The organism is Paenibacillus alba (assembly GCF_013204855.1).
GTDB classification, from domain to species: Bacteria; Bacillota; Bacilli; order Paenibacillales; family NBRC-103111; genus Paenibacillus_E; species Paenibacillus_E alba.
In genome coordinates, this window is the sequence record NZ_JABMKZ010000034.1 from 1 (window position 1) to 57671 (window position 57671).

A 57671-nucleotide genomic window follows, 5' to 3' on the forward strand; every position below is an offset into this window, starting at 1 on the left:
TCCAAGTCAGTACCATGAGGCTTGGAAAGCTAAAAAATTAGAAGCCATAGAAATTTCGGTTTAGTGTGTTTAGAGAAATGAGAAAAATGAAAAACTGCGAGAGCGAGAGCATTTAGCAGATAGACTCCATAATTAAGGGGCCGAACCGTGTGGGCGTCACTAATTTGAAAAAAGATCTTGATGTTGTAAATATCGATTTGGATGAATGGGATCGCCTCATGAATGTGAACACGAAGAGTGTTCTACTTGGCTGCCGATTTGCTATTCCGCATATGGTGGAATCTGGCGGTGGTTCAATAATTAATACAGCATCAATGGCCGCGTTCGCCGGAGACTCCGTTCGTTCCGCCTACGGTGCATCCAAAGCAGCCGTTGTGAACCTTACGCGCTATATCGCTGCGCAATACGGCAAAGATAAAATTCGTTGCAATGGCGTGGCCCCAGGGCTAATTTTAACTCCAGCCGCGAAGAATAGTATGCCGCCAGCCGTTTTGGATATTTTCGCGAAATATAATGCGCTCCCGTATCATGGCGAAGCCGATGACATCGGAAACACGGTTCTATTTCTAGCCTCAGATGAATCCAAATTCATTACAGGACAGACCATTCAAGTTGAAGGCGGCCACTATATGGCGAACCCGAGCATCGCAGATTTTAATCAATTTTTGGCACAGGCCTAATAGAAACATTGTTCAAGCTTAGAGTTGATGACTCTAGGCTTTTTTGTTTTCTTTAATGAAGCAATGACGATATAATAAATATTGGAAATGGGATTTTGGGTTAAGGTTGGGTTCAACTGACTGTTAAACCTGCAAATGTGCAGGAATTCTCGGGCGAATTCGGTAAAAAAGTGGAAATGCCTGCAATTGTGCAGGTATTTTCATCTATTCTAGCCTTTCATCCAGAAAAAGCCTCAAAAGCCTGCATAAACGCAGGAATTTCATGATTGAGGTCATTGCAGGAGTAAAAAAGATGCATTATCGCAGGTTTATACAAACTAACTGGTGCTAGAGCAGGACCAATAAGGGCACTGAGGAACGTGTCAGCAAAAACGAGGGCTGTCTTCAAGTAGTATTAATAATACAAGCAAATCCGCAATAGGAGAGTTCCTACATTATGAAAGCTGATGCTAATATCCGTTTATTTTCATTATTCTTGATATTATTTTTTTCAATATCCCCATTAGTCATAAACTCCCTAACTCTTTTCGTGACAGGTAATTCAGCCGAATATAGTGCGGACTCACACTTTATTTTCAGCATTATATGGGAAGTGCTATCGTTAGGAATCCTTTACTTTGTCTTAAAAAAGCAAGGTCGAAATTTGCAAGAAATTGGTTTTGAGTTTCGGAAAACGGATATATGGCATGCGATCGTGCTATATATTGCCATTTATTTTGTTTACATAATTGCGATAGCTATCTCACCGAATTTTTCACAGGCACCTCGGAACGTTGATTTTTTAAAAACTAATATTTCAATTTTCTATGTCGTGTTTATCTTAATAAATCCTTTCTTCGAAGAATTAATTGTTCGGGCATATACCATAACTGAACTGAAGTTTTTTATTAAAAAAGAAGAGTTCTCAGTTATTGCAAGTACTCTAATTCAAACTTCCTATCATTTATATCAGGGACTAATACCTGCCCTCTATGTAGGAATCATGTTTTTTATCTTTTCCATTTATTTTGTTAAAAGTAAAAGAATCTTACCTGTTATCATCATACACTTATTCTTTGACCTCTTAGCAATGTTTAATTTGGGTAAGAAATAATAGCAATCGAGAAGAAACCATAATCCAGAAAAAATGATCCAGTTTTGAAAGAAAGAGGACTTAGGAACAAGACAGCGGTAATTTACGGTGGAGGTGGGACGATTGGCAGTGCAGCTGCACGAGCTTTCGCCTGAGAAGGTATGCTGCTTAACGACTCCCAACGCTTGCTGAGGTTGCGAATACAGCTGCCTTCATGGCCTCTAATCACGCAGGTGCAGTGACAGGTACAGTTGCTAACTTAACATCTGGGTTTATTTTGAATTAAACCATTGCCTTCGCCCCCCTAAAGAAGAGCCACGCATTTTGCGGGCTCTTTTTCATTGCCTGAAACGGAGCCAGTAAGGAAGCATTATCATAAATTACCCCAATAAGGCAACAAGATTTGACATGTTCGGACTCGGACCATCGTAGTAAAATCAACAGTAAGATCAGGATGGGAGAGAATGTCTCCTTATACTCGGGTCATTGACGACCTCGCCATTAACAAGGGGGAAGTTGCTTTCTGGCCAGTTGGCTTTACAAGAGGCAACTATCGTGTTATTTTATCCGATGCGACGATATGGAGATCGTTCCTCAATCTGCCGAATGAATGGATGGCTGCAGCGAGTTCCGCCTCGGTTGAGACATTATTTTACCGCTATTCAAGCCTGTTCTGGCGACCATGGGACTCATTTATGCAGTTGTCGCCGACTCGGTTAAGTCATAGGTTCACGAAATAAAGGGAGGGCTTTATATGAAAAAGAAGTTTGTCATATTGACTTTGGCTGCTGTTCTAACAACGACTGCCGCTGCCGGCTGCTCCAATGGAAATCAGGCTGCAGTTTCACCTTCCGCAAGCGGTAAGGCAGCTGAAGCGCCTAAAAGCCCAACGAAATTCTCGATTTCCTTCCCAACGACAATCAGCACCGGCTATCACACTCGAGTTGATGTTAATAAAGATAAATGGACGCTGAAGCTGGAGCAATTGACAAATACGGATCTTGATGTCAAAGTTTTAGAAGATTCAAAAATGAGCGTCATGTTCGCCGGCGGCGACATTCCAGATGTTGTAGGCAGCGTGGGCACGCCAACGAGCAAATCCATGTCTGGTTCCGTGGAAGCAGGTGTGTTCATGCCTCTGGACGATTTATTGAAGACATATGCGCCAAATATGATGAAAGCGATACCCAAATCTGCCTGGGCTGCCGTATCGTACAAAGGCAAAATCTATGGCTTGCCTGAATTTCTCACCAATCCATCCAGACGCGGTACGTTCATCCGGATGGACTTGCTGGAGAAGTCTGGGCTGCCCGCTCCGCAAACCGTAGAAGATTTCTTAAACGTGCTGCGGGCATTCAAAAAGCTGGGTGTTGAAAACCCCTATCAAATGAGGGACAGCTTTAAATATTCGGATATTCTTTTCGGTGCGTATGACGTACTTCCTTACAAGGATCAGTTCGAGGTCGTAAACGGGCAAGTCGTTCCGAAATTTTTCGATTCAGAGAATATGCAGAAAGCGCTTCAAGGTTATAAAACTATGCTCGATGAAGGTTTAATTCCCAAAGATTTCGCCTCCGTTTCCTCGACGGATTATACCAAAAATATTAACGGGGCCCGAGCAGGCAGCTGGTCAGGGAATGTGAGCGGACTGCCAGGCTATCGAACGAATGTGAAGCAAATCGTACCTGATGGCAAGGTCGAAGTCATCACTTCTCCCAAAGGGCCGGAAGGCAAAGGCGGATATTTATTCTATGCACCGATCGTCCGTGCCTTTTATGTGAATAGTAAAGTGAAGCCGGACACGGCTATTAGCATTATTAAGTTTTTTGATTGGATGCTTACACCAGAAGCTGCGGAGTTCTTCACCTTCGGAACGGAAGGAGAAACGTATACGGTGGATGGCAGCGGGAAAGTTACGTACAAGTTCCCAACGACCAAGGAAGGAAACGACGAGGAAGGCTGGCGCAGCGGTACATTATGGGCTATTCACGACTCGACGATTAACAAAATGAAAATGGAGCTGGACCCCTCTGGCCAAGATACGGTGGCAGCGCTAGAGAACGTAGTGTCGAAGGAAGGACTTTCAGGAATCGGATTTTATCCGGACTTGGCTGCATTCACGAAATTCCCTGATCTTGTGGCGCAAGGGGACACCGGACCTAAGTTGATCATCGATCATATGATCAAAATGATTTACGGCAAAGAGCCCATTACGGATTGGCCAAAGGTCATTGAAGAATATAAGCAAAAAGGCGGCAGCGAAGTCATCAAGGAAGCCACGGAGCGTTACAACACAAAAGACGGCGTCATTGTGATGACGAAATAGCACGAACGATGCAGCCGCATCGCTCACCATCGGGTTGCTTCTATTAGGAGCAGCCCCTTTGCAATAAGTGCAAGTTATTACGCAAAGGAGAGGTTCACCATGCATTTGCTTATTGTAGACGACGAACGTATGATCCGTCTCGGGCTGCAAAAGATGGCTGAAGCGTATTCCCCAACTTTTACAGATATTCGAACTGCCGAAAACGGTATGGATGCATTGGACAAAATAGCTGATTTGGAACCGAATATTGTCATTTCAGATATCCGCATGCCCAAAATGGACGGCTTGGCCCTGTGCCAAACGATTCATAACCAGTATGCCCACATCAACATGCTCGTTGTTTCCGGATATAACGATTTTGAATATGCTCAGAAATGTATGTCTTACGGAGTTAAGCATTATTTGCTTAAGCCGGTGACAGAAGCGAGTTTGTATGAGGTTTTCGATACGATCATCAAGAGGGAAACGCCAGGTTATATTCCTGTCACTCGTTATGTGCAGTGGATTGATCGGATGGAACAGTGCATCTGGTCATTGCAGATCGATGAATTGAATGGGTTGATGGAGCAATGGCAAGCCTATTGCCTCAAAGCAAGTCTCTCTTTCTATCAGCTCCAAGAATTGCTGAACGAGTGCATGGATATGCTGCTGCAAAGATTTCAGGAGCGGCATTTTATGCCAACGATTACAAGGCTTGAGGTTCCAGAGGGTAACGTCAAAGCTGCCTTAGATGCGTTTGATGATCATTTGCGGCAAATCGTGAGCGCCTTGCTGTTATCTCGTAAAGGGAATTATAAAGATCCCATGCAGGAAGCGAAAAGCTATATTGATTGTCGGTTGTCTCAAGAATTGTCTCTCGATGAAGTGGCGAATATGGCAGGGCTTACCCCGACTTATTTCAGCCTCCTTTTCAAGAAGATGACGAATGAAACGTTTGTCCAGTACCGCATTAACAAAAGAATGGCGAAGGCCAAAGAGCTGCTTGGCGTACCGCATCTGAAAATTGTCGATATTGCGGATGAAGTCGGCTATCTCGATTATTCTCATTTTACAAAAACGTTCAAAAAAATAGTCGGCATTTCTCCGTCAGAATACCGCACTTCCTTGGGGATCAAGTGATGGCCGGAACCTTATATCGCAAGCTGTTTATTTATTTTCTGGTTGTTATCGTTTTGTCGCTCGTCAGCGTCAGCTTGTTCTCTTATCGCAAATCATCGGCTGAGCTGGATGCCATGGTGCAGCACCAAATGTCTCAAATGATTAATAATGCGGCCTATCAAACGGATCTATATTTAAAAATATATGAACGCGCGTTTGTTGCTCTATTGCAAGGCGACGACATCCGACATCTGCTTGAATTGCCGTTTGACGGGGATGCCTACGAATTTCATCAGTATCGCAAAAAAATTAAGGAAGAGAGCATAAATCCAATTTTCATTCGCAATCCAGAAATTGCTGCCGTTTATGCTATCAGTCAGAACAGCCATGCCACGTACTACTACAACGAGGTAGAAGGGAAGCAGTTCAAAACGGCCGATATTCAGAATCAAGTGGCTTTTTTTCTGAAACATACGACTCCCGATGGGAAAGTAAGCATCTTAAACAGCAGTATTTTGGATAATAAAAACGATCAGTCATTCACTTTAGTCCGGCAAGTTCGCGGATATACGCATCCAGAGACGATGGGCATTCTTGCACTCGAAATTCGTGCTGCCGAGCTGTCAGCTTTGTGGAAAGGGATGGAACTCGGCGACAATGGCTATTTTTTTATCGTTGATGCGCAAGGCCGTTTCATCTATCATCCGGATAAGCAAAAGCTTGGAACATTGGTGCAAGAAGATTTGGCGCAAAAAGTGTACGACTCGAACCTGTCCTCTTTCGAAAAAATGGATGGCAATGTGCTGCGCATGTATACGGTCAAGAAGTCCGCTTATTCCGGTTGGAGCCTTGTTGTTTCGATGCCGGTCCAAGATTTGCGAAAGCCCATATCGAGTATCAGAACGTCTACGCTTTTTGTAGGGCTGTTTACGTTCATCGTCGCTCTATTCTTGGCCTATCGCTTCGGTAAATCGATCACGGACCCGATCAAGGTATTGAAGAATGGTATGCAGGAAACAGGGAAAGGGCAGTGGGCGATCATCCCGATCCCCGAGCGCAAAGATGAAATCGTCGAACTTATGGTTCGTTATAACGTGATGGTTAACCGACTCTCGGAATTGGTCAATAAAGTATACCAGGTTGAGCTTAACAATCAGGAAATTGAACTCGAAAGACATAAAGCAGTCATTCAATCCTTGAAGCTGCAAATCAATCCGCATTTTCTATACAACACGCTGGAGACGATCGTATGTTACGCTTTTATTCAAAATTCTAAGGAAATTTCGGAGATTGTGGACGCTCTAGCGCACATGCTGCGATATTCGGTCGGAACCAATCTAGAGGAAACGAAAGTAGCGAACGAGCTCAAGCATTTGCTGCACTATCTCGTTATCCTTCGCCACCGGGTTAATCCTGAGTTCGAAATTGATGTTGCCATCAAACCGGAATATTTGTTGCGCGACGTCGTTTGTCTCACCTTGCAGCCATTGGTGGAAAATATTTTCCAGCATGCTTTTGCCGATGGGGTGGAGGATTACCATTTCATCCGGATAGACGCAGGCGAAGGCGATGGGTTCTTCTGGATGAGCGTAGAAGACAATGGGGCAGGAATAACAGCTGACAAGCTGGCAGAGCTTAACGAGAAGCTGAGCGCCAACCGACTGGGAGACGAGAACGACGGCAAGAAAGACGGGATTGGCCTTCTTAACGTACATCGCAGAATTCAAATGGTATTCGGGGAAACGTACGGCCTGCGAATAGAAAGTGAAGTGGAAAGAGGGACGAAGATTATGCTGATTTTCCCGCTCTCCATCCCATCTCTTAAGGAAGATGTCAAGACCTTGAAATGACAGGGATTTTAATCAAGTTTTACTTCCTGCTTGTTCTTTTGATAACGTGTGGCAGCTTGCTCTAAATATTTATGTATCCCAGCATCGACGGATTCGGTGTTGAGCCCTTTTTTGCGGAAGGAGCTTGGCGTGGTGCCCATTTCTTTGGTAAAGACTTGTGTAAAGTAGTGGATGCTTTCAAATCCGGTATCTTCAGCAATCTGTTTGAGCGGAATGTCCGTATAACCGAGCAAATAGGCGGCTCGCTTGACCCTTTCCGTCTTCACGACAGAAGGAAAAGATTGTCCTAGCTCTTCGGAAATGAGGCGAGAGAGCTGTCGTTCAGACAAGTGCAAGCTTTGAGCTACCTCAGAAAGCGCTATTTTACTCGTCAGATGTGTTTGGATATATTCTTTGGCTTGTTTGAGTGTTCCTTGCAAAGTAGAAATCGTAGTGGGAGAAGCCGTATCACCAGAGAGGCAATAATGTTGAAATAAGCTGAAACAACTCATGATAAGCGTGTAGGCCAGGTGTTCAATCGATTCTGGATAGCGGACTTCTGATTCAGCAGCCTGCATAAGCAGAGCTTGCCAAATCAGCGCGGGCGCCGTCTGCTCGGCATTCGGGATGAACAGGTGCGGATAAGCACATAATTGATGAAAATCTTGCATAAAGGCTTCGCTGGATTGGGAAGCGATGGGTTCAATTGCAAAAAATAGAAGCAGCATGCCTTGATCGCTTTGAATATAGTGCCGGCTCTCCGGCTTGGAACAATACAGTGTTCCTGCGCGCAGCGGATAGGTGATTCCATTTGCCGAATATATGCCTTCGCCTTCGACGACATAGCATATTTCAAAAAAAGAATGTGCATGAGGGCTATTTCCCATATGCTGCGGTTTCGCTCCCCAGTAGTGAACAAAGATGGAGGCGGATGCCCCTTGCAGCTGAACTAGATGTTGGTTGAGGTATAGATTGCTTCGAGAATAAATGGCATGACTCAGCACGAAAGTGATCTCCCCTCTAGTTGGCTGTCCTTTATTATATCACGGAATTTTTTAAAGAAGCGGCGTGTTTTTATAAAGACCAGATCTGCGTTCATTTTCTATAATGAGGTGGAAGATAACGTAAAGGAGCTGTTAGATATGGGGAGCGATCAGCATGTGTCGCTAGCAGGCATTATGGGATTTCCGGTAACGCCATTTGATCATAACGAAATTGTAGATGAGAAAGCGTTTGAGGCCAATCTCCAATTTCTATTGACTAGCGGATTAGATTCCGTGTTCGTCTGTGCGGGATCAGGAGAATTTCAATCTTTGGATATCATCGAATATGAGAGACTTGTGACTGTCGGGGTCTCCGTTGTCGCAGGGAAAGTACCGGTGTTCGCAGGTACCGGAGGCAACCTGAAGGAATCGTTAGATCGTGCCCAATTGGCAGAAAGGCTTGGGGCGGATGGTCTGCTGCTGCTGCCGCCATATCTCATTATTCCGGAGCAGGAAGGGCTTTACCACTATTATCGGACGATCGCGCAGAGCACGAAACTGCCCGTTATTATTTATCAGCGGGATAATGCCATATTTACGTTAAGCACGCTGGTTAAATTGGCTGCACTTCCCAATGTCATCGGGTTCAAAGACGGATTAGGAAATTTCGAGCTTAATATCGAATTCGTGCAGTCCATTGGCACTAGACTGCAATGGATGAACGGTATGCCGTTAGCTGAACTGACGATGCCGGCCTATAAAGCTCTTGGATTTCATTCTTACTCATCTGCAATTTCCAACTACATTCCACAAGTTTCGAGAGCTTATTACGAGAGTCTGCTGGCTGGCGATGAGCAATGGATGCAAGCCATTTATCGCGAAGTGATATTACCGATTCACCGCATCCGGCAGCTTCGCAAAGGATATGCGGTTTCCTTAATTAAAGCAGGTATGGATATCGTCGGATTGCCGGTCGGTTTGCAGGTGCGGTCACCGCTGGTGCAAGTGGAGAAAGAGCATTATAAGCAGTTGGAATTAATTATTAAGAAGAGCATAGACCTTCTCGCTGCTACCAATAACGTTTAGGGGGGAAATAAACAATGATGAAGGTATCCATTCAAGTTCCTACATGTGATCTGTCAGATAGCGATTTAAAGCAAATGTGTCAGCTTGGCGTTGACTGTCTTGATCTTACTCGAGGCTCATCGTTTCCAGGGGTACTAGAGCAAGGATATCCGGATCTGGACCAGCTTCTCAAGCTAAAACGCAGAATTCGCTCGCACGGTATGGACATCAATCGCGTTACGCTGCCCGACATATCAAGAAGCTTTATGCTGGATGAGCCAGGTTCTGAGATTCAATTGGACAACGTCAGCAACGCGATCAAAGTTTTTGGCGAGGCTGGTATTACGCTTGTCCGCCAGCGGTTCGCAGACGATGTGTTTCCGTATATGTCAGAGGAATACACAGCCGTACATCGGGGAGGGGCGCTGGTACGCGGAGAATCTCTAAGACATAACCCGGAGCAGCAGCCTCCTACCGTGGAACAATTGAACGCATGGTGGAAGCGATTCGATCTTGTTTTCGGGAAGCTAGTTCCGCTGGCGGAAGCCTATAATGTCAATTTGGCTGTTCATCCATCGGATACCCCGCATCATAATACGCCATTCGGCGGTCTTGGTATCCATCGGGTTATCGATGCATTTCCGAGCAGGAACGTAGGGTTGGTGTACTGCGTAGGTACACGCGGCGAAGCAGGGGGCACACCGTTAGTTCTCGATGAAATTTATCAATATGGGCGCAAGGACCGGATTTTCCTGGTTCATTTCCGCAACATCAGAGGCAGTCTGGCAACAGCAGGAGCATTCGAAGAAGCTTTGCTCGACGAAGGTCACATGAATATGCCCAAAATCTTATTAGCTCTGCATAAAGTCGGCTATAACGGGTGCATCAACCCTGATCATATCACTTCGCTTGAAATGGACCGAGCTCCCCATAATCCCTCGCAATCGGGTATGGGCTGGGTAGGCTGGGCTTATTCGATTGGTTATGTGAAAGCGCTTTTGGCGGCATTAACCGAATTTCGCGGCGGGAGGGATTAAAGTGGCTGCAGCTAAAACGTATCTGAACTATGTGAGCGGCGAGTGGAAAGCGACTTCCAATGAGTCGGTTGAAGCGAGTATCAATCCTGCTAACCGTCATGAAACCGTGGGTTATCTTCAACTATCATCGGTTGATGACCTGAATGAAGCCATTGCGGCGGCCAAAGAAGCGAAGCTGGCGTGGCGCCGATTATCGGGTCCGGCACGCGGTGAGTTCCTGTTCAAAGTCGCCAATCATATCGAGCGGCGGTTGGATGAAATTGCCGCGATGATGACCCGTGAAATGGGGAAAACACTGCTGGAAGCGAAGGGTGAAACGGCGCGCGGCGTTGCGATTCTGCGATATTATGCAGGTGAAGGCATGCGCAAGACCGGCGATGTGATCCCGTCTACGGACAGCGCTGCCTTAATGTTTACGACAAGGGTGCCGCTTGGTGTCGTTGGCGTCATCACGCCATGGAATTTCCCGGTGGCCATTCCGATATGGAAAATGGCTCCTGCCTTAATTTACGGTAACACGGTGGTGTTTAAGCCTGCACAAGAGACGGGGATTACCGCTGCTTTGATTATCGAGTGTTTCCATGAAGCTGGCCTCCCTGCCGGTGTTGTCAATATGATAACGGGCGATGGCGGAGTGATCGGGCAAGCCATGGCCGACCATCCCGACATTCATGGCATTACTTTTACGGGTTCCAACACGGTGGGCAAAAGAGTCGGACAAAGCGCTCTGGCAAGAGGAGCCAAGTATCAGCTCGAAATGGGAGGGAAGAATCCCGTCATCGTAGCGCAGGATGCGGATCTTGATCTAGCGGTGGAAGCGACAATTAGCGGCGGGCTCAGGTCTACAGGGCAGAAGTGCACGGCTACAAGCCGGGTCATCGTGCATAGCGAAGTCTATGAAGCTTTCAAGATGAAGCTGTTGCAGAAGATTCAAGTGATTCGCGTAGGCTCTGGCTTGGAGACGGGTACTTGGATGGGGCCTTGTGCAAGCGAAAAGCAGTTCCGTACTGTGCTGTCCTACATTGCCAAAGGCGTTGAAGAAGGCGGAACTTTGCTGTGCGGAGGAGGCGAGGGCAGGGAGCTAGGATTGGAAAATGGCTTCTTTGTTGAGCCTACCGTCTTCGAAAACATTTCTAGTTCCATGACCATTGCGCAGGAAGAAATTTTCGGACCTGTGCTTGCGCTGATCAAGGTGGATTCCCTGGAGGAAGCGCTGCAAATCGCTAATGATGTCAAATTCGGACTAAGTGCATCCATTTTCACACGTGATATTTCCACAATGCTGACATTTATGAATGAGATCGATGCCGGTATGGTTCGGGTCAATGCGGAAAGTGCGGGAGTGGAGCTGCATGCTCCGTTTGGAGGGGTTAAGCAGTCAAGCTCCGGTTCACGGGAACAGGGACAGGCAGCGATTGAATTTTATACGGATATTAAAACTGTATTTATAAAATCGTAATAGGCGTTTAAGGCACATTGGATGATAGAAAATGGAGCTCCTGCATATAAGTTTGCATATGTTTTCTTATCTTTTCATAGTGCGCGGCAGCATGTGGCAGCTGTTCATTCGTTATTCTATCCATTGAAATAATTCGAAATTGATGCCCATTGTGACTGTGTGTATAAGTAGGGAGAAAGCTGGGGTTTTGTAACGCAATTGAAGATTGGTTTTTGCCTGAGGTTTTCGTAACCTCAATCGTGGCCATTCCGCCAATTTGTTTATATAAGTCTTTTTGAGCGGAAATGAAATTTCCAAGCGAGTATAGAACGAAAGTTCGATGTCCATTTTTACCGTATACCCAGGCTGGGGGCTGTAAGACATGCGGGTGGTTTCCTATGACGATATGAACGCCCATATCCGCAAGCTTTTGCGCAAGATTGACTTGATCGTGGTCTGGAAACCGTTGATATTCCTTACCCCAATGAAGAGCAACCACAACAACATCAGACATCTGTTTGGCCTGTATCACATCCTGACGGATTTGATTTTCATCGATCCTGTTGACTAAAAAAGGTTTTCCATTTGGCGTAGTGATGCCATTGGTCCCATAGGTATAGCTCAAAAACGAAAAAGTAATCTCGTTCTTCGTCATCGTCCTTATTCGGTCTCTATCATTTTGCGATTTGAACGTGCCTGTATAAGGCATACCAAGGGTATCCCAGTAGGTAAGGGCGCTCTGAATGACCTTCTCGCCTCTATCCAGGGAATGGTTGTTTGCAATAGTGACCATGTCCACCCCTGCATCTTTCAGCGCATCGCCTACTTCATGCGGGCTGTTGAACGCGGGATAATTGGAGAGCCTCAGTGCCTTGCCTCCGATCATGGTTTCTTGATTGGCTATCAGAATGTCAGGACTTTCTAGAAAGCGTTTCACTTCTCCAAACATAGGCTTAAATTGATAAGTTCCGTCTTTCTGCTCGGCGTCCTTGTAAATTTGATCATGAATGAGTACATCCCCGATGGCTGCCAGCGTAACTTTCGTTAATCGAGGCTTGAGAGGCTCCTCTTCAATAGAAGCAATGACGAGAGGCTTTGGTGCTGGCGGTGCCGTTGATTGGACATTAGGTATAGGACGTTTGGGTTCAATGGGGATCTCATTAGGCGTTGCGGATTTGTGGAAGCATCCAGCAGCTAGAAGCAATGTAGAAACAATCGCAACTGTTCGTTTCACGATGAGATATCAACTCCCATTTAAACATTTAATTTACCCCAATAGTATCCCCACAAAAAAATCTCTCATCAATGAGAGATTTTTCTAATTTCCTATTCATTTGTTAGCAACAATGATCCTAAATTAGGCTGACCGTGAAGGGAGCTTGTTTATTCACTTTGATAAAATGTATCTGTAAGGAGCCGAAAAACACTTTTCCTTGGTTGTATTGTAGTTCGCATTTGTACCCATATGAACAGGATATGGATTGCAGAGCTTTAAAACCTGGCAGTGCTTTGACTAAAGAGGTAATTTGTTGGATGACGTAGTTTGGCAATTCAGAATACCTCGTTGCATTAATCCCATCGACAACCGATATAAAACTAGGAAACGCGGCCTTGTTGAAATAGGAAAGATTGACACTTTCTTGAGCAATTTCTAATATCTCTTTATTTAATCGGTTTAGGTTAATCGTAATATTTTTGTAAAAGTAGATGCCAAACCCGATTTTATTCGTTAAGGGATTTAAACGTTTTTTCCATTTCAAGATCGTCGCTTCCAAATAAGTTTCCAACTGATCTTTGGATTTGTTCCTTTGAAATAGGAATGTAAACAATTTCTTCATGATAGTACTCCTTCGTTTAATTCTTTTAAAATGTACCTATTTGAGACGTTGGAACTATGAATTTTGTTCATTAATATTACCTCCAAATCAGATAAATACAATTCTTGTGAGAATTTTGTGAGAGAGCTTTGCTAGGATGATAGGTAATGCTCACTAAGGAGGAAATCAAAGGAATGAATCGGAGACGTAGAAATCAGATTGCAGGAAAAATGTTCGCATGGTGCATGGTCATTTTCATGATCTCAACCACCCTATTTGCAAATTCTGTACATGCAGCTAACGGGTGGAGCCAATACGGTAAGATCGGATCAGAACAAGGCAGTGGGTTGGGGGAGTTTGGGTACCCGCTCGGCGTGGCAACAGATAGCCAAGGCAATGTCTATGTCGCGGATTACGATAACAATCGCATCCAGAAGCTCGATGTATCTACTGGCGTTTGGAGTGCATGGGGCAAAAGCGGCAGAGCAGCAGGCAGTGGTCTTGGTGAGTTTAATAGTCCAGCCGGCATCGCTGTAGATAGTAAAGACAATATCTATGTGGCCGATAAACTTAACCATCGCATCCAAAAGCGGGATGCCATCACAGGGACTTGGAGCAAATGGGGCAAAACCTACAACGGTCCCAATGTTCTGGATTATGGTTGGGGAACAAACCCTGGTGAGTTTCACCTGCCAACCGGCGTGGCGGTTGATCAGGAAGGCAATGTGTATGTGGCCGATACGGCGAATCAGCGCCTCCAGATGCTCGATGCAGCCACAGGGAAGTGGACTGCATGGGGGAAAAGCGGTCAATCGACAGGAAACAAACTTGGTGAGTTTAAGCAGTTGACCGATGTGGCGGTGGACAGCAAAGGAATTGTCTATGTCGCGGATTATGAGAACCATCGCATTCAGAAGGTAAAGATCGAAAAAAGTGAAGTAACAGATGCAGGTGGGAATGCAGCATTCATATATACGCCTACATGGAGCGAGTTAAAGAAAAACGGAGGCGGATCAGGCAGCGGCCTTGGTGAGTTTGATGAACCCTATGGCGTTGCGGTAGATACGCAGGGGAATTTATATGTAGCGGATAGCAACAACCATCGCATTCAGAAGCTATTGATAGCAACAAATACATGGACCAAGTGGAGCAAAGACTACGACGGTCCAGATATTCCCGATAATGGTTACGGAAGCGGCCTCGGTGAGTTTGATTATCCAACGGGTGTTGCAATCGACCACATGGGCAATGTCTATGTCGCCGATTACAACAATCATCGCATCCAGAAATTAGCTAAATATATGCCCCTCTCAGCAGGTGGATCTCATTCCGTCGCTATTCAAACAGATGGCAAAGTATGGACGTGGGGAGCGAATAGTAGTGGTCAACTTGGACTCGGAGATGCTGGGTTTGAAACCAATCGCAAAACGCCTGTGCAAGTAATGAAAGAGGACGGGACTGGTTTCATCGCAGTTCAAGTTGCCGCAGGAGGCTCTCACACTGTAGCATTAGATCCCGATAAGCATGTATGGACCTGGGGGAGCAACACGGACGGTCAATTGGGAAGTACGGGATCAAGTCGAAACAAACCTTACAGGGTAGACAATATTGCTGATGTAACTGCCATTGCAGCAGGTACGTCTCATACTGCAGCACTGAAGGGAGACGGTACTGTATGGACGTGGGGATCGAATGCAGAGGGACAATTAGGGCTTGGAAACATAGAGATTCGAGTATCTCAACCTAAGCAGGTCATGCTAGCAGATGGAACAACCCCATTGATTGCCAAATCCATATTTGCTGGATACAACCAAACATTAGCCATTGATTTGAAGGGTACACTTTGGATGTGGGGTTCCCAAGGTGACAGTGCGAATAAATATTTACCAGTGAAAGTAACACACAGCGATGGTTTAGACCTTAAAGCCGTGTCAGCAGCAGCTGGTCTGAAATTCACAGTTGCTTTAGATGATACCGGAAAGCTATGGACGTGGGGGTACAATGGCACTGCAGGGGCATTGGGAATTGGCATAGTCGACAATGGGACAATTCCTTATCCGCTCACCCAAGTAAGCGGACTTACGGATATTACAGCGATTGATGCAGGCTCTATGCATACACTCGCTTTAAAGCAAGATGGTACAGTCTGGGCTTGGGGAAATAATGAGTATGGTCAAGTGGGTAATTTGAGCAACGTGAATAGTCCTGTACCTGTCAACGTGCTCAACCAAGACGGGAACATCTTTCGCAATGCTGTTGCTATAGCCGCAGGGGGGGATAATACGGGACATTCCCTTGCAATGAAGAAGGACGGCTCGATCATCGCCTGGGGTTCTAATGAGGCTGGGCAATTAGGAAATGGTAAGAACGTTGGTAAAAATTATGCAGAAGTTGTTGCAGGATCAACTTTCACCGTAACCTTTGATTCGCAGGGCGGTAGTGAGGTGTTGCCTCTGAGCGATATTACGAAGAATGCCAAGATTACAGCACCAGAAGCTCCGACTAGAAATGGCTATTCATTTGCTGGTTGGTATACGGATTCAGGATACAATGCGCCTTGGGATTTCGAGGCAGATACCGTAACGGCCAATCTGATCTTATATGCCAAATGGACAGATCAAACCTATACAATTGCACCAATTAGCAATCAGACGTTAACGGAATTAAACGTTGGTTACGCGAGCGGCACCCAGGAAACGAAGTCAATTGTGATCACTCGTACTGGAACAGGCGTCCTGGAGAATGTATATGCAGCGATAAGTGGAACGAATGCAGGAAGTTTTGACATTACGGTTCCTCAAGTGACGAAGCTGGATAAAGATACGCCATCTACGACTTTTTCAATAAAAGCAAAAGATGGATTGGCAGCGGGGATTTACACGACGACGGTTACTGTAAAAGCAACGAACATGACCGATGTTGTGCTCAACGTAACTCAAACAGTAAAAAAATCATCGGATCCTGATCCAATACCGACTTATACCATTGCACCAATTAATAATCAGACGTTAAAGGAATTAACTGCCGGTTACCCGAGCGGGATTAAGGAGACGAAGTCAATTACGATCACTCGTACTGGAACTGGCGTCCTGGAGAATGTATATGCAGCGATAAGTGGAACGCAATCAGGAAGTTTTGAAATTACTGCACCTCAAGTGACGAAGCTGGATAAAGATACGCCATCTGCGACTTTTACGATAAACGCAAAAGACGGATTGGCAGCGGGGACCTACACGACGACGGTTACCGTAAAAGCAACGAACATGGCCGATGTTGTGTTCAACGTAACTCAAACGGTAGTAACACCTTCCCATTCGGATCCTGATTCAACGCCACCAACAGGTTCGCCTTCAACAACAACCAAAGAAGAAATCGTGGTGGACGTACGGGCAGGAGAAGGAGACGTCATTACCAAAACACCGATCACTCGTACAACAGAGCCGAACGGCATGGTGAAAGACGAAGTCATCCTTACCTCGGAGCGTGCGAAAGAAGCGGTAGATCAGTTAAAGAATAAAACCGATAAAACCGCACGTATCGTCATTCCCGACGAAAAGGACAAAGTATCGCAGATTGATGTGAAGCTTCCTGTTAATGCAATAGGTACATTGGTGGCTGGGCAAGCCAATTTCGAAATCTACACGAACAATGTCCGTATCGTGATTCCAAGAGAATCCTTGGATAACTTCAATAAGGACCTCTACTTCCGTCTTGTACCGATTAAGCAAGATAGCGAACGGAAATTAGTTGAGGAACGGGCGAAGAAGGAAGAGCAGATAAGGGAAATTGCCAAGGGACAAGAAATTAAACTCTTAGGCCGTCCGATTACGATTGATACAAACATGCAAAGCCGTCCCGTGACGCTTGTTCTTCCGCTGAAGGACAGCTTGCCGCAGAATGAAGCCGAACGCCAAGCGATCTTGGACAATCTTGTTATCTTCGTTGAGCATAGCGACGGCACCAAAGTACTGATTCGCGGCGAATTGGTTGCGTACAAGCAAGGTGAGAGTGGCATCCGATTCAGCATTAACAAATTCAGTACGTTCTCCATGGTCTATATGAAAGGCACAGGAACGCATAAACCTTATATTAATGGGTTTGTTGACGGCACTTTCGGTCCTGAGAAAACCGTAACCCGGGCCCAAATGGCGGCAATGCTCGCACGTAATCTCGAAACTGTGTACAAAGGCAATGGCATTGCGTCTTTCAAGGATATCGAGGCGAAGCATTGGGCATTCCAAGACATGGAGATCGTAAATCAGGCTGGCTTAATGCAGGGCTACGCAGATGAACGTTTTGGCGCAGAAGATGGTATAACAAGAGCGGAGATGGCTGTCATTGTGGATCGCTGGATGGCGAAGCAAGGCAAAGCGAGCGGTAGCACAGCTTATGACACGATCTATACGGATCTTACCGACAAACATTGGGCATACCAAGCGATTATGCATGTCCGCGGTTATAACATTATGGAGGGGTATCAGGGCAATGCCTTCGCTCCGAACCAAAAGCTTACCCGCGCTGAAGCGGTGAAAATATTAAATCGCCTGTTCAATCGCGGGCCGCTGTATGGCGTCAAGTCATCAAGTTTTACGGATGTGCCCAGCAGCGATTGGGCATTCTATGAAATCGAAGAAGCTGCCAAAGCGCATCAATGGGTGAAAGACGACAAAGGCAAAGAGATTGAAAAATAATAGAAGTAATCGGTAGAAGGTTATTCTTCAAACATAACATTGTTTGAAGAATAACCTTCTACTTGTTTTAGAGGAATGGATTAATGGGTTTCCTTCGCTCTGTCTGCTTTCTTAATCATAAGCCCGAGTTGCAAGCTGGAATAAACAACAGCCACCCCTACCAGAAGCGCCGTACATCCAATAAGTAATGTTACTCCTCCATAAGAATAAAGTAAGCTTCCAAGCATTGGAGCTGTGGCCATGCCCAAGTAGCGTACAAAATTGTAGACTCCAATAGCAGTAGCGCGCTCCTTCACGAACTCTGCCGATAACAGCGTAGGCAGCGCCGACATTGTAAGTCCACAGAAGAAGCCGATGATGCCTAGTGTAATTAGAAGTGCAATCATGGACATCTTCGCGGCAATAATGAACAGGATCAGGCCGATAATCACAGATGAAAAGGTCAGATTCAAGCTTTTGGCCGAACCGAGCTTTGTTTGCAATTTCCCGCTGAGTTTACTGCCAATAAGGCTGAATGCCACGAGCAGCATGGAAGCAAGACCAATCTGTGCGACAGATAAATGGTATCCGTCTTTGAGGACGATTGGCAGGAATACGATCAACGTATAAAACACATCATATAAAACAAAGCCCGTTAATAGCACGGAAGAGCCGGTTCTATTTTTGAAGATTCGTGCAAATGACCCCAGATCGAGTCGTTTACTTTGGACGCTGACCGGACCAGTTTCTGGAAAAACAAAAATGACGACCAGCAGCATAATGAATGCCGTGACAGCCAGAAAGCCAAATGCGCCTGAATAACCGGCAACACTACCAATCGCACCCCCGATTAACGGACCAAGAGCAGGTGCAATCCCCAATATCATCTGATAGGTCGCCATGGATTCGGCACGTTCTTTCCCTTCAAATAAATCACCAATCATGGTTGCTGCTACCAGCGGAACGGCAGCCGCTCCAATGCCTTGCAACAGCCGGAAACCCAAAAGCATCTCAATCGAGAAGGAGAAGCTGCATCCTATTGTAGCTGCTACATAGATAATCATACCGGGCAGGAGTATTTTTTTGCGTCCAATTCGGTCAATCAAAGGTCCGTAAACAATCTGAAGAACGGCAAGCGCAACAGTGAACAGGGTAACACTGAGATTGACCATATACAAAGACGTGTGCAGTTCCTTTTGAATCTCAGGCATAAGTGGAACATACAGGTTTTGTGCAAAAGATACGATGGCTGCACAGAATCCCAGTGCATACAATATTTTTCGATTGGTCATAAGAAATTTGCACTCCCTTAATTTATTGTTGACTGAGTGTCAGTCGATGTAGTATAAAGTGAAGTATAGTTTATTGACTACCTCTCAGTCAATAAATATATTATAATGAAGAAATGAAGTGATCAATGGAGGAAAATCAAATGCCACGAATCTCAAAGGATCCCGAAGTTCGAAGAAATGAAATTTTGGATGTTGCCATGGAACTATTCCAAATGAATGGGTTTGAGCATACGTCAGTCAGCGATATTGTCAAAAAAATGGGAGTTGCCCAAGGAACGTTTTATTATTACTTTAAATCAAAAGAAGAGGTTGTTAACGCCGCTTGCGAGCGCACTGTATTCTCGCGGCTTGCCGATGTGAAGAGTACCGCAGACAACGCTGAACTAACCGCGTTCGAAAAACTGAGTCAGGTCATATTGAATGCTATGCCCACGCCCCAAGAACAAACGGTATTAGATTATTTGCATGATGCGAGTAACATTACCTTGCATCAGAAATGGAAAGTGGCAGAAATTAAGGCACTGATTCCTTCCATAGCGGAAATTGTTAGGCAAGGTGTACAGGCGGGTGAGTTCTCTGTTAAGCACCCTGAAGAAGCCGCAGAATTTCTGCTAGTCGGGGCTGCCTTCTGGTTAGATGACGGTATCTTCAAATGGTCCGATGAAGAATTGGCGACAAAAAGACAATCTCTGCATTGGATCTTCGATCGGCTTTTGGGAAGGGAAAACGGCTAATGACGATTATGTATAATCCATCAAACAAGATAGAAAGAGGAGATATCCATGAACGAAGTGAACAAGCGGAAAGACTTTAACGACATTATTACCGGGCGCCGGGCGATTGCTAATTACGATCCGAGTGTCACAATCAGCCGTGAAGAAATGAGCGAGATATTGACAGAGGCGACGCTTGCTCCATCCTCTTTTAACATGCAACCTTGGCGTTTTCTTGTCATCGAGAGCCGAGAAGCCAAGGAAACTTTGCTTGCGCTTGCGCCTTTTAATGCTTCACAGGTGAACACATCTTCGGCAGTTATCGCTGTTTTTGGCGACCTGCAGATCGTGAGCAATGCGGAAGAAATCTACGGGAAAGCAGTAGAGCATGGTTATATGCCGCAGGAAGTGAAAGAGAAGAAGTTGGCCATGTCGGTCCCCTATTTCCAGAACCTTCCGATCGAAGCGAAGAAGGAATCCGTTTTAATCGACAGTGGTCTCGTTTCCATGCAATTGATGCTTTCTGCCCGTGCCCACGGATACGATACAAACCCCATGGCAGGATTCAATAAAGGCCGGATTGCTGAAGCTTTCGGTCTAGAAGCGGATCGTTTCATACCTGTTATGTTGATCTCAATAGGCAAAGCCGCTAACCCTGGTCACGGTTCCGTTCGACTGCCGATTGATAAAGTTGCTCAGTGGAAATAGATCGTTATAAGCATAAGGACAGTCACTCCATTGGGGGGCTGTCCTTATTTCATTACAAAGTGTGAAAGTATCATATTCAGACCCCCGTTCTAAAAGTGTGCAAATGAATGTAAAGGGATGAAGGTAAAAGCTGATTTCATTGGACAAATTCCAATGCCGAAGAATTAATACCTGCTTTCGAAACGGATAAGTAACAAAATTCCACCCTGCACAATAGAAAGCGTACCCTCAGAGTTTAAGAAAAATTTTATATTTAACCCCACTTCTTTTTTAATAGTTGTCCTTATCCTAAAGTAAATGAACGATAAGGAGGAAACTACGATGAAGAAGTGGGTTTTTGTGTTTGTTATTTTTGTACTGGCTGGCTATGGCGTTGCTCAATATAAATGGAAAGCCGTGAACGAGAATACTCGGGAAGAAGCCAAAGAAGCTCCCAAAATGACTCTTCAAATGAAAGATCTCAAAGTAACAAAAGATCAGATTTATAAAGGCAATTTGTTGTTGGTTAATAAGGATTATCCTGTCCCCGCAGGTGACGAAGTGTCCGAAGCGGTCACTCTGCTTGAGCATAAGGAACTGCTGAATGGATTTATTGTGCTGGATAAAACGATACAGTTGTCGCCGGATTTGGTGAAAAAATTCTCAACCATGATTGGAGCCGCAGCAAAAGATGGGGTTAGCCGGTTTCTAATCAGCAGCGGTTATCGGAATCATAAAGAACAAAATAAGCTCTATCAACAAATGGGGGCTAAATATGCGCTGCCAGCAGGCTATAGCGAACATAACTTAGGTCTATCGCTTGATATTGGCTCTACGCAATCAGAAATGAGTCATGCTCCTGAAGGAAAATGGCTGATAAAAAACGCATGGCGTTACGGGTTTATTTTGCGATATCCGGCTGACAAAACGGCAATCACAGGTATTCAGTTTGAGCCATGGCATTTCCGTTATGTTGGTTTGCCGCACAGCGCAATTATGCAGGAAAAGAATTTTGTTCTGGAGGAATACTTGGATTTCTTGAAAGAAAAGAAGACCTTTACGACTGTAGTAGATCATCAAACCTATGAGATTTCTTACTATCCTGTCGCCCAAAACAAGACGATCCCTGTGCCAGCGAATGGCCGCTATGAGATATCAGGAAACAACGTGGACGGCGTCATTGTGACCGCGTCTAATTAAGTAAAAGTGGGTGGAACGAATGAAGTCGATCACAATTCTAATCGCCGATGATGAGGCAGAAATTGCCGATCTGATTGAGTTGCATTTGGAAAAAGAGGGCTACTGTTGTCTGAAAGTACCTGATGGGCTGGAAGCTATTTCAGCTATTCAGACGCATGATATTGATTTGGCGATTTTGGATATTATGATGCCTAAACTGAATGGCTTTGAAACAACAAGGAAAATTCGAGATCAATATCATCTGCCTATCATTTTCCTAAGTGCGAAAGGGACTGACCTTGATAAAATTACAGGCTTAGTAAGCGGAGCGGACGATTATATGACCAAGCCTTTCAATCCGATGGAATTGGTTGCTCGCGTGAATGCTCAGCTGAGGCGTTCGAAGCAGTTGAATCAGCCTCCAGCAGCGAATAAAACTGTTTTGGAAGCAGGTGGCATGTTTATTTATCCGGAGCAACGCACAGTTAGCATTTATGGTGAAACGATTGAAATAACTCCAAAAGAGTTTGATATTCTTTTCCTGCTGGCCAGTTATCCGAAGAAAGTTTTTAGCGCTGAGAACATTTTTCAGCAGGTGTGGGGCGAGACCTATTATGAAGGCAGCAATACGGTCATGGTGCATATTCGCACTTTGCGGAAGAAGCTTGGCGAAGACATTCATAAACACAAATTGATCAAAACCGTTTGGGGTGTGGGGTATACCTTCAATGGCTGAAATCACCCAAAGTTTCCGCTTCAAAATGATTCAACTCTTTGGTTTAAGTATGCTTTTCTCCGCGGCCATTACTTATATGTTCTATAAAGTGCTCCAATTCTACTATTATACGACCAAGTTTGAAAATCCATTGACGAAAATCCGGTATTTGATTAGAGATATTGGGGATATTAACTTCTTTTTGCTTATTTTCATGCCACTCTCGTTTTTGTTTTTCTTTCTCCTCACCAACCGATATGCGGCTTATTTCAATGAAATATCCCGCGGGATTCATCAGCTTGCGAAGGGTGACTTCAACAGTCGTATACATATTCCGTCCAAAGATGAATTCGGGCATATTGCCAGAGATATCAATTTGGCCAGTGAACAATTGCAGCAGGCTTTGGAGAGAGGAGATTTCGCGGAAAACAGCAAGGAACAATTGGTCTTGAATTTAGCTCATGATCTGCGTACGCCGCTGACTTCCGTTTTAGGTTATTTGGATTTCATTCTTCAGGACGACCAATTAACGGCAGAGCGAATCAAGCACTATACGAGCATTGCCTATACCAAGTCTCAACGTTTAGAAAAGCTGATTGACGAGCTATTCGAAATCACTCGAATGAATTATGGCAAGCTGATCATTGAAAAAAAGCAAATCGATCTGAGTGAATTGCTCATCCAGCTTAATGAGGAGTTATATCCTGTCTTTGAGAAAAATAACGTAACAGCCCGTTTGAATGTGACTCCGCATTTGACGGTTTGGGGTGACGGTGAGCTGTTGGCGCGCGTATTTGAAAATTTACTGACGAATGCCGTGCGCTATGGAAAAGATGGCCAGTTTATTGATATTAATTGCTATGCTCACGCAGAAGAAGTAATGGTTCAAGTGGTCAATTATGGGTTTTGCATACCTCCGGAAGAGCTGCCGTATATCTTCGATATGTTTTATACCGGCGATCAAGCGAGAACTCATCGTGAGGGGAGCACTGGCCTTGGCTTGTCCATCGCGAAGAACATTGTCGTGCAGCATCAAGGCACAATTTCGGTCAAGAGTACTGTCATTTGCACGCTTTTTGAAGTGCGTCTTCCGCAAGGAGGAAATGGAGAATGAAGAAGTGGCATTTATGGCATGGCGTTAAGGGGATGAAACAGATAAAAAGATGGACACGAAAGGATGGAACGGCGGCTTTGATGTTTCTCATGCCAAGCGTTTTCGGATTTGCACTGTTTTATCTGATCCCTTTTGCCGTTGGAGTGTTCTATTCTTTGATGGACAGTACGGTAGACAGTCATTTTGTCGGATTGGATAATTACCGCGAGCTGCTTGCGAGCCAATCCTTCCAAAAGGCGGCATCGAATACGTTTTATTTCAGTATCGTCAGTGTGCCGCTGATCCTTGTCCTGTCGCTAGGCTTGGCGATCCTTTTGAGTAAACATATTTACCTGCGAAAATGGCTGCGAACTGCCTATGTGATGCCGCTTGTCGTTCCCGTCGCCTCGATCATTCTGATCTGGCAGATGTTGTTCGATTGGAACGGATCCTTGAACGCTTGGCTAAGTAGCTTCGGATTTGAACGTGTGGATTGGATGAAGACCGATGCGGCCCGAAACGTCATCATTGTCGTTTATTTATGGAAGAACATCGGCTATAACGTGATTTTATTCCTGGCAGGGCTGCAGCAAATCCCGAAGGATTATTACGAAACTGCGAAAATTGAAGGGGCAGGGCGTTTATGGCAATTTGGCCGCATTACACTTGTGTATTTAACATCTACAATGTTTTTTGTTGTCATCATGTCGATTATTAATTCGTTTAAAGTATTTCGGGAAACGTATTTGATCGCCGGCGATTATCCGCATGACAGTATATACATGATGCAGCACTATATGAACAACATGTTCACGTCGCTTAATATGCAGAAGCTGACTGCCGCGGCGACCTTGATGGCCGGCTGTATTCTTCTGATCGTCATGGGATTGTTTGCACTTGAACGCCGCTATCGGCAGTTCATGGAATAGGGGGAAGGCTATGTTAGTTGCTAAAATATTGCATAAAAGTGTATTAACGGTCGTCATGGGCGCAATAGCAGTCCTGTTATTAATGCCCATTGTGATTACTTTCACAAATTCGTTCATGACAGAACAAGAAATTGGCATCAATTATGGACCAATAGGTCAGATGAACAAAGCGGCAGAAGGAAGGCCAAATCCCTTTGTAAATTTGAAAATAGTGCCGGATCAGGTGACCTTGGAGCAGTACGGCAAGGTGCTTATAGGCAGCCCGAAGTATCTGGCAATGTTCTGGAATTCGGTATTTATGGTGGTACCGATCATCGCTGGTCAAACCCTCGTAGCAGCGCTTGCTGCCTACGCGTTCTCCAAGCTGCAATTTCGTGGCCGGGATCCTTTGTTTCTTGTGTATGTCATGACAATGCTCATGCCATTCCAAGTGACATTAGTGCCGAATTACATGATGGCGGATAAGCTTGGGCTGCTGAATAGTACGAATGCAATTATCTTGCCAGGCATCTTCGCAGCTTTCGGTGTGTTCATGCTCAGACAGTTCATGTTGGATATTCCATATGCCTATATCGAAGCGGCTAAGCTCGACGGAGCAGGACATTTGCGAATTTTCTACAAGATTATCATGCCAATGATTAAACCAGGTCTGGCTGCACTTGTTATCCTCTTGTTCGTCGATTATTGGAACATGGTGGAGCAGCCGCTTATTTTTCTGGACGATCCCTTCAAGCAGCCATTGTCAGTTTATTTATCCAGGATAAATGGGGAGACGGGGATTGCTTTCGCTGCATCCATGCTCTACATGGCTCCGATGGTCCTGTTGTTTCTGTATGCAGAAACGTATTTCATAGAAGGCGTTCAATTGTCTGGCATTAAGGGGTGATGGTTGAGTTGAGGTTTTTGAAGCAAATCGTGTTCATTGTTTTTATAGGATTGTTATTATTTTTTACGCTGTTCAGCAACACGCTGCAGTCATTGACTTTGCCGAAAGTGCGAACAGAAAAAGCGGCTGGCGGCAGTCTTTTATTTACGATTGAAGGCAGTGGTAATCTGTATCCAATCGCCGAGGCGAGACTATCGAACCCAGCCGGCTGGAAGGTTCTCCAGATTCTTGCGAAAGAAGGCGATCGTGTGAAGAAGGGACAAAAGCTAATCATTTATGATAGCAAAACTGCCGAACGAGAATTAGAAGATGAAATAACGAACTTAGAAAAGCAGAAAATCGAGTTGGAGAATGTTCAAGATCAGTTGATTCAGTCGACCACGCAAGGGGACGAACTTAAGATACGGGATGCAAGACGCAATATCCAAACGCGTAAACTTGATCTAGGCACACAAGAACGAAAAATCAACGAGTTAAGAGATCGTTTGACTAGGCAGCAGGAAATAACGGCTCCGTTCGATGGCATTATTAACAAATTGAATGCGATTGAAGGCGTAACATCCACGAGAGAACCGGATGTCCTTATCTCGAATAGTAGCTTAGGGTATCGATTGGATATTCCTGCCAATTCAAAGTTAATTGCCAGCTTGGGGATTTCGAGCGGAGAGAAGATAGAGGTCAAGGTACATACAGCAGCAGATAAAGACCAAGAACAACAAATCCGTATGATCGATGGCACGATTGATGAAGTGGCAAATGTACAACCTCGAACCGATAGCGCATCGGGTGAAGGAGATGCGCTTGCCCCAACGATTTCGCAGAAGACTCTTCGCATCAAGGTTAATGATTCTGAGCTGAAAGGGGGTGAGAAGGCAGAGATCAAATGGGAGAAACGCTCACACCAAGAGGGGCTTGTCATCTCCAATGAGGCGATTCATCAAGACCGTGACGGCATGTTTGTTTATAAAATAGACGAGCAGAGGGGGGCTTTTGGCAATGTCTTTGTTGCTCGTAAAGTCCGAATTCAGTCCAGTGAAGCGAATGGCAAAGAAACAATGATTCAAGCGGATAGCCTCTATAAGGATGACCTGATGATTATGGAAAGCAGTGAACCTTTACAAGACGGCAACCGTGTACGCTTGCAATAGTTATAACTCAAGGAGGCATTTATTCGATGAAAAAGTGGATGTATATGATTTCGATTGGTATTTTAGCAACGACAATGACCGCATGCAGTTCTGGAGGAAGCGAGAAATTGGCAAATACGGAGAAACCGGTAACCAAAGAGGGGAAAAAGGTCGTTACTTTAGCGATGCAGCTATGGCCTTCGACGATGCAAGAATCGAGCCTATTGTTTCAGAACATAGAGAAAAAGTTTGAAGAAAAGTATCCGGATATCGATCTGCAAATTCAGATTTCAGAGGATTATGAGAAATACAAAAAAACAACGAATACAGCCTTGCTTGCCGGGAAAGGCCCGGATATCTTCGAAATAAGCAGTTTGCCCATCGACGATTATGTGAGCAAAAAGCTTCTCCTGAACATGGATGAGACGATGGCGAATGACAAAACACTGAATAAAAACGATTTGCAAACGAACATTTTGGAGGCATTGAAGCAGAATGGCGGTTTGTACGCCATGCCTATGGGGTTCTCCCTGCGTGCTTTCGTAGGCGACGGGGACATCCTTAAGAACACGACTGTCGACGATAAGAATTGGACCTGGACGGAGTTTGCAAAGATCTCGAAGAAACTGGGGGAGAGTGGTAAGGAGCGCCGGTACGCTTTAGCGAATGACCCGCCGGAGCTCCTCCTGCAAGAATTGATCGTGGATAAATATTCAGAGTACGTTGATCATTCAACGAAAAAGGCCAAGTTTGATTCTCCCTCGTTCGTGGGCGTGATGCAACAAATTAAGAAAATGTATGATGACAAAGTCATGACTTCAGAACCGGCGGATATAGGCAAGCAAATGTTCTATTCTACTATTTTGCAATCACCGGAGAACTTTATTAATGGTCTACATCAAATCTTTTCAAATCCGAAACTTCTGCAAAAACCAGAACAAACTGCTCGTGCGAGGATTATCACGGATTCCCAGTTCGCCATTCAAGCCAAATCTACGGTGAAAGAGGAGGCTTGGAAGGTGATTGCCTTCTTCCTATCCGAGGAAGGGCAATCCCTGCAAGGGAGACACGGATTTTCAATGCTTAAATCTGTGAATGAGAAGCAGTTGAACGACATCCAGAAACAAGTTAAGAGCGGAAAGTATATGCTTCCTAACGGAAAAGCACCCAAAGTGTCGGACGAAGAATTTACGAAGTTCAAAGAGTTCATTCATACAGCGAATAACTATTCGGTGGCAGACGGTAAAGTGATTTCCATGATAGGAGAGGAGTCCGCATCCTTCTTTAGTGGACAAAAGTCTGCGGAGGAAGCAGCCAAGCTGATCCAGAACAAGGTGACAACTTTCTTAAACGAATAGCAACCATTGAAACTGAAGCAGCGCACATCTTGCGCTGCTTTTTCCTAGCTGTCACCCAAATAGGGAAACAGAAGAAGGTCTGTCTTACAATTTAGATTGTTTGCGGAAGCTTAGTGGCGAGATGCCCGTTATTAATTTGAACGTCCGTCCGAAATGCGAAGCATGATCAAATCCGACCATGCCGGCAATTTCCGTAATATTATAGGAAGAGCTAACAAGCAGCTCACGTGCTTCTTTGATTCGAATGTTGTTGATATATTCAATTAAAGTAAAACCGATTGCTTCTTTAAAGGTTCGGCAGAGGTAGGAAGAGCTTATGTCAAATTGCTGTGAAATATCACATAGCTTAAGTGGTTCCATATAATGAACGTTGACATAACTAACGATATCGAGCACTTTCTTGTGCGTACGGTTGGATTCAATCACCACCCCAGTTTCGTGACTGTCGAATATTTTGCGATTCAAATAGAGAAGCAATTCGACCAACAAGAGATGCTGATACTGTTCATATCCGCGAGCTTGCTTCTTCCCCTCGTGAATCATTTTCTGAAAAAGCTGTTCAATGAAGAGCTGATCCTTCCCAATCGTCTTCAAGGCGTGGTAATCACTTGTGAAAAGCTCGAGCAACTCCTCACACTGACCGTCGGTGCAGAAATGCTGAAGAAACTCTTTTTTGAATAGTAAAGTGACTCGTTCATAGGTATTGTTGTTAGAGTTTACTAACTTATGTATTTCGTAAATATTCATAAACAATAGAGTTCCCGCCACAACTTGATAAGTTCTCTCACCGATAACATAATAAAAATCCCCCGATACTAAATACAAAATCTCATAGGCATCATGGTAATGTTTCGAAGGCATGCTGGTATACATCTGTTTCTTACGACTGATCTCGAAAGAAGTAGACTCATAATATACGGGCTTCATAAAGCACCTCCTATGAGAATTGTAGACTTAATATTCAATTAAAAGCAATATTTGTATAAAAAATAATATTCGCAAGAATATATGTGCTGTTCGGTCAAATGTTCTGGGATATACTCTAAGTGTATTTGCTAACGGATAGCAAAGAAAGGGGGATTTAATAATTCGATATGAAGATATTGTAAGCTGAATAGGCTTTACGGTCAGGTTTACAGCGACGATGATTGGAAACTCAAATGAAGAGAGGGATGGACGAATGCCTAGCAACCAACCGTATCTCAAGATCAGATGGTCCTCTATTACCCGTGTCGCGCTTATTTGTTTGCTGCTTGCCATGGATGTGATCGGTCTCGTCTCGAAAGCTGAGAACGCATATGCAGCTCAAGAAACGATTGCCCAGTGGATATTCAATAACAAGGGTACAAATGGCGTATTTCCAGCTACTGGCGGTGTTTTCCAGACGACTTCATCCTTACGCGACGTAGGTACAAATACGAACGAGTACGCTTACGAGTCCGGCGAAAACAGCGTACGCAACCAAGGCTGGAATAGCGGAGTAGGCACCAAATATTGGCAAGCAACCGTTTCCACAAAAGGCTACGAAAATATTCTGCTCTCCTCCCAACAAACATCATCTAGTACAGGCCCCAAAAACTTTAATGTGCAATACAGCACAAATCAACAAAATTGGATAGATATTCCTGGCGGAGCCCTAGTTCTAACGCAAAATAATTTCAATTGCTCTAACAATTCCTGCAAATTAACAAATCTTCCTTTGCCTTCAGGAGCTAACAACCAAGATGTGCTCTACATTCGGTGGGTCGTTAATTCCACCACAAGCGTAAGCGGAGGAACGGTGCAGAGCACGGGATCCAGCCGGATTAAAGATGTCCTGATAACAGGAACACATAGTGGCGGAGATCCAGGCAGCACGCCTACGCTTGAGGTAAGCAAAATTCCTGCTTCTGGGGCTGCAGATATCTCTCTCACGACCGACATTACCGTTAAATTCAACAAATTGATTCAGCTGGACACCACTTATCAGGCTACAATCACAGATAATAATGTGCCTCTTAGCGGTGTTTCTGTCTCACTCCTTGGCCAAGATACAGTGAAAATCAGTCATCCAAGCTTGGCTGCTGGCAAAACCTACAAGGTGACCCTCCCTAAAGCACTCGTTAAAGGGGCAGCGGACGGCTTGATACCGAGCAATGATATTGTTTGGAGCTTCAAGACGAAATCTCCCGATACGGGAACTAAAACACCTACACTGCTTAACATGACGTTTAATGGGGATCCCAAGACAAGCATGGCTTTCGACTGGTATACGGTGGAAACGGTTAAAGGTACTACCGTCCAAGTTGTTGAATCCACACAGGTCATAGACAACCAATTCCCCGAACAACTGGCTGTTTCCTTCGCAGGCAGTGCAACTGTCATCGATACGTTAATGACTTCAAGCGACAGAAGCTCCAAAAATTATAAAAAGTTCGCCAGCCACAAAGCGATTGCAAGCGGGCTCAAACCTGGAACTAAGTATACTTACCGGGTTGGCAACGGCGATGCGGATGGATGGAGCGAATTGGGTTCTTTTACAACGGACACGGCAACGAATCAGAACTTTCATTTCCTCTATGCGACAGACTCGCAAGGTTCAAGCAAGTCGAATTTCGATTTGTGGCAGGATACGTTCAAGCGAGCTATTGAGAAAGCCGGTGATCCCAAGTTCATGCTTCTCACAGGAGACTTGACGGACGACGGTGATTTGGAGCAGCTCTGGCAATGGTTTTTGGGCGCACCCAAAAAGGAATTTGCCAACGTGCCGTTTGCTCCGGTTCTTGGCAATCACGAGGTAGAAGATTATCCGAATAATAACTTCTTTTACCACTTTAATTTACCAAAAGATGTTGGAACGGGTTCACATGATGGGGCGGTGTACGCGTTTGAATACGGAGATGCGCTCTTCATGCAAATGGATGCTCAATACGAAGGCCAAGTTAATCCCTACCAAGTAGATGCTCAATTCACGAAGCAATTGGAGTGGATGCGGAACCAAGTGGCGAAGTCTGATAAGAAATGGAAGTTCGTCTCCATGCATAAGGGAGCTTATTCTTCAGGGGACAATGCATCGGCAGAAAACGAACGGGTTAAATTTTACCGTAAATATTTGATTCCCGTTTTTGATGAGCTTGGCGTAGATATGGTATTTGAAGGACATGACCATATGTATATGAGATCTTACCAAATGCTGAATAACGCTAAGGTTAATAATGTCATTATTGATGAGCAGGGCAATGCTGTGAATCCTCAAGGAATAGTTTATTTGATGGGCAACTCAGCCGCCTCTAAATTTTATACGCTGAATCCCAACGCAGATACGTTCTTTGCAGCAAAAAACCTTCAGCCAAACAAGAAAATGTTTGTGGATGTTTCCATAACAAGCGATGTATTGAAGTTTACCTCGTATACGGCAGTTAAAGACCAACCTCTCGCTGTTTACGATGCTTACAGCATCAAACGGTCAGATGGGAAACCTAATCCAGCAGTCAATTCAGCTGCGGTAAGACAGTCAGGCAACCGTGCCGCCATTACGTGGAATGCTCCTGCAAGCAGCACAGAACCGGTGAGAGGCTACCGCATTTACGAGAAAAACGAGAAAGTCAGCACCAATTGGAGTGTCTATGTGCCAGCCGTAAGTGGACAGAACAGCTACAGTTTGACGGTTAACGGGATTGATCCTGCCAAATCTTATAATTTTGTTATTAAGGCAGTTGGCACAAGAAACAATTCGCTGGGAACTGAAGCAGGATTTCCATGATACCATCTGAAAAGTAGAAATAGTCCATATTTTAGTCGGAATTATTAATGGGCATGAGTTGTCAATCATTGTATGATTAGGCAAAAGCTTCTTTGACGCAATGGATAACAGTGTTTCAGCGCTGCGGAGTGCCCCTTGGAATGATGCCTCCGCAGCATTGGATCCGCTTTCAAATAGTCACTTTTATCCTAAAAGTTTAATCGCTTTAATTTGTGAATGGCATGAAAGGGGGGACAGTGACACCGCATCGTTTCTGAACGATTCGAATCGTAGGAAGAAAAATAATCAATTGGAGGTATTAACATGAATATGACCAAGGTAAAACCCGCTAAAAGCACGCTGAAATTGTGCTCTATTGCTGTGCTTTGCTTCACTTTTATTTCGGCACCTTTGCTTTCACCTGCATTAGAGCAAAAAGCGGCTGCGGCTGGTGAGCAAAAGCCTTTTCCACAGCAAGTGAGTTATCCTGGCATTACAAAACCTAATCATGTCACACAAGCCCAATTGAATACAGATGTCGCTACTTACTATAATTCTTGGAAGGCAAGCTATCTGAAAAACAACTTGTCCTCCTTGCCAGGCGGGTACTATGTGAAAGGGGATATAACCGGAAGCGCAGATGGGTATAAACCGCTCGGCTCTTCGGAAGGTCAAGGATATGGCATGGTGATAACTGCGTTAATGGCAGGTTATGATGCGAATGCCAAAACGATCTACGACGGTCTTTATAAAACAGCTAGAGCTTATAAAAGTTCACAAAATGCAAACTTGATGGGTTGGGTGGTAGCAGATGCCGCAGGCGCTCAAGGACATTTTGACTCGGCAACCGATGGGGACATTGACATTGCTTACTCCCTGATTCTAGCCCATTATCAATGGGGGTCCACAGGTACGATCAATTATTTGGCAGAAGCCAAAAAAATGATTACAAATGGGATTAAAGCCAGCAATGTTACGGACAATAATCGACTAAACCTTGGCGATTGGGATGGCAAAAACGTCTTGAATACGAGACCTTCGGATTGGATGCTCAGTCATTTAAGAGCCTTTTACGATGTTACTGGTGACCAAGTTTGGCTAAACGTCATTAATAATCTTTACTCGGTTTATACTTCATTCAGTGCTTCTTACTCGCCAAACACGGGGCTGATTTCTGACTTTGTCGTAGGCAATCCTCCCCAACCAGCGCCAAAAAATTATTTGGATGAGTTTCCAGAAACCAACGAATACAATTATAACGCGGCTCGTGTTCCTACAAGAATTGTTATGGACTATGCACTATATGGAGATGCGAGAGGTAAAACGATTGCTGACAAAATTGCTACCTGGATTAAAGGAAAAACAAGCAACAATCCAAACAATGTGAAAGATGGCTATAAATTGGATGGAACGGTGACAGGTTCTGCTAGCGGACCTGCAGGTGTTTTCGTCTCACCATTCATTGCAGCAGCTGTATCGAACAGCAGCAATCAAGCATGGATCAATGACGGCTGGGACTTTATGAAAAGCCATAAAACAGGCTACTACGACGATAGCTTTACGATGTTGAACATGCTTTTCATTTCGGGCAACTGGTGGAAGCCAGCAGCTGGAGGAACAACTCCCGATACGCAAGCGCCTACAGCACCAGCGAACTTGACGGCAGCAGCTTCATCCAGCAGTCAAATTAATTTAACTTGGTCAGCTTCAAGTGATAACGTTGGCGTTACCGGATATCAAGTTTATCGTGCAGGTACGCAAGTTGGAACTTCAACCACTACTTCTTATAGTGATACAGGACTCACTGCGTCCACCGCATACAGCTATACGGTCAAAGCTATTGATGCAGCAGGCAATCTTTCCGGGGCAAGCAATACAGCAACTGCTACTACCAATAGCGGAACGACACCGCCATCGAATCTAGCTCTGAACAAGACAGGTGTATCGAGTTCAAACGAAGGAACGAGCTATACAGCGGCAAAAGCCTTCGATGGCAACGCAACAACCAGATGGGCGAGTGTCGAAGGGGTTGATCCTCAGTGGATCTATGTGGATCTTGGTTCTGTGAAGAAGATTAGTCAAGTGAAACTATCCTGGGAAGCTGCTTATGGGAAGAGCTACAAGATTCAAGTATCTACGGATAGCGGAACTCCTACGAATTGGACCGATGTTTTTTCGACAACTACGGGGAATGGTGCGATTGACGATATTTCAATTGCCCCTCAGAATGCCAGATACGTAAGACTGTATGCTACAGCTAGAGGGACTTCCTACGGATATTCGTTGTATGAATTTGAAGTATATGGGACAGATTCCTAAGCCGGAAATATCTCAAAACAAAAAACGTACTCGATCAAGATCTGATCTGATCGAGTACGTTTTTTGCCGTTCACTTAAGGAATGATCGGGTTATTTGAAAACAAGAAATATGAAGCGAAAAAAATTCTCTTTTTTAATCGGGGCTTCGCCTTTATTCTTGATTAAGACAAAAGAGCAAGTGTCAATTGCCGAGTCGTAAGATTATTTGAGAAGGAGATCAGATTCATTGAAACCAATCATTCAACTACTGCATTTTGGCTATCATCAGGCGATGAGCTGCATTTTTCCTGTTGCGATCTTTGGAACTTTAGCTCTCTCTAGCGTAATAGAGGTACCTTTCATTCATCGATATGATGCTATTCTACTTATCCTGCTTGGCGTGCAATACTTCATGTTCCGCAGCGGATTAGAGACACGTGATGAAATCAAAGTCATCTGCATTTTTCACTTCATTGGATTGCTGTTGGAGGTGTATAAGGTATGGATGGGATCATGGTCATATCCAGAACCTGGGTATACGAAATTGTTCGGTGTTCCGCTCTATAGCGGATTTATGTATGCAAGTGTAGCAAGCTTCATGTGCCAGGTGTGGCGGAGACTGCGGATGGACATGACTGGCTGGCCTGGGCTCAAATCTTCGTTGCTGATAGGAGGAGCCATCTATTTCAACTTTTTTACTCATCATTTTATTCCTGATTTACGTTGGTGGTTAACAGCACTTGTGTTTATTGTCTTCTGGAAAACATGGATCATATACCGGGTACGGACTACAACTTATCGTATGCCCTTAACTCTCGCTTTTTTCATTGTAGGTTTTGTCATTTGGCTAGCAGAAAATATAGCCACTTTCTTTAATGCCTGGCAATACCCTAATCAGCACGAAGCTTGGCGGCTCGTTAGTTTCAGCAAGATCAGCTCATGGTTCCTTCTGGTAATCATTAGCGTCATCATCGTTGCTCAACTTAAATATGTTAAAGCTAATCGAACTAAGGATGCGCATACTGGTAAAATTACACAAATGTAATGATTTGGAAGAATAAATAACGTATAATTTAACAGAAGGCTGTGGTAAATAAATCTTTTCTTAGATAGATATAAATTTGGCAGGAGGGGTAGCAATGGCGCGCGTTTTGTTTATTAATGGTGGATCAGAAGGACATATTAATCCAACGATTGGAGTTGTGCAAGAGCTTATTTCGCGTGGGGAAGAGGTCGTGTACTTTTCTAGCGAAGCATTTCGTGAGCGTATGGAGAAGACGGGGGCTTCCGTACGGACATTTGACGATCAAAAATTTATCAAAGCCTTTATCTCCGGTGGAAGAGATTATTTACTCGAAAGAATCAACGGTCTTTTGCTTACGGCAGATATTGTCATACCAAGCGTTCTTGAGCAGATCAAAGATGAGCATTTTGATTATATCATCCATGATTCGATGTTTGGTTGTGGACGTTTACTTGCGCAAATTCTTAAGCTTCCCGCCATCAACTCCTGTACTTCTTTTGCGCAAACCAAAGAATCATTCGATCAAATGTTGGAACAGCTTTCTCTAAAAATTCCTACAGAAATTGTTAAACCTATACACGATAATTTTCAAAGCCTGACGGTGATGGTGAAGGACAAATATGGGGTGGAGATCCATTCCGCTTACGAAGTGTTTTGTAATCCTGCACCACTTACACTCGTTTATACAACTAGGGAGTTTCAACCATCGGGAGAAGCTTTCGATCAAAGTTACAAATTTGTAGGTCCATCTATTTCTTCACGATTAACGCAAGAAAACTTTGACCTTCCAGCCATCAAGGAGAAAAGCCCAATTTACATTTCACTGGGTACTGTCTTTAACCAAGCAATTGATTTCTATAAGCTTTGTTTTGAGGCATTTGGGAACACGGACCATGCCATTGTCATGTCTGTTGGGAATAGAACCCAAATTTCTGATCTAGGGGAAATCCCTGCAAACTTCATCGTAAAAAATTATGTTCCACAAACAGATGTCCTGCAATTCGCTAAATTATTTATTACACATGGTGGAATGAACAGTGCTCAGGAAGGCCTCTACTACGGAGTACCGCTAATTGTAATCCCGCAAAGCGCGGATCAGCCGATCATTGCCGACCAAGTTGCCCATATCGGAGCAGGCATTGAATTACAAATGGAAAACTTGACTGCAAATCAACTACGTGAAGCCGCAGATCGTGTGTTAAGCATTTCATCTTTCAAGAAAGCTGTTGCGAATAGTAAGGAATCCTTTCGAAAATCAGGTGGGTATCATCAAGCTGTTGATGATATTTTTGAATTTAAAAAACAGAATCATATCTAACTGAACAATTATACATATCCTATTTTATGGAATTGGAGCCACTTACCATGAAAGTATTAGAAACGGAACGGCTGATTCTTCGTTACCAAACCATTGAGGATGCGGCTTTTATGCTTGAGCTTATGAACGATCCTTCTTGGATCCAGTACATAGGCGATAAAGGCGTGAGAACCATCGTTGAAGCGCAGGACTATATTTCAAAAGTAGCTCTAGACGCGTATGCCCGGTTGGGCTACGGATTTTATTTGACGGAGTTGAAGGATGAAGGTATTCCGATCGGCATCTGCGGCTTGGCCAAAAGAGATTTCTTAGAAGCTGTAGATGTGGGATTTGCTTTTCTTCCTATGTTCTGGGGAAAAGGCTACGCCTTTGAGGCTACTTCCGCAGTGATGGAGTATGCACAATCAGAATTAGGGATAAAACGAATTGTGGCTATTACCACAGAGCGTAATCATGCATCGGCCAAACTGTTAGAAAAGCTGGGGCTGCATTTTGAAGGTATGACCCCAAATGCGGGTAAAAATGAAGAATTGCGCTTGTTTGCGATGAACCTCTAGAATGGGCAGAACAGTTTATTGCAGTAAGGCAGAACGTTAACTTCATAAGGGAAGACCAATAAAGCAGGCGCCGCGGCGACCTGCTTTATTACTTAAAAATATTGGGATCTAAATTGTTGTATTCCCACTTAATTTCAAACTTTAGATGAATTTGTTCTTGTCTTTGAGCTCAAAGTCAATGCCTTCAAGCTACTCCAATTTGCAATTACGGTTCCGGCGATAATCGTCAATACACCCGCTGCTGTAACCCAAGTGGTTGTCTCCCTATAAAATATCATACCAATGATAAGTGCAATTGGCGGCGATATATAGAGCCAAGTTGATGGAAAGAAAGGATTCGTCTTAGCCACGAGCCAATAGAATAGACTATGTCCAACCATAGAGCCAATAACGATTAAGTAAAGAAGAGATCCGGTTACTTTAATTGTTAATAATGACATGATGTGAATGTGTTCTGTGAATGAAGACAACACAAGAAGAAGTAGGCCCCCATAGATCATTTGGGCCGAATTTAGCGCGATGGGCGATTCCTGCGAGAAGCGTTGAATGACTCTTTTGGAGTACAAGGCAGATGAACAATAGCAGAACTCCCCGATTAATATGGCAACGCTGCCCATCAGCCACCATAGATTTGATGTTACTGTAAGTTTCGGAAGAAGTAACAAGACGACTCCAGAAAATCCGATTATACAACCTAATACGGTTGAAGGTGTCGTCTTTTGCCGCATCACAAAGGTCTGTATAAAGAGTATCATGATCGGCCCCGTAGCTGACAGTACGGCAGCGATGCCAGAGGAGACATATTGCTCCGCCCAGTATAAGGTGGAAAAAGTAGCAAACGTCATCCCGATTCCTGTAAAAAACATTTCTTTACGGAATAGCATAGAGAAGCTGGCTTTCCTCCTACGTACCATCCAACATAATAAAACCAAGCCAGCGACAAAAAAACGGACCCCCGCAGAAAAAAAAGGTGGTGCGGATGCATCAACACCAATTTTAATTGCCAAAAAGGTTGTGGAAAAAATCAGACATACGAGTAAGTAATTAAAAATAATCATGGATGTTCCCCCTCTTAGTTAGTATCATACTAGATAGATCACAGAACAGATGATGGGAGTAGAACAGATGAATGAAAAGGAAATGGCTGCAGATGACGGAAAACGACTTTTCAAACAAGTGTATGATTACGTTATCCATCGCATTGAGCATGGAGAATGGAAGGCATATGAGAAGCTGCCTTCCATTCGTCAACTTGCCGAGGAGCTAGGTGTACACCGACTAACGGTATTTCGGGCGTATCAGATGCTGAAACACAACGAGAAGGTCTATGTGAAGGAGAAATCCGGTTATTATGTAAATCCGAATGTTCCTGATCGAGTTGTATTGGAGTATGGGGAGGATCAGCCGATTGTAGTCACCGGGAAGCTAATAAACTCCTTATCTGACATACAACGAGTATCCGTAGTCGATCAGTTCTCCCAAGCACTGATCGATCCGAATTTGCTTCCGAATCTTTTCCTTTCTGAATATGTAAAGAAAGTGTTTGACATGTATCCCAAATTAATGGGCACATACTCTACCGTTCAAGGGGACGAGGAGCTTCGCGAAGTTCTTAGCCACTATATGATGCAGAATCACCATATTCAGCTCCGTACAAGCGATATCATGATTACAACTGGAGCGCAGCAGGCCATAGATTTATTATCACGCATATTCATTAGCCCGATGGATGCTGTTATGATAGAGCGTCCGACGTATAGTGCAGCGATTGATATTTTCCGCCAACAGCGAGCACGGTTTGTTCCTGTCGACATTCACCCGCATGGCTATGATATAGCGAATGTCGAGATGTTAATGAAGAAGTATAAACCGCGATTTTTTTATATGAACCCCACCTTTCATAATCCGACGGGGTATACAGTTCCCTCATCCCAACGAAAGCAACTTGTTGAATTGGCTGAACGGTACCGGTGCTTGCTAATTGAAGACGATGCATTTCACGACATGTATTTTGATGGACCGCCTCCACAGCCTTTGTTTACTTATGATACGGAGGGATGGGTCGTTTATCTCCGCAGTTTCAGTAAATATGTGGCGCCAGGTTTGCGAATTTGTGCTATCATAGCGAGTCCATCCGTAATGAAACTGCTGCTTACAGCAAAGTCGCTAGCAGACAACGGGTCACCGTTAGTCAATCAGAAAATCTTTCTCCACTACTTTCAATCGGAGCGATTGCAGCAACATATAGAGAAGCTGCGTATTGCTCTCCAAGTCAGAAGGGATATTATGGAGAAGGAGTTGACTCCTACCGGTTGGAATTGGGTCAGCCCAAGAGGAGGACTTAATTTATGGATTAAATTACCAGAAGTTATTCCTGTTGAACAGTTCTTGAAAGCATGCATGCAGCAATCTATCTCCTTCGTTCCAGGTATCATTTGCGATCCGCTAAGGAAAATGCAATCTCAGATTCGCTTGAGTTATTCTTTTATCAATGAGAAACAATTGCAGCAAGGTGTCAAAAACCTTGTAAACGTTGCTGATCGCTATAGGTAACCGTAGAGGCGGTTCAGAAGATTCTGCTAACGGACAGAATAATAGTGCAACCATTTATAATTAAAATCGTCTAACACTTATACAAATATTGGAATTGTGTAGAGGAGAAAAATGCGACTTAAAATAAGCCTAATTTTTGCTTTTTTCATTTCTTCAAGTTTATTTGTCGGTGTAGTTTCTGCAGATTGGGCAAAGGGGACTGGATATTACGAAATTATTGGCATTGAAGTAAATGAAGCAATCGCCATTAAAGATGATAAGGGCTTGTATATTAAAGCAACTTATGGCGGTGAATATGCTGGGGACAGGTATAATGGGATCGACTTTTTTCCATATGTTCTCGCGGTTCTCTTAGTGTTTATTAGTGGTTATTTACTAAGGAAGAAAATCAATCGGTAACTTGTCTCGCTCGATGGAAACTTTAGCTGAATAAACGATAGCTCATGGCTGCCGGTCATCGGTAGCCTTTTCGCACGACGAGTGCAATGGACAAAAACGTTTCCTTGCTGTGGACTTTTTTCACTGTGAATAAGCCTTGCAAGTTTATCCTTTTTTGTGTGAAAATCAGTTTAAAGGCGGTATGAAAGAAGGGGAGGATGGTGTCGATGCTTAAGTTCAGGTCCATTCAATTCAAGTTATTCGTAACGTATTCCATCCTCATCACGGCCATCGTAGCCATTGCAGCTATTTCATTTTATTACTATGTGTCGGACATTTTAAGTAAAAGAGATTCGGAATCTATTTTTCAATCGACGACATATATTTCCACACAGCTCGATTCGCTAATTCAAAACATCGACAACGCTGCTGTGAAGGTCATTTTCTCGGACGACATCAAGCAATTATTTTTTGAAGAAGATAATCCGGTCGATCCGACGATTTCCTCTTACAATGTTAGAAAAATGAACGATTATATTTTTTCGATTATGGGGCCGATTCAATTGGATTGGCAAATTAATCTTTTTGATATGAATGGGCGTTTTTTTGGAACTGGCAATAATTCCGTCAGCAAGCTTTACCCAGGTGGGAAGATGAACAATATTACATGGGTCAAAGATACACTTGCTGCCGACGGTGCTAAGGTAATTTCACCCCCTCATTCAGATGATTGGGACAGCTCGGGCAAGACGGTTATTTCTTTGGCTCGCGTCTTCTCGTGGGCTTTGGGCGGAAAGCAGCAGGGCATCCTGGAAATTCAACAAAGCTACAGCGTTATGGCTAATTTGATCGGAAAGCTTATGGCTGAGCCTAATGGGGGGGCTAGTGTAAATAAATCGATTTATATTTATAATCAGGCAGGGAATCTGATCTATCCTTATAGCAATCAGCCCAATGCTTATCCGGAGTTCTATTGGAAGCAGCTGCAAAGAGAGAATCTGGCGACTGGCACATCAACGATTAACAACCCGCTTAATAAGCAGCGTGAAATTATGGCTTATACGCATTCGAACTACACCGATTGGATTGTCGTGGCCGTAGAGTCGGAAAATGTGCTGCTGCAGCCTGTTGAGACGTTTCGCAATTCGATGTTTATCGCTGTATTCGGCTTGCTGCTGGTTACCTTAATCGTCTCGTTCTTCGTTGCGAGGGGGTTGACGCTGCCTATTAAGGAAATGCACAAGTCCATCCGCGCACTGCGGGTTGATACGCTGCTGCCGTCATCACAGATCGAAAGCAATACCAGCTTGAATGAACTGGATATTCTGAATACGTCATTCAAACGAATGTGCATTCGACTGCAGGATTCTATTGAAGAAGTCATCCAATCGCGTTCGCAGGAAATGCAGGCCCGAATGGTTGCCTTGCAGTCGCAGATGAATCCTCACTTTCTCTATAACACGATTACGCTGATTAGCATCATGGCCGAGGAGAAAGAGGATCACGATATCGTAAAGGTATGCAAGCATCTCTCGAAAATGCTGCGCTACATCTTATCCAATCACGCGAGGAACGTAACCATGTCGGATGAAGTGGCATATGCCGCGAGCTATTTGACTTTGATGCAGATTCGATATGGGGATAAGCTAAAATTTCAAATCGATGTGGATCCAGCCATGATGGAGGTTGCCGTACCGATTCTAATCATTCAACCGATCGTGGAAAACTGTATGAAATACGGCATTCATGTGGCGCCGCCTTGGAAGATCGAACTGACCGGAAGAACGGATGGGGAGAAATGGACGATCCATATCCGCGATTACGGCGGAGGCTTTACCCCTGAAGCGCTGCAAGCCTTGTCCCAGCCAAAGCTGAATTTGTATGCCCAGGAATCACAGGGAAAAGGGTTGGGGCTTAAGAACATCGCCGAAAGATTACAGCTTTTGTACGGAGATGAAGCCATTTTTGAAGCCACTAACCACCCGGAAGGCGGAGCATGGATTATGATAGGCGGCTTGATCCAGCAATCGGACCAGGGTTCTAAACCATCAGAGGAGGAGTTGGCAGGATGAGAGCAAACACGAAGGGGTCCTACCGAATTCTTATAGCGGAAGACGAACCCCTGATCATGAGAAATATCGCCACGAAAATTGAAAATGCCACGGATAAGTTTGAAATCCTGTATGCTGAGAACGGAAAAGAAGCTTTGGATGTGATTGAAGCCTTGCAGCCGCAGGTGCTATTTACGGACATTCAAATGCCGCAGATGAACGGAATTGAATTGATTGAGCAGGTTTCCAGCAAATATCCACGTATTCAGATTGTTGTCATCAGCGGGCATGACGAATTCGATTACGCCCAGCAGGCGCTCCGCTACGGAGCCAGAGACTTCCTGCTTAAGCCGCTCGATGCTGATGATATTAAAAAAACGTTATCCCGCATATGCGCTCAGCTAGATCAAGAAAAGGCATACTCCGAAAAGGAACAAGTGCAATCCGCTCTTCAAACAGGAGAGATCCTTCCACAGCATGCAGCTTTGCAAGACAGTGTTTTTCAGCTTTTTCTAATTCAAATCGGGCATTTGGCGAATGCTTCGTATTCGTCTGGACTAGCCGGATTTTTTGATCATTTATGGATGAAGGTGAACAGAAGCAATGCCATTCCGACCTTGCTTGGAGACGCAGAAGACTGGTGGCTGCTGGACCAACTACCCTTCCACGGCAAGTATCTTGTAATCAAAACAGAGGAAGCGTTCATGCAGCAGCCTCTTGTTTGTGCTGATGCTTTGCAGGCAGCGGTTCGCGAGCAAGTAGAGCCTTATCCCGTCACCATCGTTCATGCAGCGGAGCCTGCAAAACTGGAGAAATTGTGGAGCACCTCACAAGGATTGAGAGTCGCCATGGAAAGAGGGCTCGCTCCCGGTAGGTCGGCTATCTTCTCGAACACCGGCAAAGTAAGGGATTTACCGTCGGCATGGATCGAGCCCAACACCCAGCACAAGCTGGTCTCTTTCATTCAAGGAAATAAGAGAGTGAACTTCAACAAGGAGCTGCGCAGCTTATTCGAGCATTGGACCGTGGAAGCTTACCCGCAAAAATGGATCGAGAAAAAATTGCAGCATCTCATTCAAATTGTCCATCAGCAGGCGATTCATTTCTCTCATGAGGAAATATTCCATCTGGAGTACGATATGCTGAATACCCTCTATACGGCTGCCGATTTCCCGAGCATTTCCGAGAGAATTCTGACCCTTTTAGAAAACACAGCCTTTCTAAATGAGGAGCATGTTTCGGAAGGCGCTGAGGAGTTGACCTATTCAATCGAGAGCTACTTGAAGACAAACTTTGCCCATCCGATCACGCTGGAGGATATTGCGGCAAAATTCAATTTCGACTCCTCCTACTTAACGAAAATTTTCAAAAAATACAAGCATATGACACCAATTAAATACTTAATCTCGCTGCGTATGGACGAGGCCAAGCGCTTGATACAGCAGCATCCAGAGTTAAGTTTTAAGGAAATTGGAGCAATCGTTGGTTACCCAGATTCGCATTATTTCAGCCGCATCTTCAAGAATATGACTGGACAAAATCTATCGGACTACAGTGAGGGAATGAAGCTGCAAGGTGAATAATAAGGTGAAAAAAGTCCATCGCAACTAGCGCATTTTGTGCATCGATCATAAAATGAAAACGCTTTATAATTCAGAGGCAGACGAGAATTAGTCTGAAAAAAGCTTAGGGGGAATGAACATTGAAAAAATCTCTTCTAGTGATGCTTACCTGTATATCGACATTAGCACTTGTGCTGTCAGGCTGCGGCAGCAGTTCCAAAGATGCAGCAAGCTCAGTGAAACCAGCAGAAAGTACAGCAGCAATGCAAGCTCCAACAGCAAAGCCGGAGGCAGCCAAAAAGGATGTAACGATTACAGTCGGTGCTTCTCAAAACTGGATTAAAGACATTGACCGTAAGCTTGCTGATCAATTCACACAAAAAACCGGCATAAAAATTGATTTTCAGGTGAATCCAGATGATCAATATATCAATATTCTCAAAACCAAGATTGCGACTAAGGAAGCGCCGGACATCCTCTATATGGCGAGCGGCATCGGAATTGACAGCTTTCAGCCGGAAAAGAATTTTATGGACTTGTCGAACGAACCTTGGGCAGCCAATTATACAGATTGGGCCAAAGCGGGAGCAAGCATTGGCGGCAAGATCTATGGATTCAACACATGGTCTGTTGATGGATGGGGCCTGCTTTACAATACGGATATTTTTGCGAAGTACAACTTGCAACCGCCAAAAACGTATGCTGAGTTTATGCAAATTTGCGATACGCTTCTAAAGAATGGCATCACACCGATTTTTGAAAATGCCAAAGATGAATGGCATCTGCCTATCTGGCTGCAGGAATTGGCTGGAGCTGCGGTCAAAGAAGATCCAGGATTCATCGACAAATTGAATAACAATACGGGGAAATTTGCCGACAGCAAGGTGTTGGCAACCGGTCTGGGTCAGTACAATGAAATGAACAAAAAGGGCTACTTCGGCAAAGACGCTTTATCGAACGAATGGACCAAAGGTTATGAAGCTATGGGTTCTGGAAAATACGCGATGGACCTCGTCTATACGACCTACCAACAGGAAGTATTGGCGAAGTTCCCGAATTCGGGTGCGGATAAATGGAAGATGTTCCCGGTTCCAATGGGTGACAATACAACATTCGGCCACTCTGCCGGCGGGATTATCCGTGTTGTGAATAAAGAAACGAAAAACATCGATTCGATTCGTCAATATTTCGCTTTCCTATCCAGTCAGGACAATTTAAAAGCATACTATTCGGAGCGCAAAGATTTAGGCCCGATTTCCTTTAAGGGCATAGAAGTTGCACCTGCAACGCAAGCTCTGCAAAGCGTACAGTCCATTGCCAGCTCTCAGCTTATTGATTTAAACGATTCCGTCAAATTCTACGGGGATTCAGGGGCTATCATCGCCAAGGCAATGCAAGACATGTTGTTTGGCAAATTAACACCGTTAGATGTCTTGAAAAAATTGGACGACAACAGAGAAAAATCTTTCAAGGCAACTGCCAAATAATTGGATGGAGTAGGGGAGATATGAATACTAAGAAGATTTACCCTTTATATTTTCTAATATTACCGGTAGGCATTTATACACTTTTGTACTTTACCCCAAGTTTATTCAGCTTTTATTACGCTCTGACCGACTGGAATACGTATAACGAAAACATGCGCTTCATCGGGCTGGATAATTTCAGGGATATGTTGAAAGATCGCGCGCTTTACTGGGAATACATTGCACACACCTTTGAATTTGCGCTGTCGACTACACTGTTGAAAAATTTGTTGGGCTTATCTTTAGCTCTGCTGTTGAACGAAGGTCTGCGCACGAAAAATGTGCTCCGATCGATCTTTTATTTGCCCGTCACGATCTCTCCTCTAATAATCGGGTTGATTTTTTCCTCGGTATTCGATCCGAGCCACGGCTTAATCAACAATTTTCTAGGTTATATCGGACTGGAGAGTTGGAAGCATGCTTGGCTGGTAGATGTAAAATTCGCCATGCTTTCCGTTGTTTCGGTAGAAACATGGAAGTTTATCGGCTTTAATATGATTATTTATTTGGCCGGCCTGCAAACCATCTCGCGCTCTTATTACGAAGCGGCTTCCATAGACGGTTCAAGCAAATGGCAGCAGCTCATTCATATTACACTGCCCCTTATCATGCCTGCGATTACGATTAATTTGATATTGAATCTCATCAACGGCTTTAAGGTATTTGATCTCATCTTTGTCCTTACCAAAGGTGGCCCCGGCAATACGACGGAGGTTCTGAACACCGCTGTTTTTAGAGAGTTTTCTTCCGGGCGTTACGGCTCAGCAACGGCCATCGGTATTATCCTGTTTTTAATGACCACCTTAATTGCGCTCTCCACGCTAAGCCTGCTGTCCAGGCGGTCGGAGGTTAGCGAATGAGAATTGTCAAGGAAGTTTCGGTATGGCTGCTCACGTTGGTCATTTTAATTCCTTTATTTTTGGTCGTTATTAATTCCGTGAAAACATCGGCGGAAGCGGATTCAATGAATCTCAGCTTTCCCAAACACATTCAATTTAATAATTACGCGACAGTTATAAAAGAAGGGAAAATGATCCGCGCTTTTAAAAACAGTATGATCATTACCGTCGGTTCGGTTTTGCTTACGAATATCGCGTCCGCCATGGGGGCTTTTGTTCTGTCCAGAAGAAGAACACAGGTGAATAAAATGCTGTATTACTATTTTATCGTCGGTTTGATCGCGCCTATCAACATGATACCTACGATTAAGATTATGCAGACCTTGCACATCATGAACACGTTTCAAGGAATCATCTTACTTTATTCGGCATTGATGATACCGTTCACCGTCTTTCTCTATTACGGATTCATTCATTCGGTTCCACGAGAAATGGACGAATCGGCGGTGATTGATGGCAGCAACGCGTGGCAGCTTTTTTTTCGGATTCAATATCCGCTGCTTATGCCGGTGACGATTACTTCACTGCTGATTAATTTCATGAATGCTTGGAATGACTTTATCCTGCCACTGTATGTATTTAACAAATCGACGAACAACCCGATGACACTGGCCGTTTATAACTTTTATGGCACCTACATATCCAGCTGGAATTTAGTATGCGCGGCAATTGTGCTGACCACGCTGCCGATTGTCATCGTGTACTTATTTGGGCAACGCTATATTGTGTCAGGCATGCTTTCAGGTGCGGTGAAAGGCTGATTCCAAAGGAGCAGAGTGTCGCAGTGGAAAAAATTGTCCATAGGAGGGAAAATCAATGGAATCATTTGATGCAGGGGAGCGTCTTAGTTTAAATCAAATCACAACAGAGCGCTGGAGCTTGAAAGAAGCGGTAGAGGGAAGCGCCCGAGCCGATATTCCTTGGATCGGCTTATGGCGGCACAAAGTAGCCGAAACCGGCCTTGCTGAAAGCAAGCGGTTAGTACGGGACGCCGGTTTAAGCGTATCCAGCCTATGCCGAGGGGGAATGTTTCCGGCAGCGAGTGCGGATGAGCGTCGGAACAAGCTAGATGATAATCGCCGTGCGATCGAAGAAGCTGCAGAGCTAGGTGCGGAGGTGTTGGTGCTGGTTTGCGGGGCTGCTCCTGACCGGGATATAGACAGCGCCCGGCAATGGGTGGAGGAAGGCATTGCTCAGCTTGTCCCTTTTGCTCAGTCTCATGGAATTCGATTGGGGATCGAGCCGCTGCATCCGATGTTTGCCGCAGAACGATCCGTGGTCGTTACTTTAGCTCAAGCAAATGCTATGGCCGAGAAATATACGCCGCAGCAGGTTGGCGTTATTATCGATGTCTTTCATGTATGGTGGGACCCCGACTTGTATGTTCAAATTCAAAGGGCAAGCGGACGTATACTCGGCTTTCACGTTTCTGATTGGATCGTACCTACGCCGGATATGCTGATGGGACGGGGGATGATGGGGGACGGCGTGATTGAGCTGAGACGAATACGCAAGGCGGTGGAAGCGGCGGGGTACCAAGGACCGATTGAGGTTGAAATATTCAATCAAACGATTTGGGATCAAGCCGGAGACGAGGTTCTGGCTTTGCTGAAAACACGTTTTGCGAGACATGTCTAATGATTTGGGAGGAGCGCCGCAATGAGCAATCGTAGAGTGATCGATCTCTCCATCCAAGGCATTCATTTGTATGAGGTTAAACATGAAGAAGGGGATGTGATTATGGAGCATGACCATCCTTTCCATGAAATTTTGTATGCGTTGGATGGCGAGGGTCAACTTACACTTGACGGAAAGCAGTTGGATTTCAACAAGGACCATGGCGTTGTTATCGTCCCGTTCTCGCCGCATGCGGTAGTATCCGATTCCAATCTGACGATTCTCGTGCTTGCCTTTGATGCACAATTGCTGGACATCTCCGTACAAAAAGAGCTGCTCGATGTTTTTTTCAACGTCTCCAGCATGATTCGCTTGAATCCGTTTCTCGGCAGTGAGCTTCGACAGCTGTTGCGAAAAATGCTGTTCGAGTTGTCACGCGGAAATCCGCTGAATCTTCTCGCAATGAAGCTTAAATTATCCGAGCTGCTGCTTGTGCTGGCAAGGGCGCAGCAGCCTTCGCACGTTATAGATGCGGACAGCTTGCGTGCGGAGAAGCTGCGTCTGTATATTGATTCGCATTACTTTGAAATTATGCATTCGAACGATATTTCCGTCAAATTGGGCATGAGTACCAGGCATGTTAACAATATTTTTAAAAAGCAGTATTCGATTACGCCGATTCAATATTTGACTGAGGTCCGAATCGAAATGGCCAAAAAAATGCTTGTCGAAACGGACAAGGAAATTGTCTGCATTTGCTTTGAGGTGGGTTTTGAGACCTTATCCAGCTTCTACAGAATGTTCAAAAATTATATCCAGATGTCGCCAAACCAATACCGGGTCGTTCATCGGGTACGGTCCAGAAATGAACAGGTTTTAGTATGAAGGGTGATCGATAAAACGTGCGCTGTTTTTAATAACAAATTTCTGATTTTAGGAAGCTTAAATTAATTATTTAACCTATTGTTAAATAAGGGAGTTCATATCCCATTAATCTGTAAACACTATCTTAGAAGAACTTCCAAAATATGAAGTAGGAGGTGCTTTAAGAATGTTAACGTTCAAATCAAGTCAAAAAGGCTATGTCTGGGGGTTATTGTTGGTGTTTGTGTTGTCGGTTGCACTACCGACAGGATTAAGTGGTCCGACTACAGCATTTGCGTCCGAGCAAGCGGATGACTGGGCGGCGATTCAGAGCCTGCTCTCTGGCATTTCACCAACCGTTACTACACCGATTAGCGGCGTGCAAACGAAAAATTACTCGCCGGGCCAGCTTCTAGGTAACGGTAATATCGGTGTGGTGGCTGGTGATACCGTCAGCAGCCAGAAATTTTATTTTGGCAAGAACGATTTCTGGGGGAATGCCATTAAGAATCCGACGGATACGGCCAATTCTCCTTCATGGCAGCCGTCTATCTTGTCCGCCGGCGGATTAACGATCAATTCTCCTACAGCAGGCACGAATCCAGCTTCGGTCTATAGCATGAAACAGGATATTCAAAACGCACAAGTCATCACGAACATGCAGTTCGGCAGTACGACCGTAACGATGACCTCATGGACGGCGGATTCGGACGACGTGTTCGTTACCGAGTTATCAAGTCCAGCTGGGAGCAGCGCTGTCACGATAAACGCGGATTTATGGGTGCCGGATAAAATTACGATATCCAACGTCTCACAGGACAATAACAGTACGTATCCCTATTCAAGCGGGATTACGAGCGGAGTGCTTTGGGTCTCGCGCGAGAACAATTTGAATGGCGCAACCGACTATAAGTCGCGAATTGCCGTAGCTACAAAGCTGTTGGGCGCCTCCTTCAGCGGTACGACTGACGGCTCAGCGGATGCCAAAGGAACGTTTACTTTGAGTCCGGGGACAACGGTGCAGCTTATTACGACTATCAAAAGCGGCATCGGTATCGGCAGTGCGGCTCCATCTTTAACTACCGTGAAGAATAATGCAATCAATGGCGTGAATGCCTTAACCGCAGCGAATATCACAACGCTGAAAGCCGAACACCAAACCTGGTGGAAGGACTTCTGGATGAAATCCTATGTGAACCTGAATGACAGCGTCATGAATAAATTTTATTTTGGCGCACTATATGTATTGGGTGCTTCCAGCAGAGTGAACAGCGTTGCGCCGCCGTCGATTTGGGGCAACTGGATAACCAACGATATACCTAATTGGGGCGGTAGATATTTCTTGAATTACAATGCGGAGGCGCTGTATTATGGAGCATTTTCCAGCAACCGCTCGGATTCGGTATTGCCTTATAGCAACGTGATTGTGAAAGAATCGCCATTTCAGCAAAATAAAACGGCATCGGCGGGCTATAAAGGTATTTTGTATCAAAGGAGCCTTGCTCCTTACAATTTAATTACAAATGCGCCGTCCATTAATTCGCCCGCTTCATCCAAGGATTGGACGAAACTTCAAGACCAGAAGTCCGACGGCAGTTTTGCGGTGATGCCTTTAATCTGGTATTACGAATACACCGGGGATAAAACTTATTTGCAAAATACGTTATATCCGCTTGCCAAAAATATTGAAGCGTTCTTTCTGGACTATGTAACGAAAGTGGATCTAGGCGGCGGGAATTATAAATATGATATCCAGCATAGCTCGGCACATGAAGGCGGAGACGATTTGAATCCTGCCATCGACATTGGCTTTATCAAACGATATTCCCAATTCTTGATTGATGCGAGTCAAACATTGGGAGTGGACGCTAACCTTGTACCTAAATGGCAGGACTTGCGTGATCATATCGCGGCTTACCCTACCCAGAATTTCACCGTGAACGGGGTAGCGAATACACCGGTTTATGTGTTAATGGAAGTTATGGGACCTAACGATGCTGCTCCGGCATACATCTACGTTGATGGACAGCCGGTTCAATTGGAAGGCTCTGTTTTTCCAGGAGAATCTTATGTCAGCACCGACACGGCTTACAAACAAACCGCTACAAATACGCTAAGCTATATGCATCCGTGGACTTTAACGGGATACAGCAACCATAACGGCTTCCCGAAAGTTTGGCCGATTGCGGCAAGGTTAGGCTGGCCTGCGGCGGATTTGTTGAATAAGTTCAAGGCTTCTCTGACGAACACGACTTCAACCAAGCTGTGGAGAGCAAGCAATGTGACCGCATTTGAAGGCGGAGGCGGTATCGAGACATCGGGAGCCATTGAAGGTGTGAATTCGATGCTGATGCAAACGGAGAACGGCGTGATCAAGCTGTTTCCCGATTGGCCGACGAGCAATGACGCTTCCTTTAAGCGGCTCCTAGCCAAAGGCGGCTTCGAGGTATCGAGCGCGTTATCAAGCGGTGCCGTAAGCAGTATTCAAATTAATAATGTGAATAAGCAGCAAATCACTTTGCCTGTCACGATTAAAAATCCATGGAGCAGCGGTACACCAAGTGTACAACCGCTTGACTCCAATGGAAATCCTAGCGGAAGCGCATTTACACCGACAGTAAGTGGAGGCAATATTACATTCAGCGCGGATTACAATCAAAAATACCAGATTACCATTGGCACATCTACACCAACACCGACGCCAACGCCAACTGCAACTCCTACGGCAACACCGACTCCTACGGTGACACCAACACCAACACCGACCCCGACACCAACGCCAACTAATTATGAGGCGGAAGCGGCAACCTTGAGCGGTACAGTAGGTATTGCCAGTTGTTCTTATTGCTCCGCAGGCAATGCGGTCAATAATATTGGAAACGGCACGACGAATTATGTTACCTTTGCCAATGTCAACGTCGCAGCGGCAGGGACTTATTCGATGAAAATCAATTATTTAACCAACAATACCAAGACCTATTATATAAGCATTAACGGCGGTTCTGGAACAGCTTATCCATTAACGGGCACCTCTTGGAGCACGACTTACAATACGACGATCTCCATTCAGCTCAATGCAGGGAATAATACGATTAAATTTTATAATAATACAGGCAGCGCGCCGAATCTGGATAGTATCGTCATTCAGTAGGTATTGCCAAGGACAGAACCCTATTTAGTCATAAAGATCGCTTGCTCCATTAGCCTACCCAGCTGAGTGGAGGGCGATCTTTTTTTTGCCATTCTGTTTGCCATTCTGGAAAGCAGGATGGCCCCATTCTTGAGAGGGCTTCAGAGGAAGGGCTTGTTTCATTGGATTAATTCCAATGGAAGCTAGTTTTAGCAGCTTAATGGTGGATTTCATTGGATAAACTCCAATGCATAATCTAACAAGCTGACACTTTGAAGTTTAATGGATATTTTCATTGGATTAATTCCAATGAAAGCTGGCACTCAGCCCTTTGAGGGCTGATTTCACTGCACAAAATCCAATGAAAAGGAAAAATATCCAGTGCAGAAGCGTTGTTCCCACTACTAGCCCATTTTATTTAACCACATTAACTATTAACTATACTAATCACTGTTAACCGACTTCTGGGCTCCCACAGAGGATACAGATCACCCTAATTGGAGGACAATCAGAAAGATGGGGAAACTGCATGATCAGCCGTCTGAAAACGGGATAAAATCAACTTCCATTATAAAGAATGCAGTTCCTATATGCATAAGACGTGTTCGCTTTAACTGACTTATGATAAGAATATTCCTTTGCTTGCAGGCAATGAAAGGGGAACTACAAATGACAGAACATACAATCGGAATCATCATGAACGGAGTCACTGGCCGGATGGGAACCAACCAGCATCTGATCCGTTCTATCATGGCAATCCGCAATCAGGGCGGGGTGAAGCTTGCGAATGGGGACGTGCTAATGCCCGATCCGATTATGGTTGGACGGCAAGAGCATAAGCTGCAAGCGTTGGCGAAGACGCATGGCATTGCGCGTTGGAGCACGAACCTTGATGAATGCTTGGCAGATGAGCGTGACCAGATTTATTTTGATTCGCAAATGACGAGCTTTCGCGTAGATAGCATTCGCAAGGCAATTGCAGCAGGCAAGCATATTTATTGTGAAAAGCCTACAGCCGCTACTTTGGAGGAATCCTTGGAACTGGCACGTCTGGCCAAGGATGCCGGGGTGAGAAACGGTGTTGTGCAGGATAAGCTCTTTCTACCAGGGCTGTTGAAGCTGAAAAGGCTGATCGATGCCGGTTTCTTCGGTCAGATTTTATCTGTACGGATGGAGTTTGGCTACTGGGTGTTTGAAGGAGATTGGCAGCCAGGGCAGCGTCCATCCTGGAATTACCGAAAGGAAGATGGCGGCGGCATTATCGTGGACATGTTCGCGCACTGGCGCTATGTGATCGATCATTTGTTCGGGAAGATTCGCAGCGTCTCTTGTCTGGGAGCAACCCATATTCCACAGCGATGGGATGAGAACGGGAAAAGCTATGCCAGCACAGCGGACGATGCGGCGTATGCAACGTTTGAGCTGGACGGGGGCATTGTGGTGCAGGCTAATTCCTCTTGGGCGGTTCGTGTGAACCGTGAGGATTTACTGACGATTCAGGTCGACGGTACGGAAGGCAGTGCAGTTGCGGGCTTGCGTGATTGCAAGGTGCAGCACCGGGTGAATACATGTAAGCCTGTTTGGAATCCGGACATTCCGAATCCGTTCAATTTCAGGGAGTTGTGGAGTGAGGTACCGGATAACCAACATTTTGATAACGCATTCAAAATACAATGGGAAATGTTTCTGAAGCACGTTCATGAGGATCAACCATTTCCTTGGGATCTGCTAGAAGGTGCCAAGGGAACGCAATTGTCCGAGCTTGCCCTGCTTTCATGGCAAAAGCGATGTTGGTTGGATGTGCCTGAATTGAAGCTCTAGGAGGTAAACGCAATGGTTACGTTAAAGCTGCCGCATGAAGACGGCTCCTTATATGCCTATACCATGCAAAGCGAAGGATCTTATGCTGGAATTGCTGGAATTACAGGAAAGCCACTAAAAAGCCGCATCGCCTTCTCGGCGGCGCATGTCGTTTGTGATCCGCTTGCCAATACAGATCCGCTCGCCAACGCTCAAGTGGATTGGCATGCGACAATGGCTTATCGTCGCTATTTGTGGTCGCTTGGGCTTTCCGTAGCGGAAGCGATGGATACTGCCCAGCGCGGCATGGGTCTAGGATGGGAAACGTCAAAAGAGCTGATTCAACGATCGGTCGCCGAGGCGCGCGCAGTGGGTGGACATATCGCCTGCGGTGCGGGTACGGATCATTTGATTCCCCGCTCGCAAATTACGCTTGCCAGTATTGAGCAGGCGTATGAAGAGCAATGCGCTTTTGTGGAAAGGCAAGGGGGACAGATCATCTTGATGGCGAGCAGGGCTTTGGCCCATTCTGCAAAAGGACCCGATGATTATGAGCGGGTATACGGCCGAATTCTGCGGCAAGTATCTCAGCCAGTCATTCTCCACTGGCTGGGAGATATGTTCGATCCTGCGCTTAAGGGCTATTGGGGACATGACAGCCTAGAGCAGGCGATGGAGGTTTGCTTGCGCATTATTCGGACGCATGCGGATAAAATCGACGGCATCAAAATATCTTTGCTTGATGCGGACAAGGAAATCGCGATGCGCCGTCTCCTTCCGCAGAACGTTCGCATGTATACGGGTGATGATTTCAATTACCCAACATTGATTGCAGGGGATGAGCAAGGCTGCAGTCATGCTTTGCTCGGCATTTTCGATGCGATAGCTCCTGCAGCAGCAGCCGCAATTCAGGCGCTGGATGAAGGGGATTTAACCAGGTATAGTCAGCTGCTTGAGAAGACGGTACCCTTGGCGCGGCATATTTTCCAAAAACCGACCTCATCGTACAAAACGGGAATTGTCTTCATGGCCTATCTGAACGGGCATCAAGCGCATTTCCGGATGATAGCAGGTGCCGAAAGTTCGCGCTCGGTTATTCATCTTGCGCGCATTTTCACCCTGGCTGATCAAGCAGGTATTTTGATTGACCCCGAGGAGGCTGCCAAGCGAATGCAGCATGTACTCCTACTTTCAGGCATTCATTAATTTTCGTTAATTGGAAGGGGCCGAGCGATGTCCATGGATGCGGATTTTATATGCCAGCTGTTGTTTTGGCAAGAGGAGCAATCGGAACGCTGCGGCAATGACGATTCACAGAAGAATATTCATCGGATTGGAGGACTCCGTATGGAAACAGAACCAACAGCAAAAATGGATTGTTTGCATGTTATCGATGGCAAACACGTTTCATCGCACAATCAAAAAACGTTTGTGAATATGAATCCGGCTACGGAACAAATCATCGGCCAAGTAGCGGAGGGGGGCAAAACGGAAATCGATTGGGCGGTGGCAGCCGCAAAAAAAGCCTACTATGGTGGGTGGAAGCACAGTAAATGGAGTGAAAGGGCGGCCATTCTTCGTCGTATCGGGGAGCTGATCCTACAGCGGAAGGATGAATTGGCCATGCTGGAATCGCTCGATACCGGGAAGCCGTTATCGTTGTCAACAGCCGTAGATATTCCGCGCGCAGCTGGCAGCTTTCACTACTTCTCCAATCTCATCTCGACGCTGGGAACGGAAGCTTATCCGATGGAAGCTGGGGCGCTCAATTATGTGATTCGCAAGCCTATTGGTGTCGTAGGCTTGATCTGTCCTTGGAACTTGCCGCTTCTACTGCTTAGTGCCAAGCTGGCTCCCTGCTTGGCGATGGGAAATACCGTCGTGATCAAGCCGGCAGAATGGACGCCAATGACGGCAACCGTGCTTGCCGAGATATGTAAGGATGCGGGTCTTCCTGACGGCGTGGTTAACATCGTTCACGGCTTTGGCAAGGATTCCGCAGGCGAAGCGTTAACGGAACATCCGGATGTGAGCGCCATCGCTTTTACGGGCGAAAATCATACAGGCAAACAGATTATGAGAGCGGCGGCAGGCAATTTAAAAAGATTGTCCTTCGAGCTAGGCGGGAAAAATCCGAACATTATTTTTGCGGATTGCGATCTCGATAAGGTTGTGGATACGACGATTCGTTCCAGTTTTATTAATCAAGGCGAGGTGTGCCTCAGTGGTTCGCGGATCTATGTGCAGCGAGCCATTTATGAAGCTTTCTTGCAGCGTTTTGCAGCCAAGACCCGCGAACAGGTTGTTGGAGATCCGTTACAAGCCCAAACGAACATAGGCGCCTTGATAAGCAAGGAGCATTACGAGCGCGTGCTCCGTTATATCGATCTTGCCCGTGAAGAAGGCGGTACGATTGAAGCAGGAGGTAGCAGAGTCAAGAGTTGCGAGAAAGGCTATTTTGTCGAACCGACGATCATTACCGGTGTATCCCAAGATTCCCGCGTCGTTCGGGAGGAAATTTTCGGTCCCGTGGTGACGATTCAGGTGTTCGATACCGAGGAGGAGGTCATCCGGCAGGCGAATGATTCGCATTACGGATTAAGTGCTTCCATATGGACTAGTGATGTCAGCTGCGCATTTCGGGTAGCCGAGCAGATCGAAGTCGGATTAACTTGGGTCAATACGTGGTTTCTCCGTGATCCTAGAACGCCTTACGGCGGTGTCAAAGAGAGTGGGATTGGACGGCAGGGCGGCATGTACAGCATCGATTTCTATAGTGACATCTCAACGATTTGCATGAAGTATTAAAGCTGACGGAATGGAGTGAGACGCATGGAGAAAATAAAGGTGATTCAAATCGGGCTTGGCGGCTTTGGAAAGTTTTGGCTAGGTGCCGTATTGAATGTGGAAGAAGTGGAATTGGTCGCTGTAGTGGATATGGAAGAGAATAATTTAGCGGTGGCGGCCCAGAGGCTGGCAGGGAGAAATATTCCACTATATCAGGACCACAAAAAAGCGCTGCGCGAAGTGAAGGCAGATCTCGTACTGCTCATAACACCGCCACATACGCATAGGGCTTTAACGATTGATGCGGTGGAAGCCGGCATGCATGTGATCATGGAGAAGCCGGTCTCCAGCAGTTACGAGGATGCTCTTGAAATATATAAATTTGCTCAAACCTGCGGCAAATACGTCATGGTCAATCAAAATTACCGCCGCAGACCCGTCATTCAAGCGCTCAAAGCATGCGTTGATGCGGGGAAAGTGGGTACAATCGAAAATGTGGAATGGCGGTTTTCCTTGGATCACAAGAATATCGAACTTACCGGTTGGCGCCGGGCTTTCGATGACATCATGCTGAAAGAAATGAGCATTCATCATTTTGACTCCATCCGTTATATTCTCGGGAAGAATCCGATATCCGTCTATGCGGAAAGCATGAACCCTACTTGGAGTCCAATTAACGGGGACTCAGTGACCGCAGCTGTGTTTAATTTTGAAGACGGCGTATTCATGACTTATTTTGGGAGCTGGGTGAATAAGGGGAAGAGCACTTCTTGGAACGGCGATATTATTCTTACGGGCAGTCAAGGAGCGATTGAACTGAAAGACGATATACCTCAGATCGTTTGGTCGGATGGTACGCGGGAGAATATTCCGATTCCTGCCTTTGAATTCAATGATTCGGATTACCTGGAATATTCAATCGGCGATATGGTCAATGCGATCCGGGAACGCAGATTGCCTGCCACACATATTGGAGACAACCTGATCAGCTGGTCGATGGCATGCAGTGCGGCGGATTCGACGAAAAGCGGCATGAAAATAAAAATAGAGCCACCAAAGGAGAGCTAAATATGGAAGCAACAATTAATGTAACCGTATGGAATGAGTTTAGACACGAATTGAATTATGAGCCAGCAAAGAAAATATATCCGCAAGGCATTCATCGCGTCATTGGAGATTATTTGAGCAAAAAGCAATTAAACGTCACCACAGCAACCTTGGACGAACCGGAGCACGGGCTGACCGATGAAGTGTTAAATCGCACCGATGTGCTTGTCTGGTGGGGACATATCGCAGGCGATGAAGTGCGGGATGACATTGTTGAAAAAATACACGATCGTATCCTAGGTGGGATGGGACTAATCGTACTGCATTCAGCTTCCCAATCGAAAATATTTAAAAAGTTGATGGGCACCTCGTGCAATATCAAATGGCGGGAAGCGAACGAGAAGGAGCGCATCTGGATTCTCCAACCGAATCACCCTATCACCGAAGGAATTGGGGAGTATATCGAGCTAGCGGAAGAGGAAATGTACGGCGAGTTTTTTGATGTCCCGGCGCCGGATGAGCTCATTATGGTGAGCTGGTTCCAG

At 45.1% G+C, this 57671-nt stretch carries 45 protein-coding genes and 2 pseudogenes (1 of these 47 running past the window's edge); 40 read left to right on the forward strand and 7 right to left on the reverse strand.

Features of this window, described 5'->3' with window-relative positions:
- Positions 1-143: 143 nt before the first annotated feature.
- The 6 genes and pseudogenes from HQN90_RS29335 to HQN90_RS29360 all read left to right on the forward strand — a co-directional run.
- Positions 144-680 (forward strand): annotated as a pseudogene (locus tag HQN90_RS29335) (SDR family NAD(P)-dependent oxidoreductase); the annotation flags it as partial.
- 436 nt (positions 681-1116) lie between these two features.
- Positions 1117-1773: a CPBP family intramembrane glutamic endopeptidase gene (locus tag HQN90_RS29340; protein WP_173225767.1), complete on the forward strand. Its 657-nt coding sequence runs from the start codon at positions 1117-1119 to the stop codon at positions 1771-1773.
- Between the two features lie 443 nt (positions 1774-2216).
- Positions 2217-2492: a hypothetical protein gene (locus HQN90_RS29345; RefSeq protein WP_173225769.1), complete on the forward strand. Its 276-nt coding sequence runs from the start codon at positions 2217-2219 to the stop codon at positions 2490-2492.
- A gap of 14 nt (positions 2493-2506) precedes the next feature.
- Positions 2507-4078 (forward strand): extracellular solute-binding protein, encoded by a 1572-nt coding sequence (locus tag HQN90_RS29350; protein WP_173225772.1) that lies wholly within the window; start codon positions 2507-2509, stop codon positions 4076-4078.
- Between the two features lie 99 nt (positions 4079-4177).
- Positions 4178-5197, forward strand: coding sequence for a response regulator transcription factor (locus HQN90_RS29355; protein ID WP_173225774.1), 1020 nt, complete (start codon positions 4178-4180; stop codon positions 5195-5197).
- Positions 5197-7026, forward strand: coding sequence for a sensor histidine kinase (locus tag HQN90_RS29360; RefSeq protein ID WP_173225777.1), 1830 nt, complete (start codon positions 5197-5199; stop codon positions 7024-7026). Before HQN90_RS29355 ends, HQN90_RS29360 begins: the two co-directional genes overlap by 1 nt.
- 8 nt (positions 7027-7034) lie before the next feature.
- Here the strand turns inward: HQN90_RS29360 and HQN90_RS29365 are convergent, their stop codons facing one another.
- A complete protein-coding gene (locus HQN90_RS29365) occupies positions 7035-8009 on the reverse strand; it encodes a helix-turn-helix domain-containing protein (RefSeq protein WP_173225780.1) in 975 nt (324 codons plus the stop codon).
- A 138-nt stretch (positions 8010-8147) separates the two neighbouring features.
- On the opposite strand from HQN90_RS29365, the gene kdgD reads away from it, so the two are divergent.
- Genes kdgD through gucD form a run of 3 tightly spaced genes read left to right on the forward strand, consistent with a single transcriptional unit; the run spans position 8148 to position 11549 of the window.
- Positions 8148-9074 (forward strand): 5-dehydro-4-deoxyglucarate dehydratase, encoded by a 927-nt coding sequence (gene kdgD, locus HQN90_RS29370; protein WP_173225783.1) that lies wholly within the window; start codon positions 8148-8150, stop codon positions 9072-9074.
- Positions 9075-9088: 14 nt separating this feature from the next.
- The gene (locus tag HQN90_RS29375; RefSeq protein ID WP_173225786.1) at positions 9089-10090 is read left to right on the forward strand and encodes a mannonate dehydratase; all 1002 of its coding nucleotides are present in this window, start codon (positions 9089-9091) and stop codon (positions 10088-10090) included.
- The gene (gene gucD / locus HQN90_RS29380; protein ID WP_173225901.1) at positions 10086-11549 is read left to right on the forward strand and encodes an alpha-ketoglutaric semialdehyde dehydrogenase GucD; all 1464 of its coding nucleotides are present in this window, start codon (positions 10086-10088) and stop codon (positions 11547-11549) included. The genes HQN90_RS29375 and gucD overlap by 5 nt, the downstream gene beginning before the upstream one ends.
- Positions 11550-11556: 7 nt before the next feature.
- Here the strand turns inward: gucD and HQN90_RS29385 are convergent, their stop codons facing one another.
- Positions 11557-12762, reverse strand: a complete 1206-nt coding sequence (locus HQN90_RS29385; RefSeq protein WP_173225789.1) for a CapA family protein — start codon at positions 12760-12762, stop codon at positions 11557-11559.
- A gap of 118 nt (positions 12763-12880) precedes the next feature.
- On the reverse strand, positions 12881-13366 hold the full coding sequence (locus HQN90_RS29390) for a hypothetical protein (RefSeq protein ID WP_173225792.1): 486 nt from the start codon (positions 13364-13366) through the stop codon (positions 12881-12883).
- A 173-nt stretch (positions 13367-13539) separates the two neighbouring features.
- Between HQN90_RS29390 and HQN90_RS29395 the strand changes: the two genes are divergently transcribed.
- Positions 13540-18036 (forward strand): RCC1 domain-containing protein, encoded by a 4497-nt coding sequence (locus HQN90_RS29395; protein ID WP_173225795.1) that lies wholly within the window; start codon positions 13540-13542, stop codon positions 18034-18036.
- Positions 18037-18116: 80 nt separating this feature from the next.
- Here the strand turns inward: HQN90_RS29395 and HQN90_RS29400 are convergent, their stop codons facing one another.
- Positions 18117-19307: an MFS transporter gene (locus tag HQN90_RS29400; protein ID WP_173225797.1), complete on the reverse strand. Its 1191-nt coding sequence runs from the start codon at positions 19305-19307 to the stop codon at positions 18117-18119.
- A gap of 140 nt (positions 19308-19447) precedes the next feature.
- On the opposite strand from HQN90_RS29400, the gene HQN90_RS29405 reads away from it, so the two are divergent.
- The 9 genes from HQN90_RS29405 to HQN90_RS29445 all read left to right on the forward strand — a co-directional run bounded on the left by HQN90_RS29405 (position 19448) and on the right by HQN90_RS29445 (position 27994).
- Positions 19448-20041, forward strand: a complete 594-nt coding sequence (locus HQN90_RS29405; RefSeq protein ID WP_173225799.1) for a TetR/AcrR family transcriptional regulator — start codon at positions 19448-19450, stop codon at positions 20039-20041.
- 48 nt (positions 20042-20089) lie between these two features.
- Positions 20090-20728: a nitroreductase family protein gene (locus HQN90_RS29410; protein ID WP_173225801.1), complete on the forward strand. Its 639-nt coding sequence runs from the start codon at positions 20090-20092 to the stop codon at positions 20726-20728.
- 321 nt (positions 20729-21049) lie between these two features.
- Positions 21050-21907, forward strand: a complete 858-nt coding sequence (locus tag HQN90_RS29415) for a M15 family metallopeptidase (RefSeq protein ID WP_173225803.1) — start codon at positions 21050-21052, stop codon at positions 21905-21907.
- Between the two features lie 19 nt (positions 21908-21926).
- Entirely contained in the window at positions 21927-22622 is a 696-nt protein-coding gene (locus HQN90_RS29420; protein ID WP_173225805.1) for a response regulator transcription factor, read from the forward strand.
- Complete coding sequence (locus tag HQN90_RS29425; protein ID WP_173225807.1) at positions 22615-23715, forward strand: sensor histidine kinase; 1101 nt, start codon at positions 22615-22617, stop codon at positions 23713-23715. The genes HQN90_RS29420 and HQN90_RS29425 overlap by 8 nt, the downstream gene beginning before the upstream one ends.
- 32 nt (positions 23716-23747) lie before the next feature.
- Positions 23748-24623 carry a carbohydrate ABC transporter permease gene (locus tag HQN90_RS29430; RefSeq protein WP_420851096.1) on the forward strand — a complete coding sequence of 292 codons (876 nt, stop codon included), beginning with the start codon at positions 23748-23750 and terminating at the stop codon, positions 24621-24623.
- Between the two features lie 10 nt (positions 24624-24633).
- Complete coding sequence (locus HQN90_RS29435; RefSeq protein WP_173225811.1) at positions 24634-25509, forward strand: carbohydrate ABC transporter permease; 876 nt, start codon at positions 24634-24636, stop codon at positions 25507-25509.
- A gap of 8 nt (positions 25510-25517) precedes the next feature.
- Positions 25518-26657 carry an efflux RND transporter periplasmic adaptor subunit gene (locus HQN90_RS29440; protein ID WP_246362898.1) on the forward strand — a complete coding sequence of 380 codons (1140 nt, stop codon included), beginning with the start codon at positions 25518-25520 and terminating at the stop codon, positions 26655-26657.
- Between the two features lie 26 nt (positions 26658-26683).
- Positions 26684-27994: an ABC transporter substrate-binding protein gene (locus tag HQN90_RS29445; protein WP_173225815.1), complete on the forward strand. Its 1311-nt coding sequence runs from the start codon at positions 26684-26686 to the stop codon at positions 27992-27994.
- A gap of 84 nt (positions 27995-28078) precedes the next feature.
- Here HQN90_RS29445 and HQN90_RS29450 read toward each other — a convergent pair whose 3' ends face one another.
- On the reverse strand, positions 28079-28921 hold the full coding sequence (locus HQN90_RS29450) for an AraC family transcriptional regulator (RefSeq protein ID WP_173225817.1): 843 nt from the start codon (positions 28919-28921) through the stop codon (positions 28079-28081).
- Positions 28922-29174: 253 nt separating this feature from the next.
- Between HQN90_RS29450 and HQN90_RS29455 the strand changes: the two genes are divergently transcribed.
- The 6 genes and pseudogenes from HQN90_RS29455 (at position 29175) to HQN90_RS29475 (ending at position 36912) form a co-directional block, all read left to right on the forward strand.
- Positions 29175-31736: a metallophosphoesterase gene (locus tag HQN90_RS29455; protein WP_173225819.1), complete on the forward strand. Its 2562-nt coding sequence runs from the start codon at positions 29175-29177 to the stop codon at positions 31734-31736.
- A 411-nt stretch (positions 31737-32147) separates the two neighbouring features.
- A pseudogene (locus HQN90_RS39035) lies at positions 32148-33320 on the forward strand (family 8 glycosyl hydrolase); the annotation flags it as partial.
- Between the two features lie 51 nt (positions 33321-33371).
- On the forward strand, positions 33372-34034 hold the full coding sequence (locus tag HQN90_RS39040; RefSeq protein WP_246362906.1) for a discoidin domain-containing protein: 663 nt from the start codon (positions 33372-33374) through the stop codon (positions 34032-34034).
- A gap of 226 nt (positions 34035-34260) precedes the next feature.
- On the forward strand, positions 34261-35058 hold the full coding sequence (locus tag HQN90_RS29465; protein WP_173225823.1) for a DUF817 domain-containing protein: 798 nt from the start codon (positions 34261-34263) through the stop codon (positions 35056-35058).
- Positions 35059-35152: 94 nt separating this feature from the next.
- Positions 35153-36355: a macrolide family glycosyltransferase gene (locus HQN90_RS29470; protein WP_173225825.1), complete on the forward strand. Its 1203-nt coding sequence runs from the start codon at positions 35153-35155 to the stop codon at positions 36353-36355.
- 47 nt (positions 36356-36402) lie between these two features.
- Positions 36403-36912, forward strand: coding sequence for a GNAT family N-acetyltransferase (locus tag HQN90_RS29475; protein WP_173225827.1), 510 nt, complete (start codon positions 36403-36405; stop codon positions 36910-36912).
- Between the two features lie 134 nt (positions 36913-37046).
- On the opposite strand, the gene HQN90_RS29480 is transcribed toward HQN90_RS29475, so the two are convergent.
- Positions 37047-37970 (reverse strand): DMT family transporter, encoded by a 924-nt coding sequence (locus tag HQN90_RS29480; RefSeq protein WP_173225829.1) that lies wholly within the window; start codon positions 37968-37970, stop codon positions 37047-37049.
- Between the two features lie 67 nt (positions 37971-38037).
- Between HQN90_RS29480 and HQN90_RS29485 the strand changes: the two genes are divergently transcribed.
- From HQN90_RS29485 to HQN90_RS29530, 10 genes are all read left to right on the forward strand, one after another.
- Positions 38038-39465, forward strand: coding sequence for an aminotransferase-like domain-containing protein (locus tag HQN90_RS29485; RefSeq protein WP_246362899.1), 1428 nt, complete (start codon positions 38038-38040; stop codon positions 39463-39465).
- A gap of 111 nt (positions 39466-39576) precedes the next feature.
- The gene (locus tag HQN90_RS29490) at positions 39577-39864 is read left to right on the forward strand and encodes a hypothetical protein (protein WP_173225831.1); all 288 of its coding nucleotides are present in this window, start codon (positions 39577-39579) and stop codon (positions 39862-39864) included.
- A 206-nt stretch (positions 39865-40070) separates the two neighbouring features.
- Positions 40071-41915: a cache domain-containing sensor histidine kinase gene (locus HQN90_RS29495; protein WP_173225833.1), complete on the forward strand. Its 1845-nt coding sequence runs from the start codon at positions 40071-40073 to the stop codon at positions 41913-41915.
- Positions 41912-43477 carry a response regulator gene (locus tag HQN90_RS29500; RefSeq protein WP_173225835.1) on the forward strand — a complete coding sequence of 522 codons (1566 nt, stop codon included), beginning with the start codon at positions 41912-41914 and terminating at the stop codon, positions 43475-43477. The genes HQN90_RS29495 and HQN90_RS29500 overlap by 4 nt, the downstream gene beginning before the upstream one ends.
- A gap of 119 nt (positions 43478-43596) precedes the next feature.
- The gene (locus tag HQN90_RS29505; protein ID WP_173225837.1) at positions 43597-44943 is read left to right on the forward strand and encodes an ABC transporter substrate-binding protein; all 1347 of its coding nucleotides are present in this window, start codon (positions 43597-43599) and stop codon (positions 44941-44943) included.
- Between the two features lie 20 nt (positions 44944-44963).
- Positions 44964-45842: a carbohydrate ABC transporter permease gene (locus HQN90_RS29510; RefSeq protein ID WP_173225839.1), complete on the forward strand. Its 879-nt coding sequence runs from the start codon at positions 44964-44966 to the stop codon at positions 45840-45842.
- The gene (locus HQN90_RS29515; protein ID WP_173225841.1) at positions 45839-46642 is read left to right on the forward strand and encodes a carbohydrate ABC transporter permease; all 804 of its coding nucleotides are present in this window, start codon (positions 45839-45841) and stop codon (positions 46640-46642) included. Before HQN90_RS29510 ends, HQN90_RS29515 begins: the two co-directional genes overlap by 4 nt.
- A gap of 55 nt (positions 46643-46697) precedes the next feature.
- Positions 46698-47519, forward strand: coding sequence for a sugar phosphate isomerase/epimerase family protein (locus tag HQN90_RS29520; RefSeq protein ID WP_173225843.1), 822 nt, complete (start codon positions 46698-46700; stop codon positions 47517-47519).
- A 21-nt stretch (positions 47520-47540) separates the two neighbouring features.
- Complete coding sequence (locus HQN90_RS29525; protein WP_173225845.1) at positions 47541-48383, forward strand: AraC family transcriptional regulator; 843 nt, start codon at positions 47541-47543, stop codon at positions 48381-48383.
- 166 nt (positions 48384-48549) lie between these two features.
- On the forward strand, positions 48550-51513 hold the full coding sequence (locus HQN90_RS29530) for a glycosyl hydrolase family 95 catalytic domain-containing protein (protein ID WP_173225847.1): 2964 nt from the start codon (positions 48550-48552) through the stop codon (positions 51511-51513).
- Positions 51514-51567: 54 nt separating this feature from the next.
- Here the strand turns inward: HQN90_RS29530 and HQN90_RS29535 are convergent, their stop codons facing one another.
- Positions 51568-51726 (reverse strand): hypothetical protein, encoded by a 159-nt coding sequence (locus HQN90_RS29535; RefSeq protein WP_173225849.1) that lies wholly within the window; start codon positions 51724-51726, stop codon positions 51568-51570.
- Positions 51727-52161: 435 nt separating this feature from the next.
- On the opposite strand from HQN90_RS29535, the gene HQN90_RS29540 reads away from it, so the two are divergent.
- The 5 genes from HQN90_RS29540 to HQN90_RS29560 all read left to right on the forward strand — a co-directional run.
- Positions 52162-53313, forward strand: a complete 1152-nt coding sequence (locus tag HQN90_RS29540) for a Gfo/Idh/MocA family protein (protein WP_173225851.1) — start codon at positions 52162-52164, stop codon at positions 53311-53313.
- 12 nt (positions 53314-53325) lie between these two features.
- Positions 53326-54498, forward strand: coding sequence for a dihydrodipicolinate synthase family protein (locus HQN90_RS29545; protein ID WP_173225853.1), 1173 nt, complete (start codon positions 53326-53328; stop codon positions 54496-54498).
- A 141-nt stretch (positions 54499-54639) separates the two neighbouring features.
- The gene (locus tag HQN90_RS29550; RefSeq protein ID WP_173225906.1) at positions 54640-56100 is read left to right on the forward strand and encodes an aldehyde dehydrogenase; all 1461 of its coding nucleotides are present in this window, start codon (positions 54640-54642) and stop codon (positions 56098-56100) included.
- A gap of 24 nt (positions 56101-56124) precedes the next feature.
- Positions 56125-57147: a Gfo/Idh/MocA family protein gene (locus HQN90_RS29555; RefSeq protein WP_173225855.1), complete on the forward strand. Its 1023-nt coding sequence runs from the start codon at positions 56125-56127 to the stop codon at positions 57145-57147.
- A gap of 2 nt (positions 57148-57149) precedes the next feature.
- Positions 57150-57671, forward strand: partial view of a ThuA domain-containing protein gene (locus tag HQN90_RS29560; RefSeq protein ID WP_173225857.1) — the 5' portion only. Its footprint extends 204 nt past the window's final position; 522 of the gene's 726 nt are visible here — the first part of the coding sequence; the start codon lies at positions 57150-57152; its stop codon lies beyond the right edge, outside the window.

Bases quoted from the DNA above. Each gene is read 5' to 3' on its own strand.
- HQN90_RS29495 (WP_173225833.1), top strand. From the start codon at position 40,071: ATGCTTAAGTTCAGGTCCATTCAATTCAAGTTATTCGTAACGTATTCC.
- HQN90_RS29400 (WP_173225797.1), bottom strand. From the start codon at position 19,307: ATGACCAATCGAAAAATATTGTATGCACTGGGATTCTGTGCAGCCATC.
- HQN90_RS29500 (WP_173225835.1), top strand. From the start codon at position 41,912: ATGAGAGCAAACACGAAGGGGTCCTACCGAATTCTTATAGCGGAAGAC.
- HQN90_RS29475 (WP_173225827.1), top strand. From the start codon at position 36,403: ATGAAAGTATTAGAAACGGAACGGCTGATTCTTCGTTACCAAACCATT.
- HQN90_RS29520 (WP_173225843.1), top strand. From the start codon at position 46,698: ATGGAATCATTTGATGCAGGGGAGCGTCTTAGTTTAAATCAAATCACA.
- HQN90_RS29525 (WP_173225845.1), top strand. From the start codon at position 47,541: ATGAGCAATCGTAGAGTGATCGATCTCTCCATCCAAGGCATTCATTTG.
- HQN90_RS29485 (WP_246362899.1), top strand. From the start codon at position 38,038: ATGAATGAAAAGGAAATGGCTGCAGATGACGGAAAACGACTTTTCAAA.
- HQN90_RS29425 (WP_173225807.1), top strand. From the start codon at position 22,615: ATGGCTGAAATCACCCAAAGTTTCCGCTTCAAAATGATTCAACTCTTT.
- HQN90_RS29395 (WP_173225795.1), top strand. From the start codon at position 13,540: ATGAATCGGAGACGTAGAAATCAGATTGCAGGAAAAATGTTCGCATGG.
- HQN90_RS29555 (WP_173225855.1), top strand. From the start codon at position 56,125: ATGGAGAAAATAAAGGTGATTCAAATCGGGCTTGGCGGCTTTGGAAAG.
- HQN90_RS29405 (WP_173225799.1), top strand. From the start codon at position 19,448: ATGCCACGAATCTCAAAGGATCCCGAAGTTCGAAGAAATGAAATTTTG.
- HQN90_RS29535 (WP_173225849.1), bottom strand. From the start codon at position 51,726: ATGAAATCCACCATTAAGCTGCTAAAACTAGCTTCCATTGGAATTAAT.
- HQN90_RS29445 (WP_173225815.1), top strand. From the start codon at position 26,684: ATGAAAAAGTGGATGTATATGATTTCGATTGGTATTTTAGCAACGACA.
- HQN90_RS29390 (WP_173225792.1), bottom strand. From the start codon at position 13,366: ATGAAGAAATTGTTTACATTCCTATTTCAAAGGAACAAATCCAAAGAT.
- HQN90_RS29515 (WP_173225841.1), top strand. From the start codon at position 45,839: ATGAGAATTGTCAAGGAAGTTTCGGTATGGCTGCTCACGTTGGTCATT.
- HQN90_RS29455 (WP_173225819.1), top strand. From the start codon at position 29,175: ATGCCTAGCAACCAACCGTATCTCAAGATCAGATGGTCCTCTATTACC.
- HQN90_RS29410 (WP_173225801.1), top strand. From the start codon at position 20,090: ATGAACGAAGTGAACAAGCGGAAAGACTTTAACGACATTATTACCGGG.
- HQN90_RS29545 (WP_173225853.1), top strand. From the start codon at position 53,326: ATGGTTACGTTAAAGCTGCCGCATGAAGACGGCTCCTTATATGCCTAT.
- HQN90_RS29430 (WP_420851096.1), top strand. From the start codon at position 23,748: ATGAAACAGATAAAAAGATGGACACGAAAGGATGGAACGGCGGCTTTG.
- HQN90_RS29345 (WP_173225769.1), top strand. From the start codon at position 2,217: ATGTCTCCTTATACTCGGGTCATTGACGACCTCGCCATTAACAAGGGG.
- HQN90_RS29350 (WP_173225772.1), top strand. From the start codon at position 2,507: ATGAAAAAGAAGTTTGTCATATTGACTTTGGCTGCTGTTCTAACAACG.
- HQN90_RS29530 (WP_173225847.1), top strand. From the start codon at position 48,550: ATGTTAACGTTCAAATCAAGTCAAAAAGGCTATGTCTGGGGGTTATTG.
- HQN90_RS29480 (WP_173225829.1), bottom strand. From the start codon at position 37,970: ATGATTATTTTTAATTACTTACTCGTATGTCTGATTTTTTCCACAACC.
- HQN90_RS29420 (WP_173225805.1), top strand. From the start codon at position 21,927: ATGAAGTCGATCACAATTCTAATCGCCGATGATGAGGCAGAAATTGCC.
- HQN90_RS29375 (WP_173225786.1), top strand. From the start codon at position 9,089: ATGATGAAGGTATCCATTCAAGTTCCTACATGTGATCTGTCAGATAGC.
- HQN90_RS29450 (WP_173225817.1), bottom strand. From the start codon at position 28,921: ATGAAGCCCGTATATTATGAGTCTACTTCTTTCGAGATCAGTCGTAAG.
- kdgD (WP_173225783.1), top strand. From the start codon at position 8,148: ATGGGGAGCGATCAGCATGTGTCGCTAGCAGGCATTATGGGATTTCCG.
- HQN90_RS29360 (WP_173225777.1), top strand. From the start codon at position 5,197: ATGGCCGGAACCTTATATCGCAAGCTGTTTATTTATTTTCTGGTTGTT.
- HQN90_RS29355 (WP_173225774.1), top strand. From the start codon at position 4,178: ATGCATTTGCTTATTGTAGACGACGAACGTATGATCCGTCTCGGGCTG.
- HQN90_RS29435 (WP_173225811.1), top strand. From the start codon at position 24,634: ATGTTAGTTGCTAAAATATTGCATAAAAGTGTATTAACGGTCGTCATG.
- HQN90_RS29550 (WP_173225906.1), top strand. From the start codon at position 54,640: ATGGAAACAGAACCAACAGCAAAAATGGATTGTTTGCATGTTATCGAT.
- HQN90_RS29510 (WP_173225839.1), top strand. From the start codon at position 44,964: ATGAATACTAAGAAGATTTACCCTTTATATTTTCTAATATTACCGGTA.
- HQN90_RS29490 (WP_173225831.1), top strand. From the start codon at position 39,577: ATGCGACTTAAAATAAGCCTAATTTTTGCTTTTTTCATTTCTTCAAGT.
- HQN90_RS29540 (WP_173225851.1), top strand. From the start codon at position 52,162: ATGACAGAACATACAATCGGAATCATCATGAACGGAGTCACTGGCCGG.
- HQN90_RS29470 (WP_173225825.1), top strand. From the start codon at position 35,153: ATGGCGCGCGTTTTGTTTATTAATGGTGGATCAGAAGGACATATTAAT.
- HQN90_RS29415 (WP_173225803.1), top strand. From the start codon at position 21,050: ATGAAGAAGTGGGTTTTTGTGTTTGTTATTTTTGTACTGGCTGGCTAT.
- HQN90_RS29340 (WP_173225767.1), top strand. From the start codon at position 1,117: ATGAAAGCTGATGCTAATATCCGTTTATTTTCATTATTCTTGATATTA.